The following is a 54946-nucleotide window of genomic DNA, read 5'->3' as shown; positions in this document are numbered from 1 at the left end:
GAAATAACATGACCGATTGGTCATGTTATTTCCTTATTGCATAAGCAATTAGAATAAAATGCATGGCATTTTATTCTCGCGCGGGTCCTAATGGTTAACCAATTCCTCAATCCGGGCAATAAGGGCTTCGGTATAGGCGGCAAGGTCCGGTACCGCTGCCTTTTTCACCCTAAACCCTACGGCCCCGGGGTGCCCGCCGCCGTTACGGATGTCCAGGACCGATAGGACCCCCCGGAGATCGATCGTTGGAAATTGCGCGCTCCTCCTCAGCCGGAACTGGATAAAATCCGAAAGGGCTTCGTCATCGTAATACACCACCATCCCCAGTTTACCGCTTTCTTCCGCCATGGTGTCCGCCGCGGCTTTGGATATATTCACCATAAGTTCCGCCCCGTATAAACCGAACATTTCCTCGGATAGCCCTTTATCAAGGCAAACATAATAAACCAGTTTGGATTTGCGTTTCAAAGCCATAATGCCGTCATAACACTTTTTTTCCTGGACGGAAAAGCGTTGGATCACGTCGAAGATCGCTTCCATGGATGAAATATTGCCCCTGCCCTTGATGGTTTTTTCAAACAGGAGCCGGTCAAAGATTCCGGTAAAGATCTGATAATACCGGCGTTCCCTGGATGTTTTCAGGTATTTTCCCATCTGGGAATCCCCCACCACCCCGGTCAAAATCGCCAGGGCGATATTCCGGGTAAAAAAATCATCCGCCTTAATCTCCATTTTTTTCGCCAACTTCAGGGCCAGGTACCCCAAAAGTTCACAGGTACTGGAAGCCTCCGATACGAGGCAATAACCGGGATCTCCCGCATATTGGGTATCTAATTGAAGATGATGATCTATCTCGATTTTTCGTATGGAGGGATCTTCCATAAGCCGGACCATGGATTCATTCATGGCGATCATATCCGGTTTTGGCGTATCCAGAATCACCATGGTTGAAATATTCTGAAGATTCACCTCTTTGCCGTAACTCACGGCGATGTTGTTGTATTTACAAATAGCCAGGAGGTAGTTAAATTGCTCCTGCACCGGGCCGGACACGTAAATGGTTGCTTCCTTTTGTAATTTGCTTAATAACAGGGCAAAGGCAACCAGGGCCGCCACACAATCCGTATCCGGGTCTTTATGGCCAAGTAAAAGAAAAAAGTCATTTTTTTGAATCACATCGATAATATTACCCACCAGCCGCTTTTTTTCGGCAATGGTTTTTAGTTCCGTCTTCATTTCCCTTTTCTCCTTCTAGTATTATTTTACTACCTTTTACCTAAATTAACACCGGCGGCAGCCCCGAATTTTCAAATTTTGAAAGCCCCAAGTATTACTTGTTTATAACCATAAACCCGGCGGCCCCCACATGCAAGTCCTCCCGCTCTTCCCAAAGGGCGATGAGGGCGGAACCGGCAAGACCGATGCCGGTATAGCTGAATTTTTCAGGCAGGGAAGGCAGGATCAAGGCTTCGGTTTCTATGGCCCCCTCCCGGAGCGTTCCGTATACCCCTTTTCCACCGGGGGATAAAACCAGCCCGTAGGAATAGGCCGGAGAGCCCTCCCCAGTATCGCCGGTCCCGTAATACCCCGAAAGTTCGACCAATTCCCCGGTTTCCCCCGCCCCGGGAGGGGTTTGCGAAAAATAGCGGATCCCCCCGGATTCGGCAAAGGTGATCGCGGCCACCGGAATTGTCCCCGGCCCGCTTACGCTAAAGGCCTCTTCCAGGATCCGCCCCAGTAGGGCCGGAGCTTCCCCCAGGGGAGAGGGTTCGTAAGCGCTTCTAAAGGATGCGGCGGAAACGGGCTCCCCCGGACCGGCAAGGTCCGGGCTCCGGAAGTATACCGGTTTATCCCTTCCCCGGTTACCCCCCCGGTAGTACCAATAACCGTCCTTACCCAGGCGGATGGCATCCGCCTCCCAGCCTTCCCCGGAGGGAAGGCTCCCCAGGGCTGGAAGGTCAAGCCCCACGGGCTTGGAACTGCCCATTACCAATCCCCGGACCGGGGGATCCGGGGGGGGCGCCTGGGGCTCTTCAAAAAAATCATTCCGGTATAAAAGGACCGCCGGGATTTTTTGGTATAAAAAAAGGGAAGCCGCCGTATAGTTTTCCCAATCCGGGAGATCCGTTACCGAATAAAGGGCCAATGCTCCCCCCTCCCCGGGGATAAAGACCAAAAAACCGCTCCGGTTTACCGCCCCAACCAAACGGTCTTCCTGGGTTAAAAAACCCGTAATCCACCGGGCCAGGGGCCAGGGTTCAAAGGGTTTGAGGGAAGCGTCATCGGGGGAATCCACCAACTCCGGCTCTTCCCTGCCCAGCTCGAACCATAGGGGTTTTTCTCCGGGCTTAAGTATGACCAGAGGGGCCATCCACCGGGTGGAGGCGCTTATCCCGTCGGGAGGAACCCCGGCTTCGGCCGGTAAGGGCGGTGGTTTGGAACAGGAATAATATAACTGCCCCGCCATTACGGCCAATAGCGCCCACCCAAACTTCCCCAAAAATCCCATACCTTAATCTATCATATTACTCATGTTACGCAAGGGCCCCAAGGAGAGATTTTAACTACGAACCACACGAACAGAAACAAAGACAAATCGGCGTTTTCACCGATAGTTCTTTCCTGCTTTCCCGCGAACAAAGAAGAGAATTCAGGTATAAATTCCGGAATATCGAAACAAAAGTTCGTGTTTTTCGTGTCGTTCGTGGTTAATCCTATTCTTCATTCTTCCCGAGCCATAAGATTTTGCCGCCGGCTGCCCGGCTAAGGGACGGCTATTTCCAGGGAATCCAAAGCCACGCCCCCTGGGTACAGCGGAGCAGCCCTTGGGCGGTAACATAGGTATCCACCCTCCCGGTAACCGGGAACAGGACGGTTTCATCCTTTTCCAAAAAACGCGGTTCCTGAAAGGGGGACATCCCCAGGTATAAGCCGCTTTGGGGTATGCTGACCGGAAGGTCCTCCCGGGGGGCGGGTTTAATACGCCGCCGGTCAAACCCCGATTGTACGGTTCGGGCCGCCACATCCTGCCAATCCGCCAGCCAGGGATCAAGCCGTACCTCCTCGTCTATGTCGGAACTTTCCATCAGGAGGCGGAACCGGGGCCAGTCAAAATAATGGGGCTGCCGGTTCTCCGGGGCATCGGCGCCCCCCGCGTCCCGCAGGCAGAGATAAACCCAGGCGTCCACCCCCCCTTTCCAGGAGAGCTTGATTCGGCTCTCTTCGGCATCAAAGGGGAACAGGGCCCCTGCCGGATGGAGTATCCCCGGACTTATACCTCGGTCCGGCCAGAAGGGATAGGCGATAACCGGGGTAGTCCATTCCATCATAATGTCCAGCTCCGGAATAGAGGATCCATCCGCCTCCAGGGTTTTGATCCTGCCATCGGGATTTATCCATTCCACCTGCCACCGCGGAGACCCCAGGATGTTCTCCCACTCAGGGGGCAGGGGGGGGAGCTCGACCCGGTATTCGGAAGGAATGATCCGGTTTTCACAGGTGCCCAGGGCGAGCCCCATAAGAAAGACGAAAAAAAACAGATGAATCTTCCCGCGGCTGCGGGAAAGGAACTTAAAAAAATTTGATTTCATACTACTATATAGGCAATAAGATGGGGTTTGCTTTAATAACCGGTTCGAAAACCGCAAGTTTGGACAAATTTCGCCCAAAAACCGTAATTTTCCGGTTCTAATTTGCTATTTTGAAAAAGCCTCAATTGCTTATTTTATTCGTTTATGCCATACTTCAAGTATTGGGAACCTCGGGAAAGCCCGGTTGGATTTCCAACGGTTCTTTATAGATAATTATAATGGATAATCGTAATGGATAATCACGGTGAATACCCAAAAGCCCTTGCCGATACACTGGAAGCTCGACGGACCTGGCTTGAAAATACGGAATTAGTAAAGTTAAAAGAAGAATTTCGTAGTTTCCATACGGCTTATTTGGGGCTTTATAATCTTTTTCTCAAAAAGGGTCTTATCCATGAGGATCCCTATAAGCATGAAGCCAAGATGGGGGAGATCCAGATCCCCGAAACCGGAGCTTTTGTCGAGGCGAAACGGACGGAACAGTTGAGTATCCGGCTTTCCAATTTCGATAATCAACTTGATTTTTTGGTTAATTTTTATCAATTCAGCGTTGATTTTCTTACGCTGGACCGGATAAAAAAGATCCTCGGTCTCGTGAAATATATCGATTGGGTTCACCTGAACACCGATAGTTCCTCGGCGAATACCCGGGCCGTAACGGAGTTCATCAGTCAGCTCAAGCCCGGCAGCGATCCCCTGTCCATAACGCTGATCAACGAGTGCCTGGGGGATCTCAAGAAGGCCACCGCGAATATTCTTGCTATTTTAAAAGAAATAACCGAATTCCAACGGGAAGATTATAAACTCGCCATACGGCAGAATATAACCGCGGAAATGTCCCTGGATCAGACCACGGCGGTGCCGCAAATACGGAAAAAATTCGCCGCCGCTATGCCCGGTAAACCCTTCTATCCGGATCTGATAGAAGAACTGGTTAAAGAAGATTATTCCACGGAGGGCCCTGCTCTCCAGGAGAAGGTGCTCAACGCGCTGCAGTTACCCGACAGTAAACCCAAGGCGGCTAAAGCGCCGGTATCCTTTAAACATATCATTGTTGAAGGGCTCATGGTTATTGGTTCCGTGGCTGCTACCCTTTCAGAGATAACCCTTAAATTTGAGGAAAACGGAAACCTTTTGCAGAATCGCCGGAAGAGTTTATGGGAAAAGATACGGCAGATTCTAAAAGAGATGCTGCATAAGGAGCCGGATCCGATTATCTATGAAGTGGAGTACCTTGACAGCGTCAAGGGAGTGAATGTCAAAGAAAAGATAAATTATAATAGTTTCCGCGACAACATGGAGCGGAGAGCCCGGAGTCTTACCGGTATAACCCGCAGCGGCTGGACCAAACTTGAGGCCCTGCAGGACGAGCAGCTGATAACCCTCCTGGAAAAAAACATCCGGGAGGTCCAATCGCTGCATAAGACCCTTTCGGCCCTGGATGATTATTTCAAACTGGTGATCGACCAGGAGGATCGGGAAAAAGTCAGGGGAATAAAACCGGAATTAGCCACCATGAAAAACGCCATAATCAAAGCCAATCAGAAACGCCACGAATATAGCGCGCAAAAAGAAGAAGAGGAACAGCTTAAACGCTTAGGGGTCAGCTCCGATAGTTGATCCGCCGGTGGAATCCCGGAATGGCCGGGAATTACCGGGCCGGTAAGTATTATTGGAGGCGCTTATGGCTAAAGAGGAAAAATCGATGAAAAAAAATAAAATTATGCGGGTGGATCAATTCCCCAATTTGGTATGGGCGTTTGTCGTAAGTTTTTTGATTATGACGCTCCTGGCCTGCGCCACCCCCCCGGCGGTGGACGACGCCCCGGCGGAGGGGGCGGTACCGGCCCCGGTGGAGGAAGCCCCCGTCCCTCCCCCGGAGACCGGATCCCCGGAAGGACCGGAATACGCCGAATCCCGGCCCCGGGTCCGGGTCCGGGATGAGCTTACGGTGGTCCTCTCCAAAGGGGATGGGGTGGAATTGGATTTCCGCAAATCCTATCTTGCCAGCGAGGCCCAGATTTTCACCGGCCTCTACGAAGGGCTGTTTTCCTATCACCCCTTTACCATGGAGCCGGTTCCGGCCGTGGCGGCACGGTGGGTTCTTTCGGAGGATAAAAAGCAGTGGACCTTTACCATCCGGGAAGACGCCCGGTATTGGAACGGGGATCCCGTCCAGGCGGAAGATTTCCGTCGGGCCTGGATTTCCCTGCTGGATCCGCGGAAGGAATCTCCCTATTCTTCCCTTTTTGATATTATCGAAGGGGCCCGGGATTTCAGGACCGGTAGACTGCAGGATCCCGCCCAGGTGGGGATCCGGGCGGAAACCCCCAAGACCCTGGTGATACGCTTGAATTCTCCGGCCTCTTTTTTCCCCAGCATGCTCTGTCATCATTCCTTTAGCCCCATCCATCCCTCAATGACCGAGGTGGAGGATTGGACCGGTATAAGTCCCATTTCCAACGGCCCCTTTTACCTTCTGGAGCATCAGGAAGAAGCCATGGTTTTAACCAAAAACACCCACTATTGGGATGCGGACCGGGTTTCCCTGAACCGGATCATCCTCCGGTATACCGAAGACGGGGATAAAGCCGCCTCCCTCTGGAATTCCGGCGAGGCCCGGTGGATCTCCGGGGAAGTGAACCTGGAAAACCTCACCGACCGCAGCGGTATTGTGGTAAACCCCCTTTTTGCCACCCATTATTATTTTATCCGGTCTGCCCGGGCCCCCTGGGACGATTACCGGATCCGGCAGGCCCTTTCCCTGGTCCTTCCCTGGGATCAGATTCGGGAGGGATATTTTCTTCCGGCGAAAACCCTGATCTACCCCATTCCCGGTTATCCGCAAATTGCAGGCCTGGATACCACCGATGTGGAAAAAGCCCGGGGGCTCCTGGCCGAGGCGGGCTTCGCCGAAGGGAAGGGGCTACCGGAGCTGGTAATCCGCCTCAACCCCTCCAACGATGCCGCCCGGGTGGGAGGGCTCATGGCCGCCGCATGGATGGAGGAATTGGGCCTGCGGGTTAAAATTGAGGTGGTTCCCTATGGACAATACTTTCAGGCCCTTAAACAAAACGATTACGAAGTGGGGTTTTCCACCTGGATTGGGGATTTTGCGGATCCCTATACCTTTTTGCAGATGTGGCGCCGGGATTCCAACCTGAATGACGCCCGGCATAACGATCTCGACTATGAAAATCTGATGGAAGAATCCATGGCCGAAGAAGGGGAAAAGCGGTGGCAAACCCTGTCTAAGGCGGAAGAACTACTCCTGGAACGGGGAACGGTCCTTCCCATTTTTTACAGTCCCGCCTTAAACGTGGTGGATGTGGACGAACTGGACGGTTGGTTTCCCAATGCCTTGGATATTCACCCCTTTAAATACCTGTCTTTTAAAACCTTCCGGCCCCTGCCGGGGGTGGCAAAAAACCATGAAGAATTCCAGGGGCCTATTAACACATCCGGCTTTTTGTGTTATAGTTTACTATAAATGAGCAATGCGGCTTTGTGTTTTCAAGTTGATCAAAAAGTAGTTTATCCAAGTCAAGGCGTAGGAATTATCCTTTCGATAGAAGAAAAGGAATTCAGAAACGAAAAGATTCTCTATTACGTTATTTATCTTGAAGTGTCGGATATGACCATCATGGTTCCGGTGGATAAGGCGGAAGGGTTGGGGATTAGGGCCATTGTTACCGAGGAAGAGGCCCTTCAAGCCTTGACGCTTATCGGTGAGGATTATGACCCCATTCCTTCGGACTGGAAACTCCGATACCAGATGAATTTGGACCTGCTCAAAAAGGGCAGTGTCATGGATATAGCGGCCATAGTCCGTTCCCTGTATCACCGGAGTAAAGTTAAGGAATTACCTATTCTGGAACGAAAACTCTACGATTCCGCCCTCAAGCTCCTGGAGGACGAGGTTTCTTTTTCTCTCAAAAAAAACAAAGATGAGGTGGAAACCATGATTTTTAACCGGCTGGAGTCAAAATAAGCGATTATGGATGCCCCTATCGCGGCGGTAATTGCCGCCGCCGGTTCGTCAAGCCGTATGGGAGGGGATAAGAAGGAGTACCTGCCCTTGGGTATGACCGACGGAGGGGGAGAGCCCCTTTCGGTACTGGGGGGATCGGTTTTGGCCTTTACGTCCTCGCCCCGGATAGATCCGGTGGTAATCGTTGTTCCCGCCGACGGGGAGTATGCCGCCCGGCTCAGCCTGCCCGCCCGGTGGTTATACCCCGCCGCCAAGCCCCGGATTTTTTTTGTCCCCGGAGGAGCCACCCGGCGCGCTTCGGTTCACCACGGACTTTCCCTGCTGGCCGCCTACGGCCCCCGGTTGGTACTGATCCACGACGGGGCCCGGCCCTGGGTTGACGGGGACTTGATCGACCGGATCATCGCCGCGGCCCGTACCTATGGGGCGGTAATTCCCGTAATGCCCCTCACCGAAACCCCCAAGGAGTTAGGCCCCGAGGGTTTTGTCATCCGTCATCTCCGGCGTTCCCTGGTGGGAACCGCCCAGACCCCCCAGGGTTTTGCCTTTCCGGAAATTCTCCGGGCCCATGAACAAGCCGCGGAACGGGAACTTGCGGAGGGCGTTGAATATACCGATGACGCCGAAATTTGGGGGGAATTCTGCGGGCCCGTGGCAAGTATCCCCGGGTCCGCCGGGAACCGGAAGATCACCTTCCCCGGGGATCTGAGGTAGCCATGATACGGATAGGGCTGGGCCGGGACTTCCACCGGCTGGTATCGGGCCGGCCTTTTTTATTGGCGGGAGTGGAACTTCTGTCGGACCGGGGCGAACTGGGGCATTCCGACGGGGATGTATTGGCCCACGCGGTGACGGATGCCCTCTTGGGTGCGGCAGGGTTCGGCGATATCGGGGAATTTTTCCCCCCAGGGGATCCGGCTTGGAAAAACGCGGATTCCATGGAGCTCTTACGGATCAGCTATAAAAAAGTCACGGCCCAGGGATGGCATCCGGTAAACCTGGACTGTGTGGTGATCTGCCAGACCCCCCGGGTTCTTCCCTACCGGGAGCCTATCCGTGCGGCCCTGGCGGCGGTTCTGGAACTGCCCCTGGAAGCGGTTTTTGTTAAGGGTAAAACCAATGAAGGCTTGGGACCGGTGGGAGAAGGCCTGGCGGCGGAAGCCCTGGCGGTTTGCCTTTTGGAACGGGAGTAATGGAAACACAACCTGATTGGAAGGGGATCATCGGATCCCTGCAAAAATGGCGGGATACGACCCTGCAGGAAGGCAGCCGGGATAACCGGGACCCTTCGGTAACCACGGTGGCGGAAAAATACAAGCAGGACCCCTGGGCGGTATTGGCCTCCACCATCCTGAGCCTCCGTACCAAGGACGAGGTAACCCTGGTATGCTCCCGGGCCCTCCTGGAAAAGGCCCCCACCCCCCAGGCCATCCTCTCCATCCCGGAGGAAGAACTGCTCAAGCTGGTGTACCCCGCGGGGTTTTACCGGACCAAGGCGGAAAACCTGCGGAAAATAGCCCGGATCCTGGGGGAACAATACGGCGGCAAGGTGCCGGCGGACATGGAAGCCCTCCTGGCCCTGCCCGGGGTGGGCCGGAAAACGGCCAACCTGGTCCTCATCGAGGCTTTTGATATGGACGGGATCTGTGTGGATACCCATGTCCATAGGATATGCAACCGCTCGGGCTGGCTCAGCTCCCGGAGCCCCGACGAAACCGAAGGGATCCTCCGGAAAATTCTGCCCCGAAAATACTGGAAGGGGATCAACGCCCTCCTGGTCCTCTACGGACAAAACCTCTGCCGGCCGATCAGCCCCTTTTGCTCCCGGTGTGTAATCCGGACCCACTGCCGGAGGATTGGGGTGGAAAAGTCCCGGTAGGCTTAATCCATGGCACCCAATTCCAGGATAAGCTCCACCTCGCCTTTGGCCAGCTTGAGGGACCGGGCTATCTCATCCACCGACCAGCCCTGACGGTGCAATTTTATCACGTTCTCCCGAACCGCCCGGGGGGGAGCGCCCTTTTCCTTGGGGGCCCCTTTACCCCGTTCTTCCTTGAGGAGGGAACCCATAAGTTTAAGCTGATCCTGCACCTGCCGGTTCAGCTCGTCCAGCCGGGTTTCGGTCCGGGCAAGCCATTCCCGGGCAACCTGCATGGCTTCGATCCGCCGTTCAATATCCGTAATGGTCAGGTCCAGGGTGGACAGTTTTTCCGACGCTTCCCTGGCGCTTTCGTTATCCTGATTGAGTTTTTCTATGGAGATCCGTACCGATTCCAGCTCTTCGGAGAAACCGCCCAGATCTTCGTTAAGACGCCGTACGGTAACTTCCGTTTCCTGCAGGATTTTAAAGTTACGGTCTATGCCGGTATTGGTCGCTTCCAGGGTTTGGTTTTTCTTTTCTATCCGTTGATATTTCTCCTCCGCGTCCGCCATGGCGTCGCTTAACTGCCGAATCCGGATCTGGATGGCCTGGAGGGTATCATCGGAGGTGGAAATCTGGGCGAGTTTTTCCTCCACCGCTTGGGATGTTTGAAGGATCCTGCCGAAATCGGCTTCCATAAGCTCGATCCGGCGTTTTTCCGAAAGAAAACGGGTCATCCGGGAACTGATGTCATCTTCCAGGCGTTTTATCTTGATGAACTGGGCTTCCAGTTCGGCGGCCTCGGACCGGCGCTGATCCAGGCTGGCCATATCGGCCTCCAGATCCTCAATATGGTGTTCCAAGTCGGTTTTTAATTCTTCGGCCTTATCAAAAAGTTTGGTCTGATTGATAAAATCTTTAAGACGCCGTTCCGCTTCCCTAATGGTCCCCTCCAGATTACGGGCCTGTTCATCGGAATGGGCAAAAAGCTCCGTGCGGTGGATCGCCGCCTCCTCGTGGATCTCCTCAATGGAGGAGCGGATTGCCGCGAGGCGTTCATCACTTTCCGCGGCAAGCTCCCGGGCCCGGCGGCGGGCTTCATCAATGGTGTTATCCGCGTCCCGGAGTTGGGCGGAAAATTTGTATTGCCATTCCTCGGTCTCCCGGCGGGAGGTTTCCAGGAGCTCGGTAATTTCACTGTTCCGTTCGTTCACCCAGTCGGAAAGCCCCTTGAAGGACCCCTCCAGTTCCCGCTGGTGCTGCTTCAGGACTTCCGCCATGGATAAGCTGTAACGGCCGATCTCGGCCTTGGCGCTTACCTCGGCGACGTTCCGGGCTTCTTTTAGATCCCGGTCAAGCTGTTCCTTTAGGGCGGTCAGGGACAGATCCGCCTGGCTCATCTGCTCCCGGATTCCGTCTTCAAAGGCTCCGGTTTCAGCCTTGAGGTGTTCCAACTCCGCGATAAACCTATCATGCTGTTCCTGCAGGCGGTGTTTGAGTTGTTCCGCGAAGGCCAGCTCCACATTCCGGCGCTCCGTCGCGGTTTCATCCGCTAGGCTCTCCAATTTCGCGTCCATGGCGGCATGCCATTCATCCAGGTGGCGGTCAATATCCCCGCTCCGCCGGGAAAGGTCCTGGAAAAATTCATCCTCAAAGACCTGGAGTTTCTCCGAAACATTGTCGTAGGCCTGGGCTTTCAGCGCGGACAATCCCTTTTCCACCTCGTCTAGCTCGTTTTTCAGGCCCTGGGCGGCGGCGGTAAATTCGGCGCTTATCCCGGAACGGTATTGGGCCGCTTCCCGTTCATAAAGCGCAAAATCCTGGCGTACCCGGTCTTCGGTTTCCCGCATATAACTGCGCAGTTCCGTGTCCAGCCGGGCGGTGTCGTCCGCCAGGGCCTCAAGCTGCCGGTATTGGAGTAATTGGGCGGCCCGGTATTCTTCCAGTTTCTGATCCGCCGTTTCCAGGGCCTGTTCCTGGGCTTTTTCCGCGGCCTGTTCCACCTGGGATTCCAACCGAAAAATGGAATCGTCCATATGGGCCCGCAGTTCCGCCAGCGCCTTTTCCACCGCTTCGGTTTCGGCGGCGATATTTTTCTTTTGTTCGGCGGAAGCGGCTTCTAAAGCCGCCAGGGTATCCCGGACTTTGGCGTCGGCGGCTTCCGCCATGCGCCGCCACTTCTCCAGGTTTTCCCCGGCCATGGCGGCGGCCTTTTGTTCGGTTTCTTCCATAATGTGGAGGATATCATTTTTGATCCCGTCGGCGCCGTCGTCGGCATACTTCCGCAGTTCCCCTAAACGACCATCCACCACCGCTTCTTCGGCGGAGATCCGCTCTTCCCCTTGGGCTATGACCTCGTCAAACTGCTGCCGCAGTTCCCCCAACCGGTTTTCCAGACCCTGGGTTTCGGCGGAGATCCGCTGTTCCCCCCGGGTAATAAGCTCATCGAATCGGTTTTGTAGGTTTTCCAAATTCGTGATCTCGGCGACGTTTTTTTCCGCCTGCTTGGCGGAAGCGGCTTCCAGGAAAGCCAGGGTGTCCCGCACTTTTGTATCGGCGGTTTCCGTGGTTTGCCGCCACTTTTCCAGGCTTTCCTCCGCCAGGGCACGGGACTGCTTTTCGGCATCCTCCCGGATCCGGCGCATCTCCCCTTCGATCTGAAGGGAGGTCTCGGCGGCTTGACGGCGAAACTCCTCCATCCGTTTTTCCAGGGCCCCGGTATCGCCGGACAGGGTCGTTTCTATCCGGGAGATTTCCCCGCCGACATGGTTTCCAAGCTCCGTCAGAAGATCTTCCAGGGCGGCGGTTTTGGCGGTAAGGGTTGCTTTTGTTTCCGCGGCGGCCGCTTCCAGGGAAACCAGGATCCCCCGGGCCGCGGCCTCCTCTTGGGCGATCTCCTGTTTCCATGTTTCCTGGTGGGTCCTGGCAAACTCCTTTACTTCCAAAAAATCATTTTTCCAGGTTTCTTTTTGTTCCCGGGCAAGTTCATTGAGTTCCAGCACATCCTTTTTCCATTCATCCCGGTAGGCCTTCTGTTTCGCCTCAATTTCGGCGCTGTCGTTTTTCCATTCATCCTTGTAGGTTTTGATCAGGCCCTGGGTTTCGGCAGCCTTGATTTTTGTGTTTTCCTGATAGGCTTTTAATTTTTCTTCTACCGCCGTCTGATACCGCTGCACCCGCTCCAGGGCTTGTTCCCGGAGTTTTACCAAGGCGGCGTCTTCCACCTTATCCGCCCGGGAAGCGGCCCGTTCCAGGGCTTCGTTAAAGGTCTGATGGATAAGTTCCAGATCCCGGCTAAGATTTTCCTCCCGGGCCTGTTCCACCTTATCCACCGCTTCCCGGTGATCCTCGACCTTCCGCTCAATGGTTTCCGCTTGAGCCGTTAAATCCGATATCGAGGAACGGACCGAAGCCATCAGGGAATCCGCGGCCTGTTCCAGGGAAGCGGCGTTTTCCCGCTCAAACCGGTGTTCCACCTCCGAGAGGTCCCTTTCCAGGGTATCCAGCTTATCCTTGGCCCGGGATACCTGCTTGTAGACCTTTTCCACAAAGGCCGATTCTTCCCCAATCCGTTTGAGATTTTCATCCACCATGCCGGTCATACGGATCAGTTCTTCCAGCGAAGTATCGTAGGCGGCTATCTGTTCATCGATTTTGGCTATGGCCGCCGCCTTACCGGCGAATTCCTCATCCGTAACCTGCAGGCGTTTTAGCAGTTCCCTGGCCGCCTTTTGCTGAACATCCAATTCCAGGGCATAGTCCTTAACGGCCGTTTCCCGTTCCGCCACATACCGGGCCAGTTCTTCCTTCAGCCGTTTGCCGAATTCCCGGGCCAGGTCTACCGAACGGTTATGCCGGTCCAGATACCGGAAGAGAATCAAAACCGCCGTGAGGATACCGATGGTTAATAGATTGCCGACCGTAAAAAAGCTCATTATTAAAAACTTATCACATAATGGTACAATTGGCGATAGTCGGAAAAGATAAAGTCTGCTTTTATTCGGGGGGAGAAGTATTTTTTCCACCGGGAACGGATCAGGGCGGTCCCCATCCCCGCTTTTTGCGCCCCGGCTATATCATACTTCAGGCTGTTTCCCACATAGAGGATCCGGTCCGGGGGCAATCCCAGGGATGCGGCTAAGGTGGAGAAGGGGAGGGGATCCGGTTTAAGCCGGCCTGAGTCTTCGGAACAAAGGACGGTATCCCAGCCGCCCCCCAAACCCAGATGTTCCAGCTTTTTTGTGGGGGGAAAATCCGATAGGATCCCCAGCTTAAATCCCCGCTGCCGGAGGGCTTCCAGGATTTCCCGGACATGGGCATAGGGTTTGATCCTCCTAAAAAGGGACTCCCACCCCCGATAGACAAGCCGTTCCAGCTTTTCCCTGACCACTCCCGGATCTTCCCTGAGGAGTTCCCCCATGATCCGGGCCTGCAGATCGTAGAAGGGGCCGTCGTGATTTTGGGCCCGGAGTATGGTCCTGGCCTTGCCCATGGCCCAGAGGAACTTTCCGTATTTCAGGACAAACGGTGCCAGACGGATAAACAAACGGTGATTCGGATAGAGGGTTCCGTCAAGATCAAAGGCTATCCCGGCCAATTCATGTTTCATGATTGATTTACTATAAGGAAAACCAATTTCCTGTCCTAGGGGTCAAAGGTCCCTTCCACGGGGATACGGACCAAATTGATGTGGTGTCCGGGATAACGGGTTTTAAAGTTGGTAAAAGAAGTTTCCGCGGCGCTTTCAAAAAGCGCAATCCGGAAATTACCGGCTTCGGTAAAATAGGGGACCAGTACCGCCACATGAAAGTGCTGGCGCATCCGGGGGGCGGGGCCTCTTTCCTGGTTTACCGACGCCAGATAGATAAACCCCGGCTCGTCAACGGCCAGGGTATACAACAGGGGGTGGATCCCTTCGCTGTCGAACCCCGCGTTCTGCAGAAACCCCGGATAGGCCCTAATGGAACTTTTCCCCTCCTTTCTGCGGATCACCGAAGCGAAACTTCCCTTTTGAACTTCGATTTCCTCCAGGGTGCCAAAATTACCCGCCGCCGCGGCCAGATTACGGGTCCAGTCCAGCCCGAAAAAGGGATCCCGCAGCCGCTCATAGGCTTCGGAGAAGGAAGAAGTTCGATCCCCAAAGGGTTCCTTTAGGGGGGGGATGGTCAGGCGTTCCCCCGTGCGGGGGCGTAAAATTCCATCCACTATCCATTTGGCAAACCCCGAACAGTTAAGCCCCCCGGGCCCGTCCTGAAGTGCCAGGTTTTCGATAAACACGTAACGGCCCTGCTCATCGATGGCGCCGTCATCCCGAAAACGCAGTTCCGGGAGCCGCTGCCTGACCAGGGCGATAAATTCCCGCAGTTCCCGGTACATGCCGGGATCCGGGTCAAAATACCGCCGGGGAAAAGAGGCCCCCGCAGTCCTCAGGGCATCCTCCACGGGGATCACCAAAAGCCGTTCAAAGGGTATGGCCAGGGGCTGGGAGTGAACCACATAGGCATCGTAAACTACCACGTCCATCAGGCTTTTGTCCCCGGTAAAGGGCCGGAACTGGACATAGACATAGGGGTCGCTCCGGAGAAATATCCGTATCCGTTCGGGAAGCCCCGTATCCCTCCGGCGGGTTAGGACCCAGGACCCTTGAGCCCATCCGGGAAAGGTTCCCCCCAGTTCTCTTGCGAGGATGATAAGACATTCCCCCCGCTCCCCCTCGGCCCGCACCTGGATCCGGTCCCCGCCGGGCAGGGTATGTACCCAGGGGCTTTTTTCCAAAACCTTTCCGGGGGCCTCGGTCAGCCAGGTGTCCTTAATGGAAATTCTCAAAGAGGAATCGTCCTGAATAGAACGGGTGGATACATCCAGGGTATAGGCGGAAGTTAAAAGACCTAAAAATAAGATACTAAAAAATACCAATCGCCGGTTCATGCCGGATCGTCCTCCCGGGCAGCGGGGACCATCGGATCCGGGTATTCATCGTACCCGCTCCGCCCGGTTTATGCCGGAATCAAAAACAATTTGTTCCAATTCCTGTTCCAAACTGTTTAGATTATCATCTAATTCCCGAAGCCGTCGCAGGGTGTACTGCTTTTTTTTATCCCAAAGACGTTCACAGGTTTTATCCAGCAGATCGTCAAAAGAGGAGGGATCGGAAAGGACGGCTTTTTCAGAATCTTTCACGACCGCTGACACCATTTTGTAAATGCTCCGAAATCGAATTATGTTCCGGATTATCATAAGCCCGTATAAAAACCGCTACCGCAATAAAGGCGATCAGGATCAATACCAACTTTCGCATACAACCTCCGTTAGGAGCATATGAAAACTTATACCCAGTATACACTTATGGATTAAGAAATTCAAGGGGATTCACGGCTTTTCCGTTTTTAAATACCCCAAAATGCAGATGGGGGCCGGTACTGTAGCCGGTGCTGCCCACTTCTCCTATTTTAGTTCCCTGCTGCACATAGGCGCCCTGTCCTACCGACGTAGCGTTCATGTGGGCATACAAGGTTTGAAATCCGTTGCTGTGACTCATAATAATATACTTGCCGTATACCGAATTAAACCCCAGGGTAACCACCCTGCCGTCCATGGCGGCTTTTATGGGGGTCCCCTTCGGCGCCGCCAGATCCAGGGCCGCGTGGAAGCGCCTGACCCCGCTGATGGGATCGTTCCGCCAGCCGTAGGGAGAGGTCTGCCTTCCCCGGATGGGATAGATAAAAAGTTCCCCCAGGGCAAGTTTGAGTTCTTCGGTCTTCATTTTAGCGCCGGGAATAAAAATCACCGTACCGGGACTGATAAAGTCATCTTTGATGTCATTGGCATCCAAAATGGCCTCCAGGGGTACTCCGTGGGCGCCGGAAATTTTTGACAGGGAATCCCCTTTCTTAACCGTATAGGGTATCCCGTCCATATTGGGGATACGGATAAGTTCCCCGGCCCGCAGTCGCCGGGCATTGGTAATACCGTTGGAAGCGATGATAGCGTCCAGGGAAATAGAACGGGCGGCGGCTATCTTTGATATGGAGTCTCCCGGCCTAATTTTATAGGATTCCCAGGCAAAGGATTCCAGAAGATCCAGGGGAATTTTATCTTCCGAATCCGGGACCCCGGGGGGAATAAGTCCGGCATAGGAACTTAAATGCCGCCGGACCCCTTCTACCTCAAGCGGCCGTAGAGCGAATAAATCAAAATTTAATTTCCGGAAAAAAAGGAAAGTGGAAAGGACCAGTCCGGTAATCAGGAGTCCCCATAGGAGGTGTTTTTTCTCTCCCCAGGGATAAGCAGCCGGGATGGATGGGGATATAAAAAGACGATGGTCCTGGGTTTTATTTTTTTTACGCAGCCGTCGAATACGGACAGGATGTTGATCCACCGGCTTATAGGTGGAATGCCAGGGGAGAAAAGATTCCCTGCTTCGCCGATATACCTGTTGTCTTTGAATTATATCGATCATCATACTGATTTATCGACATAAATCAGAAGAACCATTATACTAAGGCCATGGACCTACGGGCAAATTCAAAAAAGGCGATATTGGGGGCCTTTTTTGTGGCGATTATGATGAAGCTTTTTTGCTTCGATTTTGTGATCGCCGAAGGCCAATCCATGGCGCCGGTAATTACCAGCGGTTCCGTGCTTTTGGTCAGCCGTTTGTCCTACGGTTTACGCCTTCCCTTAACCAACCGGTACCTCTTCCGGTGGGGCCGGCCCCGGGTGGGGGATGTGGTTATTTTTTTTACTCCCCAGGGAGAAATCGCGGTGAAACGTTGTGCCCGGATTACCGAAAAAAATGAATTTGTTGCCCTTGGGGATAACAGCGTTGATTCCTACGATTCCCGGGCCTATGGCCCGGTCCCCTTGTATCATATTATAGGAAAAGTTTTGGGAAAATAAGGCGGTAAAACCGGTTTTGCCCAGGCCGGCTTTACCGGAAACAAAGTCCGTAGCAACCTGGGTTTTGAAACGGACGCAAATGACCGAAAAATAAAGGGTAGAGCAGGTGTTTTTGTATACCCATTGAGCCGTTTTCAAAATCCAGGCAGGTTTTGAAACAGCCTTCAATTTTTTAAACACCCCGGATAGCACATGGATAGAGCCGAAAGAAGAGTACCCCAAAAACCTCAAAACCGAAAGCGTTTTTTTATTTTTGCCGGTCTGTTTGCCCTGGCGGTAATGACGGTTTTTATCCGGTATGCCATGCTGATGATTGGCCGGCCGGAAGCGGATACCCTGCAGTCCCGGCAGTCCCCGGTGGAACGGGGGCCCATTTTGGACCGGAATGGCCGTATCCTTGCCATGGAAACCAAACTGGGAAATATCAGCATCTGGCGGCCCGGGATCGACGATGTGGATTTGCTCAGCGAGGAACTTGCCCCTATTTTACAGATATCCGCCGGGGAAATACGGGAGCGGATCTATGATTCCTCCAGTGATTTTATCTATCTGAAAAAACAGGTGGGACCCGCTACGATTACGGCAATTGAAACGGCCAAGGCCGGCGGAAATCTGCGGGGGGTAAACATCGAAAACATCGCGGGACGGATCTATCCGGAACAGGAACTGGCCGGCCAGCTTATCGGTTTTGTCGGGGATGATAATCAGGGACTGGCGGGGGTTGAATATGCCTTTGAGACGGAACTTACCGGGATCGACTTGGCCCAAACCGGGGAAAGCGTGGATGGAAGTAAGCGGACCGGCAATCAGGTGGTCCTCACCATCGATGTTACGGTTCAGCATATCCTTGAAGAAATCGCTTCCCGGATCCTGGAGGAAAACCAGGCCGAAGCGGTGATGTTCCTGGCCATGGATCCCCGTTCCGGGGATATCCTGGGTTCCGCCTCCCTCCCCGGTTTTAATCCCAACCACATCCAGGATTCCGATGAAAACGCCCGGATGGACCGGCCCGCTATTTGGGCCTATGAACCGGGATCGGTATTCAAGATTTTTTCCCTTTCCGCCCTGTTGGATTCCGGGGCTATTGATGAGGAAACGGTTTTTGTCTGCAACGGACATTATGAACGGACCACCACTTTGGGGGAACGGATCACCATTAATTGTCTGGCCGCCCACGGACCGGTAACGGCCAGAGAAATCATCACCTATTCCTGTAACGCCGGAGCGGCTTATGCTTCGGACCGGCTGGGGGTGGGAAGTTTTAATAGTTTAATCCGGAACCTGGGCTTTGTTTCCCGGACCGGGGCGGGAAATCCCGGAGAAACCGTGGGATTCCTCCGGGCTCCGGACCGGTGGTCGGAACGTTCCAAGCCCACCATCGCCATGGGGCAGGAGATCGCTGTTTCCGCCCTGCAGATGCTCCAGGCTGCCACGGCGGTGGCCAACGACGGCATTCTGGTCCCCCCCCGGATCATCTCCCGGATAGTATCCGGGGACGGCAAAAAATCCGAGTCCTATGCCGCCGGTTCTCCCCGGCGGGTCCTCCAGGCAGAGACCGCCCGGAATATGCGGCAGTATATGGTGGATGTTACCTCCAATATCGGGACCGGCTGGCGGGCCAATATGGAGGACCTCTCTCTGGCGGTTAAAACCGGTACCGCCCAGATTATCGATCCCCTGACCGGGGGCTATTCGGATAAAGATTTTATCGCCAGTTGTTTGGCGATGGTTCCGGCGGAATCCCCCTCCCTGATCCTCTATCTGGTCATTATAAAGCCCCAGGGAATTTCCTATCTGGGGGGACGGATCGCGGCGGCCCCTATCCGGGAAGCCGCCGAAGCCCTGGTGGATTACCTGGGGATACCCCGGGGTAAAAACCCCCAGGTTGTCCACTCCGGATCGGTGAGTATCCCCCCGGATGAGGGCCCCATCCTCTCGGATACGGTCCCGGACTTTTCCGGTTATTCAAAACGCAGCCTGCTTCCCCTGCTCCTTCAGGATGAGGTTCATATTGAAATTACCGGTGAAGGCTGGGTACGCCGCCAGTATCCCCCACCGGGAACACCCCTTTCTCCGGGGGATACCATCACCCTGGAACTGGAATAGGGGACCCTCCCATGGAACCCTGGGATACTAATATAAAGATCCTCCGGGAACGATATCCGGGACTGGAGGAGGAACTTCACCGGAATCAGGGGCCGCCCCGGAAAATACTTGTGGAAAAAAGCGCCGCCGGGGATCCTACCTTGATCATTGAAGGCATCCACATCCACTCTCCCCGGGACCCGGTTCGGGAAGGGCGGCGCCTTGCCCAGGGCTTAACCGGGGATGGCCCCTTGGTGGTTTTGGGCTTTGGCCTGGGATATGCCGCGGAAGCCCTTGCCGCTGCCCAGCCGGAACGGCCCCTGATCATCCTGGAACGTCACGGGGCGGTCCTGAAAAAGGCCCTGGAAACCAGGGATCTGGGGGAATTCCTCCATGAGCGCCGGCTCATTTTTGTGGTCGGCGGAACCGGGGAGGGGATTACCGGGGCCCTTGCTCTTTTTGGGGGTGCTGCCCCGGGGGAGGGGAGTTCCCCGGAATTCCTTAAAAACCGGGCCCTGATGCAGCTGGACGAGGCCTGGTATACCGGGGTGGAACACCGGATCCGGACCTGGACCTCCCGGGAGGATGTGAACATGGCAACCCTCCGGCGCTTCGGCCGGCGCTGGGTACGGAACCTGGCCCGGAACATGGAGGCCGCCCGGGATCTGCCGGGAATTTCCCGCCTGGCCGGTTGTCTCTCCTTGCCGGCCTGGAAAAAGGACGGAACCAAGGGCTCCTCCGGGCCGCCGGTACTCCTCGTGGCGGCGGGTCCTTCCCTGGACCGGGTCAGGACGCTGCTCCCCGCCTTTGCGGAACGTTGTGTCCTGGTGGCGGTGGATACCTCCCTGGGGCTGGTCCTGAGAACAGGGGTTAGCCCCGATTTCACCCTGGTGGTGGACCCCCAATACTGGAACGCCCGGCACCTGGACCGGACCGCGGCGATCACGGGCTGCCTGGTTACCGAATCGGCGGTCTACCCCCCGGTACTGCGGCAGCCCTTTGGACGGACCTTTCTCTGCGGTTCCCTCTTCCCCCTGGGGCGGTTTATCGAAGATATGGTGGATCCCAAGGGACCCCTTGGCGCCGGGGGCTCGGTGGCCGCCGGCGCCTGGGATTTTGCCCGGGTCTTGGGGGCATCTTCGGTCTGGTGGGCAGGACTTGATCTGGCCTTTCCGGAATTAAAGACCCATTTTAAGGGGGCCCTTTTTGAAGAGCGGGCCCTGGCGGTGGGCAACCGTTTTATCCCCCCGGAAACCTGGTCGGTACGGGCCCTTCGGGACGGGCAGCCCTTTTGGGCCGCTGCCGCCGGGGGGGGAACGGTCCTTACGGACCGGCGGCTTTCCCTCTATTCCGCCTGGTTTGAAAACCGTTTCCGGCTTTATCCCGAAGTACACACCCGGAGCTTTTCCCCCGGGGGACTGGCCATTCCCGGCATGGATCTGGCGGATCCCGAGGAACTCCTCGCCCTGCCCCCCCGGCGGGACGAGATAAACCGGATCCTGGGGGAGGTTTTTGCCCAAATTACCGGGGATTTTTATTCCCCACAGCGGATCGAAGAGCGGGCCCGGGCCTTCCGGAAGGCCCGGGATACTCTGTTGGAGGGTCTTGAGGGGATAAAAAGCCTGGCCGAAGAAGCGGAGCGCCGGGCCGCGGCGGCTTATGGGGATCTGGGAAGGAAAAAAAACGTGGAGGAAAGGATCCTGGCAAAACTGGACGAGACCAATCGGCGGATAAGCTCCAGTGCGGTAAAGGACGTCGCGGGGTTTCTCTTTCCCCCCGCCGAGGAATTGGAAGCCCGGTTGGAAAGCCCCCCCGGGAAGCCCTTGGAACGATATTTGGAATTATCAACAAAATTATACCGGGCGCTGGCTCTGGCGGCGGAGTATAATTTGTCCGTACTTCGCGCTTTTCCCCCTAAAGGTTCAAAAGGATAGCGCCGATATAAAATACAACGGGAGGATAATACCTCAAGTTAGTAGACGGTGCGCATTCCGACGTCCAGGCGCATCGTCTTTTTTTTAGGGGAACCCTGAAAAAAGGGCTTTTCCACAACCGAAGCTTGGGAAAGCCCCGTTCAATTTCCAAATAACCATACCGTGGTTTCGTTGATATATTTTGAGAGGACCACGGTATACACCTCATTGAGGATCTTTTTTACCTCCCGGTTCCAGGCGTTTACGGAGGGAAAGCTTTTTTTAAGGCGGTTCCTTCCCTCCATGGCGGCGGCGGTAAATTCCAGGCTCCGCTGGGGGACGGCCTTGCCGAGGTTTTCCGCCAGGAAAAAAGAAGAAAGACCGGTAATTATCCCGTCTTTGGACTCCGCCGCCAAGACTTTGAACTGATCCCCGGCAGCGGAAAATTGCCGGTCCAGGAGCAGGGAAAACCCGTAATACCAGCGTACCCACGGGGCGGATTCGGTTTTTACCGAGTTAAGGCGGGTAGAAAAGAAGGTAAGCGCCCCGCCGACATCCTTGTTCAGGATCCGGGCGGTACCAAAAATCAGGGCATTGGCGTCCACCAGGGCGGGCTTTGCGATAGCTACTTTGTTTTCCATACTTACCACCGAAGACGAATCGGAAAGAATCAGATAGGCATTCGCCAAAAGCCGTACCAGCCGGGGCGTATAATGGCCGTCCTTGAATATCCGCTGTTCCAGGTACCGGACCAAGGCGGGCCAATCTTCCTTTTCCAATAATTGAAGAAAGCGCCGGTTAATAAGATAGAAACTATCCAGGGTAATAAGAATAATAAGGAGGAATAAGATCACCGGCCAGATAATGCTCCAATAATCCCCCAAAAACCAGGATTTTAAGATGACCATGGGCATACCACATGCCAGAATTAAGAAAAACAACAGTAAAAAATTAAACAGTATAAAAATGGAGGTGAATTTCAAACGCCCCGTCCTTTACCAATCAACCCTGCGGTTTTTTAAATCCCGGCCCTGGGCCGCCGGATTTTGAAACAGCCTCAATAAGGCATGTATTATTACCGACATTTATGATAGATTAAAGAAATAGACAAGTCAACGGAATGACAGATGTGGAATCGGAAATGAACAAATATATGGTTAAAGATATTCCCCGGAACAGTTTCTTCTCCAAATCGGTATATATCGGGGATCGGTTTATTGTGGCCGCTCCGGAAACGCCCTTTACCCAGGACATCGCCCAGATCCTTTTAAAGTGGGGCTTTAACGCGGTAGAAAGCGACGGGGAATGCCGGGAGACCTACCAACCGGAAGAATTTACCCGCAGTCCGGAAGAAGAAATCATCCCCACCGAGGTATTACCCGACCGGGAAAAATTAAGGCGGGCCGAAATTTTCTATGACTCCTTTACCGAATATGTGGAAACCCTTTTTTCCGACATGGTAATTAAGAACAAACTTGATTTTAAGGAGGTGGCGGAGAAGATCAAAACGGTCTGTATTTTTATAAAGGAAGACCGCCGTTTTCTGCTCCGGGTACAACGGATGGCCGAACCCAAACCGGGACAGAACTACCTCGCCACCCACGCGATAAAGTCAACGATTATTGCCATTGTTATCGGTTATTTCATTAAATTACCCTATCACCGGCTTATTGAACTGGGGGTTGCCGCCCTGCTTCATGAAATAGGGATGACCAAGCTTCCCCCCCAAATTTATAGTAATAAGCGGGCCCTTTCGATCAAGGAACGGCAGGCGATTCTTACCCATCCTATCCTGAGCTACAATATGCTCAAGTCCTTTGATTTTCCCCTGATCATAAGTATCGCCGCCCTGGAACACCATGAGCGGGAAAATGGCGACGGGTATCCGCAAAAATTAACCGGGGATAAGATAAGCCTTTACGCGAAGATCATCGCCGTGGCCTGTTCCTACGAGGCCCTTACCAACCACCGGCCCTATAAGGCGGCTAAAGACGGTTATGAGGGGATGTTGGATCTCCTTAAAAATCCCGGCAAACAGTATGATGAAACCATCATCCGGGCGCTGATATTTTCCCTGTCCATTTATCCCATCGGTTTGTATGTGCTGCTCTCCAACGGTAAAAAAGGGCAGGTAATTGATGTGAATCCGGAAAATCCCCGGTTTCCTGTGGTCCAGCTACTGGAGGAGTTGACCCCGGATGGCAGAAATAAAACCTTGGAAACCTCCCAGACCGGGGTGCATATCCTTCGGCCGCTGCTCCGGGAAGAAATCAATGATCCGCAGAAGGGGTAGGTATGGAGGATCCTCTGGGAACCATCCTGATTATCTTGGGATTGTTACTATTAAATGGGTTTATTGTTCTGGCGGAAACCGCCCTGATCTCTTCCCGAAAGTCCCGGCTCCGGGCAAAAGCGGAGGAGGGCAATAAAAAGTACCGCAGGGTCCTGCGGATAGCGGAAAACTCAAGCCCCTATCTTCTTTCTCTCAAAATTTGGATCTGTTTTCTGGGGATCCTTACCGGCGTTTTGGGGGGCAGGTCGATGGTTCGGCCCCTGGAAACAATTTTTGCCGCCCAAGGCTTCTCGTATCCGCTGGGGAATTTTTTTGCCGTTATTCTGGTGGTAGGGGCCGTCACCCTGGGGGCCGTAACCCTGGGCATAGGGATTCCCAAAAAGCTTGCCCTGCTGGCCCCGGAAAAAATAAGCGCCGCCGTCCTCCCCGTCATCATTTTTTTAACCGGTCTTTTAAACCCCCTGATCTTCCTCTTTTACCAAGGCTCAAAATTGCTCCGGGCCGTCTTTCGTCTTGAAAAACCCCTGGATCCGGGGATTACCGAAGATGAATTGCGGATAGCCTTGCGGGAAGGGGAAAAATCCGGCATCGTGGAACGTCAAGAGCGGACCATGGTGGAAGGGGTTTTTTACCTGGGGGACCGGCCCGTGGGAACCTTTATGACCCATAGATCGGAAATAACCTGGCTGGATATCCGTGCGGGCCCGGAAGAAGCCCGAAAGACCGCCCTGGAATTCCGGGATCAGCGTTATTTCCCCGTGGCCAAGGGAACCCTGGATGATGTGGTGGGATTGGTCTATGTCCAGGACATCTTTCTGGCCCTTCTGGAAGAACCCTGGAGGGGGCTCAAAGCCATCCTAAAGTCCCCCCGTTTTGTACCGGAAACTATGACCGCCCTCAAGGCCTTTGAGGTCTTTAAACAGGGGGATTCGGATCTTGTGTTTGTCATGGATGAATACGGCGGTTTCTCCGGGGTTCTGTCCGTCCGGGATTTAGTTGAAGAAATAGTCGGGGAACTTTCCGATTCCACCCGGGGGGGAGAGGAGATCCTCCGGCAGGATGACGGTACCTATCTGGCCGAGGGGAGTGTTAACATCGACGATATCGCCAAAGCCCTCTCCTTAAGCAGCCTCTCCGGGGATCATCAGAATTACCATACCCTGGCGGGTTTTATTTTAAGCCTCGCCGGGGAAATTCCCAAAATCGGCGCGCACTTTGACTGGAACGGCTTCCGCTTTAAAATCATCGCCATGGAAGGCAACCGCATTGATAAGGTCCTGATCCTCCCCCCAAAGGAAGATAGCCCTTAGGTCCCGGCGCCGTCCATAGGCGGACTTTATCAAGGGAATACATTTTCGCCGTTTTTAGGGCAAAGAATTGTAGAAGTTACGGATGAATCAGCCGGATGCTGACGAGTTATTAAACAGGTCTACTATCTTCATTCTTGATTCGTTGCGAAGGGTCCATACCCAAGAACCCGCTCACGCGGGGGAGCCTTGGGGCGGAACCAAGGGTATGGACCCTGAGTCAAATACCTTACGAGAACAACATACCCCGTCCGCTTGCGCGGGGTTGTTGATTTAAATTTTTTACGATGGTTTTGTACTATCGGAAAGGCTTTGAAAAAGCTGGCTCTATCAGACAGGAGCGTCTTGCCTTTTTGTAGTGGACAGATTCTGTCTGCGCATCTCACGGGGAGTAATGGCGTAACGCTGTTTGAAAACCGTATTAAAATAGTTGACGTTTTTAAAACCGCACTCAGAAGCGATTTGCTTAAGCGGCATATCGGTATTGACCAGCATGGTTATGCTGGAATTAATCCGCAGGTTGTTTATATACGAGGCGAGGGTCTGGCCCGAAAGTTTTTTAAACTGACGGCTTAGGTGTTCGGGAGTCAAATGGAGCTGCAGCGCGATGTCGGCGATTTTAAGGGGAAACGAATAGCCGGTATCCACCGCTTGTTTAACCTGGGTGAGAAGATTGGCATCTTCAAGGTATTCCAGGCTGTTTTTTAGATCGTGCAGCAAGGCGATAAGATTATTCAGCATAAGCGATGAAATCGGCAAGTCCTGTACAGACTGTCCGGTTATTTTTTTAAGAATCGAAAGGATTTTGCTCCGTCTTTCGGGTGGAACCTTTACCACAAAAGGCTCCCGGGGCGGGAGTAAAATATGGCGATCATTGGCAACAAGAAATTTGATACCATAAATATCAGCTTTATCCGTCTGGGACAAAATACTCTCGTGGACTAAGGGGGGTGGAACAAAACAGAAGGTCCCGGGGGAATATTTTACCCAGTGATCCACCATAAAATAATAGCCGGTTCCTGACGCGCAGTAATCAATCTGATATTCTTGAGCATGAAAATGCCGGGGGAACCCTTTAAAGCTCGTATCAAAATGGCGGGTGGCAAATACAATGCTGCTTTTGGTAATTATTTCGTCAAGGCGCTGTAAAAAATGCCCCAGGATATCGGCGCTTTTATCCCGTTCTTTAAGAAGACAAGCTGACGCGAGACTAATGCTGAGATCTAAAAATTCTCTTTTGAATTCGTTGAGTACGATCACATTGTCAAAATTATTCCAGGGGATTTTACCGGGGAGCCGGAAGGAAATATAAAAACAGTCAGTAGCTTCTTTCTCGCATTTCATGGTGAAATCTTCGCCGGGGAAAATAAAAAACATCTGATAATCGTGTATATCTTTCCAGTTACCGTTGTACATAACTGTTCCGGAATTTTCCTTAATAAAGAAAAAAATCCGACAGCTTTCTTCACCTGAATTACGGGTATGGGTTTCGGAGAATTTGGGTTTGAGAAGACCGCCGGAGGCGATATTGTTGACATGGGCGGCATCAAAAAGCCGGTAACAAGTCACATCTGTCAAGTTTTCAAACATCCACGCCTCATAAATATTATTTTGATAAATAACTATAAAACCACCATAGGGAATTTGCAATATATACCTCCCGAGGAATATCAATTTTTCTATACTTTTTAATATTTTTACTCTATTTTTTTGATATTTTTCGCTTTATAAAAAAAATGAGTATATCATTTCGGAAGAAGCGGCAAATAATGAAAGAACAGGAATATTTTAATCCGGTTTTACGCGGCGACAGCGGTACCCTGAAAAGGGCCTTGTATAAATCCATGGGGTTTACCGATAGGGATCTGATGCGGCCCATTATTGCCGTGGCGAATTCCTATACCAACGCCAATCCGGGACACTTTAATCTGAACCAGCTATACGAGCAGGTCAAACGGGGCATCGAAGCCGCCGGAGGAACGGCCATGGTTTTCGGCTGTACCGCCCCCTGCGACGGCATTGCCGAAGGCCACGAAGGCATGCGCTATATACTGCCCTCCCGGGACCTTATCGCGTCATCCATCGAATGTATGGTCAGGGCGCACTGTTTTGACGGCCTGGTGCTACTGGGGTCCTGCGACAAGATTGAGCCGGGTATGCTGATGGCCGCCGCCCGTCTTGATATTCCCGCGGTCTTTGTCAATGGCGGGCCCATGTACCCCGCCGAATACAAGGGTAAACATTACGACGGTAACATCATTACCGAGGCCGAGGGCTGGAAACAGCGGGGTCTCATCGATGAGGCGGAATTTACCCGAATAGAAAACATCGCCGAACCGTGCTGCGGTTCCTGCGCCATGCTCGGTACCGCCAATACCATGGCATGTCTCGCCGAAGCGATGGGCATGGCTTTGCCCGGTACGGCAATGATTCCGGCGGTGCGCGCCGCCCGGTTTCAGGCCGCGTACCATACGGGTGAAGCGGTCATGGCGCTGGTGCGCGGGGGTATCGGCGCACGGAAAATTATGACCAAAGAAGCAATAGAAAATGCTATCCGCGTTTTGCTGGGTATTGGCGGTTCAACTAACGGAATATTACACCTCCAGGCAATCTGGCATGACGCGGGATTGGGCGAGCTGCCGCTGAAAATCTTTGACGATCTGAGCAGAGAAACACCCCAGGTCGCTTCAATATATCCCGCTTCCCCCTTTGATGTGGTCGATTTTTATGAAGCCGGCGGCGTTCCCGCGGTAATGAAAGAACTGGAACCGCTCCTTCATACCGGCGCCCTGACGGTTACCGGAAAAACCGTCGCGGATAACATCAGCGCCTTCGCGTATTCGTCCCGCCGGGAACTTATCAAAACCATGGAAGCCCCCTTCTCTCAAGAAGGAGGCGTAGCGGTTCTCAGTGGAAACCTTGCTCCGGCAGGCGCTGTGGTCAAACCCGCCGCCGTTCCGTCCCATATGATGCGCTTTTCGGGCAAGGCGCAGATCTTCCACGGCGAAAACGAAGCGGTAGACGCCATTATGGCCGGAAAGGTGCGGGAGGGAACCGCCGTCGTTCTCCGTTACGAAGGCCCCAAAGGTGGACCGGGCATGCCTGAAATGTACCGGCCCATGAAGTGTCTGGAAGGAATGAATCTTTCGGAAACCTGCGCCTTGATTACCGACGGACGCTTTTCCGGTTCAAACAGGGGCTGTTTTGTAGGGCACCTTTCACCCGAAGCCTGCGAAGGCGGACCTCTGGCTCTGGTGGAAGACGGTGACATCATCACTATTGATATTCCGGAACGGATTCTTGAGATTAAGGTTGGCGAAGGGGAACTGGCAAAACGGAAAGAACGCTGGAGATGCCCTGAAAAAAATATTCCCGAAGGATATCTAAGAACCTATCAAAGAATAAGCAAATCCGCCGCTTCAGGTGCAGCGATCGAATAACAAGGAGAAAGATATGCCGGCATTCAAAGATGATGATGAGCTTTTTGCGATGATGAAAAAAAGCCTCTATTCAGCGGTGATTGGCGACATACTGGATAAAATGCACCTTTATCATCAGTTTCTGCCGCAGCGGATACAGCCCCTGCGGGATGATATGGTTATCGCAGGACGGGCCATGCCGGTTCTTGCGGCGGATTTATACGGGGAGCATGTTTCCAATAAGAATGAATTATTAAAAAAATCATTCGGCCTTATGCTTGAGGCTCTGGACGATTTGCAAAAAAACGAGGTTTATATTTGTTCGGGGTCTTCGCCGGCATACGCCCTGGTGGGAGAACTTATGTGTACCCGCATGCAGGTTCTTGGCGCCGCAGGAGCTGTGGCAAACGGTTTACACCGGGACACCAAGGGAATACTGGCCCTTGGGTTTCCGTGTTTTTCCTACGGCCGTTACGCACAGGACCAGGCGCCCCGGGGCAAGGTTCTCGATTACCGGCTTCCCATCGAAATTGAAGGGGTGGTGGTAAGGCCGGGGGATCTCGTGTTCGGCGATCTTGACGGCGTACTGGTTATACCAAAGGAAATAGAAGAAGAAGTGATCCTGCAGGCTTACGAAAAGGCAACCGGAGAGAAGACAGTGGGCAGCGCCATTAAGGCCGGCATGGGAGCGAAAGAATCTTTCGGAAAATATGGGATCCTGTAGGGGGTAAACGGGAATATCAGGCGTTAACGCATGAGGAATCCATTAAAATATTTTAAGAAGGAAGGTTTTAGTGAATATTCAATCAAAATACCGAGTAACCGGAGCACTTTTTCTGCTGCCTTCTCTTATTATCTATATCTGTGTGTTTTTGTATCCCCTGCTTCTTTGTTTTGTAAATTCCTTCGCGAAGGTAAGTATTATCCTGGGGTCCAGAACTTTTATTGGACTAAGAAATTACAGCAACCTTATTAAACGCGCCGATTTTATTCTGGCGGTCAAAGTCACGATAAAATATGTGGTTATGCTGGTACCGGCGCTAATGGTGATCGCCCTCTGGGTGGCAAATACGGTTTCCCGGATGAAGTCAAAAGCTGCGGGAATTTCCACCACCGTCATCTTCCTACCCTTCATGGTGGCCATGATCAGCGCCGGGATCATCTGGGACTGGGTTCTCGATCCAAACTTCGGCATCGTAAATACGCTTCTCCGCACCCTGGGCCTTACCCAGCCGCCGGGATGGCTGCGGGTTTCCGAAACGGCTCTCATCTCGGCTGTCATCATCTCCATCTGGATCCGCTGTCCCTTCAGCATCATGATACTTTACGGCGGCATGAAAAACGTTTCCGAGGAACTGTATGAAGCCGCCGAACTCGATGGTATCAATTCGTTCCAGCGGTTTTTCAAACTAACCCTGCCGCTCATCAACCCTCAGGTCGTGTTGGCCCTCACCCTGGACATGATTTTCGCATTCAGGGCCTTTGATCAGATTTACGCAGTGATAAACGGAGGCGCCCCGGCGCCTGCGGTAAGGACGGTAATGGTCTACCTCATCTCCAATGTGTTCACCGAAAACTATGGGATGGCTTCCGCCATAACCGTTCTGATGCTCCTCTCCTTATTTGTGATCAGTTTGTTGCAGCAGACCCTGCTCAAGCGGGTCGTGGAGTATTAATGTCATGAAAATAAACAAATATATTTGCGGTAAACTCGTCACCGGTATCCTGATGGCGTTTTTCTTTGTTTTTATCATCATTCCGTTCGCCATGATTCTCCTCACGGCTTTGAAGATGAATCCTGAAATCATTGATATGCCGAACAGGACTATTTTTCACCGTATCGTTCCGGATTCTTTTACCAATTTTAACAATATTAAAAATGTTTTTACCGGACATACGGTGGCACAGAACGGATTCCCGTTTTACCGGGCCATCTATAATTCTCTTATCGTCGTACTCATTACCCTGCTGCCAAGTCTTATCCTGGCTCTCACAGCGGCCTACAGTTTCGCGAAATTCAAATTCCCCGGAAAGGAAATCGTATACTACCTGTTCCTAGGAATGCTCATGATCCCCACTGAAATGACTTCAATTCCGCTCTTTCTCATGGTGTCAAGACTCCGTCTCATAAACACCTATCCGGGCCTCATGATACCATCCTTTATGTCCGCTTTCGGTACTTTTCTTTTACGGGCGGCCATGGAACCGATTCCCAAATTCTACATCGAAGCGGGCCGCATGGACGGCGTCGGGGAATTCTGGATATTCGGCAAGATAATCGTTCCCATGGTGAATATCCATATTGTTACCTTCATAGTCATCAAAAGCGTGTGGACCTGGAATGACTTTTTCTGGCCCCTCCTGGTGGTCACCGAAGAACGGATGCGTACCGTCACCTTGATGCTGAACCGTTTTGTTACGGACCTTATCAAATATTGGGGCGAGGTCTGCGCCGCAGTGGCGATCAGCATTGTGCCGCTTTTAATCATCTTTATCATATTTAACTCGAACATAAAAACCGGCCTAATGAATACCGGTATAAAAGGATAGAAAGGGCATAAGTATGAACTCCCAAAAATCGCAGTCAAAAGGAGAATATATGCTGCAGGAGACGGTACACAAGGGGTTATTTTTAAGCAGGATCGGTGTTGGCTGCTGGCCCTTTGGCGGCGGCGCCTACTGGGGCGCTCAGGATCAGGAAGACGTTAACGCCGTGGTACACGCCGCGATTGAGCGGGGACTCAATGTATTTGATACCGCCCGAATGTATAACGATGGCGCGAGCGAAACATCTCTCGGCAAGGCCTTGAAAGGTTACCGCGACAAAGCTTTTGTGATCAGCAAGGTGAACCCGGCCAAGGCGTACCGGGAAACCCTGCGCGAAGAGCTGGAAGCTTCCCTTAGATGCCTGGGCATGGATTATATCGATATGTATATGCTTCACTGGCCCATCAATCCCAAGGGCCTGCAGCATTTTACCAATGATCCGGCGGTCCTTGCCAATCCGCCTTCTTCGGCCGAGGCATTTGAAACCCTTTCGACATTCAAGAAAGAAGGCAAGATCCGGTACATCGGCATTAGCAATTTTGGTATTAAACAGACAACCGAAGCCGCCGCTCTTTGTCCCTGCATAGCGGCTAACGAAATGCCCTATAACATCATCTCCCGGGCCATTGAGGCGGAGCTAATCCCGTTTTGTACCAAACAAAATATCGCCATTATTACTTCCATGACGCTGCAGCAGGGCATTCTCACGGGAATATATAAAAACGCATCCGAAGTTCCGGCCCATCAGGCCCACTCCCGGCATTTTTCCATGGAAACGGGCAAGGGGAGTTCCCGGCACAATGAGGCCGGCGCCGAGGCCGAGGTCTTTGAAACGGTAGCGTTTTTAAAGGAACTGGCCCCTGACCTTGGACTTTCGGCGGCCCAGCTTTCAGTGGCCTGGGTACTTGCCAATCCGCTTGTCGCCTGCGCCCTGGTCGGTTCCAGAAACATCAAAGAACTTGATGAAAACGTAAAGGCCCTTTCGGTGAAGCTGCCCGCCGATGTGAAGGAAAAGATCGATAAGGTAAGCCGCAAGGTCCTCAATAAATTGGGAAATAACCCGGATTATTATGAAAACTCGAAGGAGAGTCGGATTTTTTAATGAAACTGTGTAACTTTGCTATTATGGGTCCCGGACGCATTGCCGAAAAATTCGCCGGCGTTTTTACCCTGGGGCTTGTCCCCGGCGCAAGACTGCTCGGCGCCGCATCAAACTCCGATCCGGAGAAAGCCCGTGTTTTTGCCGCGGCCCACCATCTTGAGCGGGTCTATAAAAATTACCCCGAACTCCTGGCCGATCCTGAAGTGGACATCGTATATATTTCAACCACCAACGAAAAACACTACGAGTGCTGTAGGCAGTGTATCGCCGCGGGGAAGCATATGCTCTGCGAAAAACCCCTGACCCCTACCGCGGCGGAAGCCCGGGATCTGGAAGCCAGGGCGAAAGCCGCCGGGGTTTTTCTTATGGAAGGACTGTGGACGCGGTTTCTGCCGGGAATACAGAAAGCCTCCGAATGGATCGAAAAAGGCCGCATCGGAGAAGTATGCGCCATGAGCCTCAGTATCTGTTCAAATCGGGACCCGAAAGAATTTGTCCGTCTCTACGATAAAGCCATGTATGGTGGAGCGCTGCGGGATTTCGGCGTGTACGGCCTCCATATGATTCGCCATTTTTTAAAGGGGAAGAGCTTGGTAAAAAACGCCGTCAGCGTGGTCCCTTCAGAAACCGGCGTTGACCTCTCGACATTTATCAGTCTCGAATATGAAGGCGGTTCTCACGCCTCGCTGCAGTGCAGCATCGGGTTCGAGGCGCAGAACAATGCGTTCATATACGGTTCAAAGGGTTACATCCGTATCGGGCCCTGGTTCATCGCGGCGATGAAAGCTGAACTTTTCACCGAGCCGTTTATCAAATCAAACGCCCCGGAAGATCAGAAGCCCTCGGAGATTTTTATCGCGCCCCTATCACCTGGTTTTGAACACGAGATCCTCCACGCCGCTCTATGCGTTGGATCGGGCTGGACCGGCAGTCCTGTTGTAACCATGGAAGATACTATCGCTGTCATTGAGTTTACCGAAAAGGTTTTGCGGGAATAATATCAGAAAATGAAAGAGAGGTTTATATGCGGGAAAAAACAATAGAACGGATCAAAGAAAGTAAAATTATCGCCATTATGCGGGGTATGGAGGAAGATCTCATCCTGCCGCTGGCGGAAGCTCTTCTTAAGGGCGGGATATCCATGATGGAGATAAACTTTAATCAGGCTAAGCCGGAAAGTTTTCAGAGTACCCGGCGGAGTATTGAGGCGGTGAATAAAAAATTCTCCTGCGGAGTGGTAAATTATTAGGGATCTATGGGGATGTATTCCCCCCTGCTGAAAATATACATGATCGATGAACATGTTATTGTTTCAGCTAATATTTTTGGAGAAGGAGCAATATATGAAAAAGGTGATTGCGATTCTATTGGTTTTGGCAGGACTAATGCCGGTCTTCGCCGGAGGGGGAGCACAGCAGGGCGCTGGGGCTGCTACCAGCACTACCGAGCCGGTTAAATTGGTTTTTTGGCACCACCAGCTTCAGGCGGTAAACAATTTTAAGGCCTTTGCCGAAATCGCCAATGAGATTTTCGTGAAGCTGGGATACCCCAATGTTACCATGACATCCGAGCAGGTTGAGTATCAGGGGTACCTGGCCAAGTATGTGTCCGCGTTTTCAAGCGGTACCGGACCGGATATGTTCATGGCCATGTCCCAGGACTTTGCCCTTGAGGGCGGCGCCAATCCGGTGGCCCTCCCCCTCCCGGTCGATGTCGCTAAAGTCTGGCAGGACGCCCTGGGCGGTATCTACAAGAATGACGGGGTGTTCAATGGCAAATACTACGGTTTTGTCGTGGCGGGCGACACCTCGATGTTCCTCTACATCAATGACGATCATTTCAGGGAAGCCGGCCTTGACCCCGTAAAGGATTTCCCGAAAACCCTGGATCAGTTCCTTGCGGTAGCCAAGAAGCTGACCAAGTACGATGCCAGCGGCAAGGTTATCCGCGCGGGCTGGCAGCCCCGGTTCGGCGGCGGTTCCTTCAACGTTGCGGCAAAGTACATGCCCATTATCCACAACTTCGGCGGCCGGGTTCTTTCCGAGGATTTAACGAAGGCCCAGGGGTATATGAACGGTCCCGACACCGTTAAAGCCTTCCAGTTCCTCCGCGATATGGTGTTTGTTGACAAGATCTGTAATGTCGAACTGGGACTGCCGGATGTGGCCTTCCAGCAGGGCCTTGCCTCCATGACCTTCCGGGAACCCTTCTATGCGGCCCAGGTCGCCACCAACAATCCCGGTCTAAAGTTCAGCGTTCATCCCTATCCCGGGGGCGTAAAAGATGTCGTTACCCTGGGCGGCGGTTCCTGGCACATGATGATCAACTCAAAATCAAAGCATGTGGATCTTCTCCTCAAACTGTACAAAGAGCTGGTCAACCCCGAATACGACGTAAGGATGCACGAACCCGATAAAACCCCGCCGGTGCTGACCCAGACCATCAGGATGGATAATCCCTACTTCGGAAAACTCCCCTACGCCAGGGCCTTGATGGATTCCCTGAACAAACCCGTAGGCCCGATCTATTACATCATTCCTGAATGGAACACCCTTGCCGAAATAATCGGTGACGCGGTGGCGGCGGTCATTGAAGGCGCGGATGTAAAGAAAACCCTGGACGACGCCGCGACCAAGATGCAGGTAATTCTGGACGAAGGCTGAGATCTTTGCTATTAATTCCGGCGGATAAATCCGCCGGAAAATACTGGTATTAACCGGAGAGTCCTATGACAACGAGTGAATCTATGAAAGATCCGAATTGCCGTTACTGTACCTGCGCCGATGATATTTCCGTCAAGGTCGCCGATCTGGAAACTTCCGTACTTCTTCTGGTCCGGGATCAGAAGTACAAGGGCCGCTGTATCCTTGCCTTGAAGGATCATAAAACCGAAGTGTTCAGGATGGGTCCCGATGAACTGGCCGCCTGGGCACGGGATCTGTCCAGGGCATCCAAGGCGCTCTGGGAAACTTTTTCGCCGGACAAGATCAACTACGCCGCCTTCGGCGATCTCTATCCCCATCTGCACATACACCTGGTACCAAAATACCGGGACGGTCCCGAATGGGGCGGGCCGTTTTTACTGGATCTTTCCAAAGACAATCTTATGTCTCCGGAGGAACTTGAAAAACGGGCGGAGCAGATCAGAAAAAACATTTGAAGGAAGACAAATTATGAACGGCAGAGAGCATTTCAGGGAAATAGTCGAAAGGCGTAGCAGCCGCTGCGGTTTTTGGCATGGGGCGCCCCACGACGACAGCAAACCAATATTGCATTCATATTTCGGCGTTAAGGATGATTTTGAGCTGGGCCTTAAACTGGGAAGCCTCTGCCGCTATGTACGGCCCGAAGAAGACTGCCACATATGGCAGCGGACGGATTACCCCATGTTTGATCCCATGAACCTGGCGGCAAACAAAGACGCCGCCCTGCAAAGTTCCGGAACGGGATACACGACCATCATACACGGAAAGGCGGTCTTTGCGGACTGCGAAGACGTGGAGGAAATCCACCAATACCACTGGCCCACCGTTGACGACTGCGACTTTACCGAGACCATCAGGGAAATAGACCGTACCGTGGAAGGGGGTCAGGCCGTATTGTGCAGTACCTGGGGCAGTATTTTCAGCAACACCTGGAATTTCTTTGGCATGGAAAACTGCCTAGTCAAAATGACGACCGACCCCGACGTGGTCAAGGCGGTGACCGGCCACCTTACGGATTTTTATCTTGCGGCTAACGAAGCGCTTTTTTCGCAGGCGGGAAAGAAGATCGATTCCATATTTATCGGGATCGACCTGGGTTCGCAGTTGGATCTTCTTATTTCCCCCCAAACCTTCGAGGAATTCCTGCTGCCCTTTATAAAAAAACTGATCGATCAGGCCAGGCGCTGGGGGCTGTACGTCACCCTGCACTCCTGCGGTTCCATTTACCGGGTTATTCCCCAGCTTATCGAAGCGGGCGTTGAGGTACTGCACCCCATACAGCCCCTGGCAAGAAACATGGACGCCGCGGGGCTGGCGGAAAAATACTACGGCAAGGTCGTTTTTATGGGCGGCATCGACACCCAGCAGATTTTGCCCTTTGCGACGCCCGACGAGGTGAAGGCCGAAATCCGGCGGGTAAAAAAACTGCTGGGTCCCAACTACATCGTCTGCGCCGGCCACGAAACTCTGCTTCCCAATGTTCCGCCGGAAAATGTGGCCGCCATGATGGAAGCCGCGCTGGAAGTATAGATAGACAAAAAGGAAAAACAACAATGAACAGTCTTGAACGTTTCTACGCAACCATTGAACGGCGGCCGGTAGACCGTCCCGCGGCCTGGCTGGGGATTCCCAGCCCCCAAGCGCAGCTGGGCCTCTTTGCCGAATACGGGGTTGACAATCTTCATGATCTCAAACTGGCGGTGGGGGACGATATTTATTCCGTGGCCATTCCCTACCGTTCCGAATATTCAGCTTCCATCAGCTCCGCCTTTGACTGGTATCTGGACGGCAAGGCGCGTATTGCCAACCGAACCCTCACCGCCGACGGCTGTTTCAAGGACTGCGAAACAGCGGAGGATCTGGCCTTCTTCACGTGGCCCGAGCCGGAAAAATACATCGACCCGGAGGAATGCCGCCGCCTTGTGGAGCAGGTTCCGGAGGACAAAGCGGTTCTTGGCGTTTTCTGGTCAACCCATTTTCAGAATACCTGCGCTTCCTTCGGCATGGAAACCGCCCTGATGAATATGATTTCCAACCCGGAACTTGTGGAGGCGGTGGACAGGAAAATTGTGGATTTTTTTCTCAGGGCTAACGAGGTTTTCTATAAGGCGGTCTGCGGCGCAGCAGTCAAGGGCAAGCGCCTCCACGCCGTCCTCATAGGCGACGACGTGGGAACCCAACGCGGGCTTTTGGTCTCCCCCGACCTGATACGCCGCTTTGTCATTCCCGGCTGCCGCGTCCTGGTGGAACAGGCCCATAGTTACGGCGTCAAGGTTATCTACCATTCCTGCGGTTCCGTGGCGGACGTCATTCCCGACATGATCGAAGCCGGGGTGGATGCGATTCATCCGATTCAGGCGCTGGCGGCCAATATGGAACCGGAGCGTTTACGTTCCCGGTTCGGGGACAGGGTTTCCTTCTGCGGCGGGGTTGATACCCAGAAGCTCCTGGTTCAGGGTACGTCGGAGGATGTGAAGAACAGGGTACGGGAACTGCGAAAAATGTTTCCCACGGGTCTTATCTTCTCCCCCAGCCATGAAGCTATTCAGGATGATGTACCGGCCAAAAACATCCGCGCCCTCTTTGAGGAGGCGGGGAGGATTTACTAAGTTTCTGTTATGCCTCTACCGTAAGACCCTCCCGGGCTGAACGGTGCGCAAAGGCCATTTTCAGGGCGGGGATGGATTTTCCCCTCCGGCGGGCGTTTAAGCCGTTTTCTTGTATCAACTCGTCCATCAGACCATGAAGGGAAACAATAACGTTCGGTAATACCGGGACGAAAGAATCGGAAGGAAGCGATAGCGTATGACAAAGAGAAGTCCCCGAAACACTCCTCTATTGAACGGACATTCGGAAAGATAAAAGAGAACCGGCGGCTTACGGGACGCTCCCCCCGGGGCAGTCCAGCACGATCTTCACCAGTTCCGGCGGGTTTTGGAGCATGAGCCTGAAGGCGTCCTTATACTTTTCCAGGGGGAAACGGTGGGTGATAAAACCGTCGATCTTATACCGGCCTTCCCGGATAAGTTCCTGGACCACATCGAAGGTGTACATTTTTGCCCCCTTCCAGTCCTCCATACCGTGGGCGTCGATGCCGATGAGCCGTATTTCCTGCCACCAGATCGGGGTTTCGTCAAAGGAAACCCCCCGCATATGGTGGCCTATTTTGACCAGGGTTCCCCGGGCGCGGAGGAACCGGAGGCAGGCCGTATTGGACCAGTCCCCCCCGACGCAGTCATAGGCCAGGTCGAAGCCCCCCAAAAGCATGGTATTACCCCCGAAACCCCGGTATAGCTTGGCCCCGGTGGCCTTGGCCACCGCCTCGTAGGGCGGCCCCGAAAGGATATGATCCGCCCCCAAGCGCAGGGCAAATTCCTGTTTCTCCTTGATCCGCTCCATCACCCAGATCTCACATTGGGGCTGGATGATCTTGAGGCACTGTACCACCCCAAGCCCTATGGTACCGCAGCCCAAAACCAGGACCTTGTCCCCCGCCGCCGGGGGCGCCATAAGCACCGAATGGAGGGAAACCGCTGTGGGTTCCACCATCACCGCCTGGTCGTCGCTCAGATCGTCGTGAATTTTACTAAGCTGCTGCTCCGGGGCAAGGTAGTAGTCCCCGAACCCCGCCCCGGTATCGGGGAGCTTGAGGGGGGAGGGTTCCCCGTAGTTTTCACAGAGACAGTAATTCCCCTCCGCGCAGAACCGGCAGGGTTCCGGAATGCCCTTGTTGCCGCAGCAGGACATATACTCCCGCAGGGTCACCCGGTCGCCTTTTTGGTATTTGGTAACGCCGGAGCCGATTTCCTCCACAATACCCACGGTTTCGTGGCCCAGGTAGGTCCGCACCGAACCGGGCAGGGGTTCCAGGGCGCAGTCAATACCGGTGGTGGCCTTAAAAAAACTCAGGTCCGTCCCGCAGACCCCGGTGGCGATATTGCGGATCCGCAGCCACTGAGGCCCCGGCAGGGGCGGGTCCGGCAGGGTCCGGTCGTATTTGACGGGGTTAAGGCCGGTAAAAAGCAGGGCGGGCATATATTTTGCCGCGAACTTGGTGAAAAGCACCTTGGGAATGTTTTTTTCAAAATAAATGGTCTTCATAATCCGTCCCTTAGCCGGCCGGCATGAATGGTTAACCTGCCGGCTCCTTAGGTTAACATGCCCTGGAGGATCGCCATAAAGTCGTTAAGGTACATGGCGTATTCCGGGGAACCCACAATTTCCACATACCCCTGTTCCACCCCGGGAACAAAACCCACATCCTTGAGCAGGACCTTCATGGCCCCGTCGATGCTGAAAAAGTGGAACAGCACAAAGGGGGTGCGCCGGGTGTAGATCCCATGGCCGGACTTCGATTTTCCCGCCTTAACCCGGAGGTAACAGGCAACGGCGGGTTCCCCTTTTTCCGAGTCCACGATGAACTGGTAGATCCGGTCGGGCTGACGGCGGCACCATTCGGCCATGTCGGGATCCCCCAGCTTGTTGTAGGTCGACAGGGCCCGGGTTATCATGTAGAGGCTCATCTTGACCTTAAGGGCCTTTTTTTCCGGGTCCTTGGGGCGCTGGGAGGGCATCATGAGCATCAGGGACATGAGAAGGGAGAAGACCTTGAGGAGCAGGCCGAGTTTGGTGAACCCCTTGATAGCCGGCAGGGCGGCGCCCCCCCGGAACATGGTGTTCATCTTCGCCACCGTGGGAAAACTCAAGGTGATGTCCGGCGAAGGGGCCGGCCCCTGGGTAATCGTCAGTTTACCCCGATCAAAGGTCAGGGTACAGGCGAGTAAATCCCCGTCGTTTTTCGCGCAGATCTGGACGGTTCCTTGTACCTCGCGGAAACGGGCCTTCATTTTAGGGTCGTCGTCAAGGACAACCTGCATAACCGGAAAAGCGGCGTTAAAAAACAACTGCGCCGTCATTAGTTCCTGGGGTGTAGCAGACAAAATATTCCTCCCCTTGTTCTTTACGGACTACTCGTCGTTCCAGTCCTCGTCGGCTTCAAATTCCATACCCAGCATTTCCCGTACCTTTTCAACGATACCGTTACTGTCCAGGCCGTAGTGGGCATACAGATCCTCCGCGTAACCGATGGTGGCAAATTCATCCTGAAGGCCGTGTTTTTTGAATACACAGCCCTTCCCGGATTCGGCGATGACCCCGCCCACGGCATCTCCCAGGCCGCCCATCACATTGTGCTCTTCCACCACCAGGATCCGCCGGGTGTCGGTTACGGCCTTGATAATGGCCTCCCGATCCAGGGGCTTGATGGTGTGCATATTGATTACCCGGACGGAGAGCTTGTCCTGTTCCTGGAGGGTTTTTGCCGCCTGGATCGCCTGGAGTACCGGAACGCCGCAGCAAATTATGGTGAGGTCCGTGCCCTCCCGCATCACCGTCGCCTTGCCTATGGTAAAGGGGTAATCTTCGTTTTCGTAGCAGGGGGGCTCAAAACCCCGGCCGATACGGATATACACCGGCCCGGGTATATCCAGGCACCCCCGGACCGCCCGGCTGGTCTCGATGCCGTCGGCGGGACAGATCACGGTCATGTTGGCGATGGATCGCATCACCGCAAAATCCTCGGTACAATGGTGGGTGGTTCCGGCATGGCCGAAGGAAATACCCCCGTGGGTGGCGATGATCTTTACCGGAAGGTTCTGGTAGGCGATATCGGTACGGACCTGTTCCCCTGCCCGGAGACAGGCAAAAATCGCCATGGTTGAGGCAAAGGGGATAAGTCCCGCTTTGGCCAAGCCCGCGGCGATGCCGAACATATTCTGCTCGGCGATACCCACGTTAAAGAACCGGTCCGGAAAGGCCTTGGCAAAATGTACGATGGCGGTGGTTTGGGTCAGATCCGCACTCAGTCCCACGATACGATCGTTATATTTACCCATCTCCGCAAGGGTCCGGCCGTAAATTTCCCGGGCCGTCATGGTCGCCGAATCATAACAGTTCCAGGTGGTTCCGGTAACTACCGCCATGTTATATCCCCCCTTTCATAATAGAAACCTTTGCCTTTTCGCAAAGTTCCGAATCCCCAGAGGCGTAATGCCATACCACGTTGTTTTCCATAAAGTCCACCCCTTTGCCCTTGACCGTATTGGCCAGGATGAGGACCGGCTTATCCGTGGCAGCCCAACCCCGGTCCAGGGCGGCGGCCAGCTCGTCAAAGTTATGACCGTTCACCTCAATGACCTCAAGGCCGAAGGCCCGCCATTTATCCCCAAAGGGTTCAAGGGCCATGACATCCTCGGTTTTGCCGTCTATCATCAGGCGGTTCCGGTCCACGATGGCGATCACGTTCCCCAGTTTAAAATGGGCCAGGGCCATGGCCGCTTCCCAGACACTTCCCTCGCAACACTCCCCGTCCCCCAGCAGGCAGACGGTCTTAAAGCTTTTTTTGAGGTACCGCGCCCCCAGGCCCAACCCCACCGCCATAGAGAGGCCGTGTCCCAGGGATCCCGCGGAGGCGTCGCAGCCCAGTACCTTGTTGCTGTCCGGGTGCATGGCAAAGGGGGAGCCAAAGTGGTTAAAGGATTTTAACTCCTCCTCGGGGAAAAATCCCTTTTTAGCCAGTACCGGGATAAATCCCGCCGCCGCATGGCCCTTGGAGAGGATGAACCGGTCCCGGTCCGGCCATTGGGGCTCTTCAGCCTTAACCGTAAGATACTTGAAGTAGAGGATCGTGAGAATCTCCACAATAGAGAGGGATCCCCCCACGTGAGCCCCCCCGGACCAGGCCATAACATCCACGATGGTCAGCCGTAAGTCCCGGGCAAGGGTGGTAAGCTCCCGAATTTCCGCATCACTACAGGGCATATACACCTCCCATATTATTTTATGATGATCCTTGATGTAGTGTTTCCAAATAGAGAATAATTAAGTATGTTTCACCTTATGGAGAATGTCAACAAAAATCTTTATTTCTTCTTCCTTATTTTTGCCCTGTCCTCCCTGACCGCGGCAGGGACAGAGCCGGGCGATTCCGGGGCAAAAAATGCCGAAACCGGTTCCCTGGAGTCCTTTGCCGACCCCCGCCGGATCTGGGGAGACGGGCTAGAAGGGCTTATTGAGGAAGCCTACCGACAATGTTTTAAAACCTATATTATCGGCGGCAGGATCATGAACCTCAGGATGCCCTTCGTGGAAAACCATGAACGGGATAAACTTTCCGATCAGGACTGGGAATTCCTTGGGGGAGGCAAGGGGAATCCCGGTTACCTCTGGGAAGCCATTGACCGGGTCCTGGATTCCGAAGATTTTAAACAATACACCCGGGTCTTGGGAGACGGCCGGGAAAAGATCATCATCTTCGATATGTCCCGGCGAACCTGGACCGTTTCTTTGGATCTCTTCGATATAGCCCGGATAAAGACCGGAGCCTACCACGGGCTGCCCCACAAGCCCTACGTGCTGGTCTCGGGCCGGGGGATAACGGCGGTGGAGGTCTACAATTATCTTTACTGTATAGGCTGGACCGGGATGGATTGTTCCGGCTTTGTATGGTATGTGCTTTCTTCTATTGCCCGCCGGCAGGATCTGGATCTGGGCCGTTCCCTCAGCCGGGCCCTGGGGGTCCCCCGGGGAGAAGACCCCTCCTATTATGCGGGAACCTGGTTTTATAATTCCTCCAATTCCCAGATAATCAGCGTACCCGATAAAATCAGCGCCCTGCGCCCCGGGGACATCCTCCTTTTCCGGGGTGTCGACGGAGACATGGTCCATTCGGCGATCATCCAGTCCGTTGATTTTTCCCGGGGGGTAATCCGGTACCTCCAGAGTACCGATGAGGCCCCTTTGGAGGATCGGGGGGTCCACGAGTCCTTTGTTTATTTTGATCCCTCCCGGCCCGGGATCAGTCTTAAAGACCCCGGTCTGCGGTGGACCCAAAGCCGGTACCCCCCCTTCCCCGGGGAAAAGGCCTCCCCCTTCTCCGACGACGGTGAACGTTACCGGGCCTATGAAGAGTTGGGAGGGGGCAGGGTGGTCCGGCTCCGGGTCTTAAACCCTCCCGGCCGGAAGACCCGGTCCTAATGGTTTATTGAAAATGAGGTCTCCCTAAATTCCGCCCCCGGGATCGGGGAAGCGGTGGGGAAAGTGGACCTTGAGGAAGGCGAAGAGCTCTTCCTCGAATTCCTTGGATATCCGGGGCGGCTCCGGCGCCTCATTCCCGGCCGCCGCAAGGCTTTCCAGAATGATGCCGCCCCCGGCGGCGTCGTAGCCGTCAACGATAACGAAGCGGCCCAGGGAGGGGTTGTCGTAGAAGGAGGATACGGCGACGGGCCGGGCCAGGCTCAGGACCACGCTGCCGCAGTCGTGGCGCTGCAGTTCCCGGTACTCCGCCCCGCCGCTTTCGCCCAGGAAGCGCTCGATCTTTACCAGCCGGGCATCAACCTTGTCGCTTCCCAGCTTGAGGAGGCAGGTCCGGTGGAAGCCCAGGGGCCGCGACCCCAGCCATATCACGTTGGCCCGGAGCCGGTCGGCGGCCCGCACCGGGGCGGCCTCGCCGGACTTCACCATCACCTCCCCCCGTTTCACATAGATCTCTTCTTCCAGGGTAAAGCCCGAAGCCTCCCCGGCAACGGCCCGGGTCTTTGCCGGGGCGTTCCAGACTTCGATGTTTTTTATATGGGCCTCTTTGCAAGAGGGCAGAAAGCGCACCGCCTCCCCGATGGAAATTTCGCCGCTCACGATGGTCCCCGCATAGATCCGCCGGTCGTCGTGGTCGTTACTAAAGCGGTAGACATCCTGTACGGGCATGGCGAAGAAGGAGTCTTCATTGGAGGGGAGGTTGTGAAAGCTGTCCAGCACTTCCAGCACCGTCTTTCCCCGGTACCAGGGCATATCCATCGGGGCCCGTTCGGTGATGTTCTTACCCTCCCGGGCGCTGACCGGCACAAAGGCCAGGGGCGTTACCTTGAGGGTTTCCAGGTATGCCCCGTATTCGCTGGTGATCCGGTTGAACACCCCCTCGTCGTAATCCAGGGCGTCCAGTTTGTTCACCGCCACCAGCACCTGGGAGACCCCCAGAAGCGAGAGGATCAAACCGTGGCGCTTGGAATTTTCCGCCACCCCCTCCACGGCGTCGATCACCAGTACCGCGGCCACCGCCCGGGAAGCGCCGCTGAGCATATTCCGCAAAAACTCGATATGCCCCGGCGCGTCGATGATGAGGTATTCCCGGAGGGCGCTCTTGAAAAAGATCCGGGCGCTGTCGATGGTGATCCCCTGCTGCTGCTCATCCTCCAGGGCGTCCAGAAGGAAGGCGTATTCAAAGACCCGGCCGTTCTTTTTGCAGGCGTCCTTTACCGCCTGGAGCTTTCCCTCGGGCAGGGACAAGGTATCCGCCAGGAGACGGCCCACCAGGGTACTCTTGCCGTGATCCACGTGGCCGGTGATCACGATGTTCATCCGTTCCGAACCCGGTCCGTCCGCGGCCATCACATATACCCCTCTTTGCGAAGGGTTTCCAGGGTACCGCCGCCCTCGATGTCCTGGGCCCGGCCTGAACGCTCCGCGATGTTCCTGAATTTCCCGCTGATGAGTTCTTCGATGATCTCCCGGGGATTACGGGCCTCGGAATCCACCGGATTGGTACAGGGATAACAGCCCAGGGAACGGTAGCGTTTACCCGCGCCCTGGTTGTAATAAATGGGAATCGTGGGGATCCCCTCCCGTTCGATATATTCCCAGATGTTGAGTTCCGTCCAGTCCAGCAGGGGATGGACCCGGACGTGGGTCTTGGGGGCAAACTCGGTCTTGTAGAGGTTCCAGAGTTCCGGCGGCTGGGAGCCCGCATCCCAGCCGCTCTTTTCGTCCCGGCTGGAAAAGACCCGCTCCTTGGAACGGCTCCCCTCCTCGTCGCTGCGGACCCCCACGATCACCGCGTGGTAGGGCTCGGCGGATTCCAGCTCCTCCCAGGCGTCCCGGTGGGGATCGTAGACCCGCCGGGGCCCGGTGCCGTCCAGGGTCTGCCGCAGGGGAATGGTCTTGAGTTCCCTGCAGCAGCTTATCCGGTCCAGGCCGTCGGGAAAGGTCCGTTTCTCCGCCAGGGCCTTCCCGTTCTGCCCCACCACGAGGCGCAGCTTCAGCTCCCGGGCCAACCGGTCCCGGTAGGCTATCATTTCGGGGATCTTGTAATTCGTGTCGATGTGGATAAGCTCAAAAGGCACATGCCCGAAAAACGCCTTTTTTGCCAGCCACAACAGAACCGTGCTGTCCTTCCCGATGGACCAGAGCATCCCGATATTCTTGAAAGACCGGTAAGCCTCCCGGATGATAAAAACACTCTGGGACTCCAGTTTGTCCAGCTTACCCAAGCCCTGCCATGCTTCCGTTGTTTCTCCTGCCATTCCTTCTCCTTGTCTTCCCGCAAAGCCCCTGTCAGCCGCCGGCTATCAGCCGCCGGCGGCCCTCCGGGCATGCAGACCGCATTCCTTATGGTCCGGAAGTTCCCACCACCAGCGGCCGGAGCGGATATCCTCCCCTTCCCGTACCGCCCGGGTACAGGGGGCGCAGCCGATACTCTTGAAGCCCTCGGCATAGAGGGGATTGAGGGGGATCCGGTACCTTTCGATATAAGCGGCCAGATCCTCATCGCTCCAGTCCGCCAGGGGATTTATCTTTACGAGGCCGAACTGTTCATCGTATTCCAGTAGCTTCAGATCCGACCGGGTGACTGACTGGGCCGCCCGGAGGCCCGTAACCCAGGCGTTTTTTCCCGCCAGGATCCGCGCCAGGGGCCGCACCTTCCGCACCTCGCAGCAGCGCCGCCGCTTTTCAAGGCTTTCCCGCATCCCCCATTCCCCCAACTCCGCTTCCAGTTTTTCTTCTTCCTCCGCCTCGGGGTAGTATTGGTGGATGGGGATATTAAAAAAAAGTTCCACCTCCCGGTGGTATGCCGCGGTCTCGGGAAAGAGCCGGTTCGTGTTCAGGGTGAAGACCTCAACCCCCGCCCCGCCGCAGCCCAGGAGGAGGTGCAGGGCCGCCGCATCCTCCGCCTGGTAACTAAAGGCCAGGGCCGCCGGGCCCCGGATGGCCCTGAGGATCCGGGACAGGGCCTCCGCTCCCTTATCGTTCCGCCTATCGTCAGATGACATAATCGCTCCAGATTTCATCCTTGGAATAAATTTTCGCGCCGAAGAACAGGATGTATACCCGGTCCCGGTTGGCCTTGGTGATGAGGGTCCATTGCTTTTTGTCAATGTCCGCCTCGATCTCCTTCTCCCCGGAGATGGTTTTCAGGTTCACCCGCACCCGGCTGCCCAGGACGCGGTGGCTGATGATCTCCGCCTCCACCGCCTTGCCCCCCTCGTCGGAGAGGCTTATCACCACGTCCTGGGGCCGCACGAAAAAGGAAATCTCCCCGTCCCCGGAACTTTCCCCCGCTGGGGCAAGGTTCAGTACCCCCTGATCCAGCCGGGCATGAAAGAGATTCACGTTCCCCAGGAAGCTGTACACAAAGGGATTGGCGGGATGATCGTAGACTTCCTCGGGGGCGCCGATCTGTTCGATTTTCCCCTTGTTCAGGATAACGATATTATCGGAGACCTCCAGGGCCTCCTCCTGATCATGGGTAACAAACACGCTGGTGATGTGGATCTCGTCGTGGAGAAAGCGCAGCCAGCGCCGCAGTTCCTGCCGGACCTTGGCGTCCAGGGCGCCGAAGGGCTCATCCAGGAGCAGCACCCGGGGCTCAATGGCCAGGGCCCGGGCCAGGGCCACCCGCTGCTTCTGCCCGCCGCTGAGTTCGGCAGGCAGCCGGTTCGCCATGGACTCAAGCTGTACCAGGCCGAGGAGCTTGAAGACCTTCTCCCGGATCTCCGCCTTGCTGGGCCGCAGGGAACGGGGACGGATCTTGAGGCCGAAGGCCACGTTTTCAAAGACGCTCATGTGCTTGAACAGGGCGTAGTGTTGAAATACGAATCCTACCTTCCGGTCCTTGGTCTGTTTCCAGGTGGCATCTTCGCCAAAGAGGCTGATGGTTCCCGTATCCGGGGTCTCAAGGCCGGCGATGATCCGCAGGAGGGTGGTCTTTCCCGACCCCGAAGGCCCCAGAAGGGCGGTGATCTCCCCGTCGGGGATAGAAAGGTTGATGGTATCCAGGGCGGTAAAATCCCCGAACTTCTTGTTAACCTGGGTAATTTCTATGCTCATTTCCGCTCATATCCTTTCATAGTACACATTCCTTTATATGTTAGTTTCACACATAATAGCCACACCCTTTTTCACGTATTATTTTTACACATACTAATTACACCTCATTTTTACATCTTTTTTTTACACATAATTTATAAACATTGTTACCACACATCCTTTTATACCATTTTTTGCTTCCGCTGTTCCGCGATAAAACGCTCTATCACCGCCTTGACGATCAGGGTTACCAGGGCGAGGAGGGTCAGGAGGGAGGCCACCGCGAAGGCGGCGCCGAACTGGTATTCGTTGTAGAGGATCTCTATGTAGAGGGGCATGGTGGTGGTGATCCCCCGGATGATGCCGGAGACCACCGCTACCGCCCCGAATTCCCCCATGGCCCGGGCATTGGTCAACACCACCCCGTAGAGGACCCCCCACTTGATATTGGGAAGGGTTATTTTGAAGAAGGTCTGGAGGCCGTTTGCCCCCAGGGTCAGGGCGGCCTCCTCGTCATCCTTTCCCAGCTCTTCCATCAGGGGGATGAGTTCCCGGGCCACAAAGGGAAAGGTCACAAAGGCGGTGGCGATGATGATCCCCGGCATGGCGAAGACGATCTTGATATTCCGCGCCATGAGCCATGAGCCGAACCAGCCGAAGGATCCGAAGAGGAAGATGAACAGGAGCCCCGCGATCACCGGAGAAATGGCAAAGGGAACCTCTATCAGGGTAATGAGGATATTCTTTCCCCTAAAATTGAACTTGGTGATGACCCAGGCCAGGATGACGCCGAAAAAGGTGTTTACCGGCACACAGATCAGGGCGGTCAGGAGGGTCAGGCGGATGGAGGCAAAGACATCCGGTTCACTGAAGGCCCTGATATAGCTCTTGAACCCCGACCCCAGGGCCTGGGAAAAGATCGTGAGGAGGGGGATAACGATAAAGACCGCAAAAAAGGCTAGGGCGATACCGATGAAGGTCGGCTTTATCCACCGGGGTTCTTTAACGATTCTGGGGGCGCTCAATTTTTCTTCCTTTTTTTGGCATAGCCCTGCAAAAGGTTGATGAGGAACAGGAGGACAAAGGCACAGATCAGCATGGTAACGCCGATGGCGCTGGCCCCCCGGTAATCAAACTGGAGCAGTTTTTTTACGATCAGGAGGGGCACTATCTCACTTTCGTAGGGCATATTGCTGGAGATAAAGATGATGGAGCCGTATTCCCCCAGGCCCCGGGCAAAGGCCAGGGCAAAGCCCGTGAGGAGGGCCGGCAGGATCGAGGGAAAAATCACCTTGCGAAAGATCTGATAGAAATTGGCCCCCAGGCTGGCGGCGGCTTCCTCCAGTTCCTTATCCAGTTCCGCGATGACCGGCTGGGTGGTCCGCACCACAAAGGGCAGGCCGGTAAAGATAAGGGCAATGATAATACCCCCTTTGGAATAGGCGATGGAGATCCCCGCCTTCTGCAGCAGGGCCCCGAGGACTCCATTGGGGGAAAAAATATAGGACAGGGAAATTCCGGCCACCGCCGTGGGGATCGCAAAGGGAAGGTCAATGAGGGCGTCGATGACCCGTTTGCCGAAGAAGGAATACCGGGCCAGGATCCAGGCGATGATGAGGCCGAACACAAAATTAACGACGGCGGCCCAAAAGGTCGACACAAAGGAGATCTTAAAGGCCGCCAGAACCCGTTCATTGACGATCAGGGCCCAAAACTCCTGGAAGGATAAATGGGCCGCATAGAGGATCAGCGCGGAAAGGGGAATAAAGATCAGCAGGGACATATAGGTTATGGAAAGACCCAGGGTTAATCCGAACCCCGGCAGTTTTGTCCTGCGTTTTCTTACACCCATGATGTTCCCGCTACCGCCGCTTGAGCTCGTCAATGATCTTGTCGAACTCCCCCCCGTCACCGAAGTGAAGGGGCTGGGCCTTGACCCAACCGCCGAAGACCTCGTCAATGGTGATGAGTTTCAGGGCGGGGAATTGGGAGGCGAATTCCCGGGCCACCGCTGGGTCCCGGGGACGGTAGTAATGCTTTCCCGCAAGCCGCTGGCCCTCGGTGGAATAGAGGTAGTTCAGATACTCCCGGGCAACCTGTTCGGTTCCCCTTCTCTTGACCACCGTGTCCACCCAGGCGACGCTGGGTTCCGCCAGGATACTGAGGCTGGGAATGACGATGTCAAATTTCCCCGGACCCAATTCGTTGATGGAGAGGAAGGCTTCGTTTTCCCAGGCCAAAAGCACATCCCCTATCCCCCGCTGGACAAAGGTGTTGGTGGAACCCCGGGCGCCGGAATCCAGTACCGGCACATTACGGTAGACCTGCTTGACAAATTCCCGGGCCTGGGCCTCGCTGCCGTATTTCTCCAGGGCGAAGGCCCAGGCGGCCAGGTAGTTCCACCGGGCGCCCCCGGAGGTTTTGGGGTCCGGGGTGATGATCTGCACCCCCTCGCGGACGAGATCGTCCCAGTCCCTGATGTTTTTGGGGTTCCCCGCCCGCACGAGGAACACGATGGTGGAGGTATAGGGGGCGCTGTTCTGGGGAAGCCTGGACAGCCAGGCGGGGTCAAGGACCGGAGGCTTGGTCTTGGCGGCGATTTCGTCAATGTCGTAGGCCAGGGCCAGGGTTACCACATCCGCCTCCAGCCCCTCGATGACGCTCCGGGCCTGCCCGCCGGAACCGGCGTGGGACTGGCGGATGGTTACCGTATCGCCGGTCTTCTGCTGGTAGTAAGCGGCAAAGACTTCATTGAATTCCCGGTACAGTTCCCGGGTAGGATCGTAGGAAACGTTGAGGATCTCGATGGACGCGCCGCCGCTTTGAGCAGCGCTCCCGGCGGAACCATCCGTATTTCCGGCGGCAAAGAGGCCGGATGCCGCCAGCAAAAAGATCGCCGCTACTCCCAGGCCCTTTCCAAATCCCAATCGGTTTTTATACTGTTTTTGTACCATAATTATACTACTCCTCTGTTTTTTTTGTGAATCCGATGGGAATAGATCTTCCCATCCTCCCTTTATTTTTTTACAAGGGACCTCCCGGTCCTCAGGAATAATCTGTCGGTCATCTGCGCGCTGATAACTTCAAATAATTCCTAGTATTACTAGGTAATTAATATAATTAGAACGAAATTTTATGTCAAGGGGATTTGAAAAAAAAATGAAGATTTTTGCGCAATTATTAAAAAAAAGAGGGAAAAATTAAAATTTTCGCTCGAATCGTCCTGTTTTTCTAACTGCCGCCGAATAGCGGATTATCCCAAAATTTTAAAAAAAAACACTTTTTTTTGTTTTTTAGGTGTATTTCGTCCAAAAGAATAATCATAACATTTGAAGTAACCGAGGGGGCTGTTTCAAGACTAATCTGAGCTTTGAAACCGCTTCGAGGACCGTTAAAATTCCGTTCCCCCGGGGATCGGGTTTTTAGCGGGGTTCCCGTATTTTTAAGGAGGCTGTTATGTCCCTGTCAATTCGTACCAAGGTTATTTTCATTATAGTGGCAATAATTACGGGAATGACCGCGGCCAGCGTACTTGTCGGAATAACCTTAACCCACCGTAATCTTATAAAAACTATGGAAAATGACATGGGAGTATCGGGAGCCATCGCAGAACAGCTTATTACGGAAAAGGTGGGCCGTATACGGGCCGATATGCGGCTTATCGCGGAAAAATGTCGGAATCTGGATGATGAACAGATCGACGAAGTGCTACGGAAAGAGGCCGCCGCTCATGGTTATTTGGACATAGGGCTGATATATCAGGACGGCAGCATACGGTCCTACGGCGAGAAGAAGCCCAATTACCGGCTTTCTGAAAACGAGAATGCCCGCCGGGCCCTGCGGGGTGAGATCGTGATGAGTACCACCCAATATAACGACCATGGGGATTTTATCATGCGTTTCTGGCTGCCCCTGGAGAACAGGATCCTGGTGATCAGCCTGCCGGGAACGGTGATAAGCGACGTACTGACCCAATTCAGTATATGGGAATCGGGAAGTATTTTTGCCCTTGACCATGAGGGGGTGATGATAGCCCACATGCGGCCGCAGCTGATTTTGGGCCGCCCCAATTGTATCAAAATGGCGGAAGCCGAACGGGAATACCGCCCCATGGCCGCGCTATTTTCCCGTATGATTCAGGGTGAGATCGGAACCGGAAAATACCATTACCAGGGCGTCCCCCGGATCTGCGCCTTCAGGCCCATTCAAGGTACCGACGGCTGGTCCCTGGGAATAGCCTGTCCCATCGGCGAAAGCCCGGTTTCCCATGTGGTAGGGCCCTTTTTGATTTCCGGGGCCGTGTTCCTTGGTCTGGGAATTTTAGCCGCGTTTTTAGCGGCGGGTTTTATTTCCCGTCCCTTTGAAAAAACAGAGGAACTCGCCCTGATGGCCAAATCCGCGTCCGAGGCAAAAAGCCATTTCCTGGCCAATATGAGCCATGAGATGCGTACCCCCCTTAACGCCATCATCGGCTTTTCCGAAATGGAACTGGGCAAAGGGCAGGAAAGGGAGACGCAGACCCGCTGTTCCGATGAGACCCGTGAAAGCCTGGAAAAAATTTACAACTCCGGTATAACCCTCCTGGGGCTTATCAATGATATCCTGGATATATCCAAAATTGAATCGGGAAAATTTGAGCTTGTCCCGGTGAATTACGATATGCCCAGTCTGCTGAACGATACGGTGGCCTTCAATATCGTGCGGATCGGCAGCAGACCCATAGTCTTTAAGCTGGATATCGACGAAAACCTGCCCGCCCGGCTTTTCGGCGACGAACTGCGGATAAAACAGATCCTCAACAACCTCCTTTCCAACGCCTTTAAGTACACCAAGGAGGGAACCGTAATGCTGCGGATCCGCTGCGAGCGGGACCGGGCGGGGGTATGGATGACCGCGGCTGTTTCCGATACCGGCATGGGCATCCGGGAGGAAAACCTGGACCAACTCTTCGGCGAATACAACCAGGTAGACACCCAAAGCAACCGGCATATTGAGGGGACCGGCCTGGGGCTTGCCATCACCAAACGGATGGTGGAGATGATGAACGGCTCCATTTCCGTAGAAAGCGAATACGGTAAGGGAAGTACCTTTACGGTCCGCCTGCTCCAGGGTTTTGCCGGCGAAGCGGTCATCGGCAAGGCCATTGCCGAAAACCTTACGCAATTCCGGTATACCATGGTCCGCCGGAACCGGAACCGGCAGTTGGTGCGGAGTTTTATTCCCTATGCCAAGGTACTGGTGGTTGACGATGTGGCCGTCAATCTGGACCTTGCCCGGGGAATCATGAAACCCTACGGTATGACCGTGGACTGTGTTACCGGCGGGCAGGCGGCCGTGGATCTGATACGGAAGGGAGAACCCCGGTATGACGCTGTTTTCATGGACCACATGATGCCCGGCATGGACGGTATCGAAGCGGTAAGGATTATCAGAAACGAAATAGACAGTGATTACGCCCGGACCATACCCATCATCGCCCTCACCGCCAATGCGATTATCGGCAACGATGAGTTGTTTCTCAACAACGGTTTTCAGGACTTTCTTACCAAACCCATTGATATTATGAAAATGGATGAATCCATTAACCGATGGGTACGGGACAAAAAAATGGAGAAGGAATTGGGGCTGGATAAGGAAAGCCGCCATTTAGCGGCCATGATCCGGGCCAATCCGGTAGAGGGTCTTGACGTGGAAAAGGGGCTTGCGCGTTTTGGAGGGGACGGAAAATGCTACCTGGATTGTTTACGTTCCTACGTGACCCATACCCCATCCCTGCTTTCGGCTATAGGGACCGGGGGTTCCCGGGAAGATTACGCCATTACCGTACACGGCATTAAGGGTTCCAGCTACGGTATCGCCGCGGAGATAATCGGGCAGAGGGCGGAAAAATTGGAACATGCCGCCAAGGCCGGAGACATGGCCTTTATTGAAGCCGAAAACGAGGACTTTATAAACAGTACCGGAAAATTCATCACCGGCTTAATGGGGCTCCTGGCTATCCTGGAAGATAAGCGGCAAAAGCCCCGGAAACCTGCCCCGGACCCGGCCTTGCTCGCCAGGATTCGGCATGCCGCGGAAAATTATAATATAGGCGAACTTGACCAGCTTATAGAAGAATTGGAACAGGGGGACTACGAATCGGATCCGGATTTGGTACCCTGGCTGCGGGGACAGATCGACAAGTCCGGATTTAAAGAAATAGCGGAACGGCTTATGCCCCAGGATCGGGAAAGGATCCTATCCCTTGAGGCATAAGGAAACTCATAAAAATAGGAGAAGCGTATGAAAAAGGAACGGCAGATAATTTTTTTGGTTGACGACAACATGGCCAATCTTACCGCCGGTAAGAGCATGTTGAAGGATCGCTACGACATTTTCCCCATACCTTCGGGACATAAGCTTTTCGAAATTCTGGAGAGGGTAAGCCCGGATCTGATCCTTTTGGATATTGAGATGCCCGAAATGAACGGTTATGAGGCGATAAAAAAACTCAAAGAGGAACGGAAAACCCTGGATATTCCGGTTATTTTTCTTACCGCAAGGACCGATCCCGGTAGTGAGCTTGAAGGCTTAAGTCTGGGCGCCATAGATTATATCTACAAACCCTTCTCACCGCCCCTGCTCCTCAAGCGTATAGAAAATCACCTGCTTACCCGGAATCAGCAGCTCGTTTTGCGGGACTACAATGACAATTTGCAGCAGATGGTACAGAAACGAACCCGGCAGGTGACGGAACTGCAGAATTCCATATTAAGCACCGTAACGGAGATGGTTGAATTTCGGGACGAGGTAACCGGCGGGCATATAGAACGCACCCAAAGTTATCTGAAACTGTTGGTGGATAAACTTTTGTATGAAAAAATCTATTGGGAAGAGGTTTCAACCTGGAATCTGGAATTTCTCGTCCCTTCCGCCCAGCTCCACGATGTGGGTAAAATCGCCATCAGCGACGCCATTCTCAATAAGCCGGGAAAACTAAGTGCCGAAGAATTTGAGATTATGAAAAGACATGCCGCCATCGGAGAGGCGGTCATTGAGGGCATCATGAAAACAAGCTCGGAAAATGATTTTCTCCACCACGCAAAAATTTTTGCCGGAACCCACCATGAAAAATGGGATGGTTCAGGATATCCCCGGGGGTTAAAAAACACCGCCATCCCCCTCCAGGGCAGGCTGATGGCGGTCGCCGATGTCTACGACGCCCTTATTGCCGCCAGGCCCTACAAAAAGCCCCTCAGTACCGAAGAGGCGGAACGGATAATCCTTGAGAGCCGGGAAAAACATTTTGATCCGGTCCTGGTAGACCTCTTCCAGGATCTGGCTCCTCAGTTTGCCCTGATTGCCAAACACAGTAACGCGGTTTTGCAAAGCAGGCCGGAATTTGCCGGCTTAAAGGAAACGGCTTAAAAGTCCCCCTGTTTCTCTTATCCGGCTCCGAAACGGTAATTTCGGAGCCGGTTCCCTTCATAATAGTTTTTTCCCATAATGATCTAACCAGTCAATTACCGCACGAAATGCCTCATTTCAAAAAGTAACCGAAGGGCTGGATGCCTCATTTAGAAAAAAGTAACTTTAGGCCGCGGGTTCCCTTCCGGAGGAAGGGGACTGAGCGGCGACGGCCTCCCGCAACGCGAGGACGGCCTTGTTGACAGTATGTTGTAACTGAACCGGATTGTAAAGCCCACAGAGCCGGGTCAGTTCTGCTTTTACCTCCGGTGGCAGCGCCTCCGACTCCAGGAGACGCTGGCAGGGGCTGCGGGGTTCGTCATATTTTTTTAACTCTTTGGAACCAACCTTTACTTTGCTTTCAAGCTTCATAGTGGGCATGAAGAAATTGAGGAGAGGGACCAGGGAGCGGTAGACGGCGGTAAGGCGGGCCTGGAGGGCATCCCCCTCCAGGCGGTCATAGCCGACATACTCGCGGACGACGGCGCCGTTTTTTTGTTCGACGAAGCAGTTGTCATTTTTCTTGTGGTCTCTTGAACGGGTAAAGGGGATGGGGCAGGCGGGGTTGCGGAGCCAGTCGGAGATGACCTGGTTGATAAATTCGCTGCCGTTATCGCTGTGGAACTCCCTGAGCGGGAAGGGAAGGGTTGCGT

Annotated in this window: 47 protein-coding genes and 1 pseudogene; 25 read left to right on the top strand and 23 right to left on the bottom strand. The window is 54.1% G+C overall.

Going from position 1 to position 54946, the window contains the following annotated elements; translation table 11 throughout:
* Positions 1-87: 87 nt before the first annotated feature.
* The 3 genes from LQZ21_RS08770 to LQZ21_RS08760 form a co-directional block, all read right to left on the bottom strand.
* Positions 88-1236, bottom strand: coding sequence for a DHH family phosphoesterase (locus tag LQZ21_RS08770; RefSeq protein ID WP_411043915.1), 1149 nt, complete (start codon positions 1234-1236; stop codon positions 88-90).
* 94 nt (positions 1237-1330) lie between these two features.
* Positions 1331-2509 carry a DUF8086 family protein gene (locus LQZ21_RS08765; RefSeq protein ID WP_411043913.1) on the bottom strand — a complete coding sequence of 393 codons (1179 nt, stop codon included), beginning with the start codon at positions 2507-2509 and terminating at the stop codon, positions 1331-1333.
* Between the two features lie 265 nt (positions 2510-2774).
* Entirely contained in the window at positions 2775-3590 is an 816-nt protein-coding gene (locus LQZ21_RS08760) for a hypothetical protein (RefSeq protein WP_411043912.1), read from the bottom strand.
* Positions 3591-3821: 231 nt separating this feature from the next.
* Here LQZ21_RS08760 and LQZ21_RS08755 point away from each other — a divergent pair, with 231 nt between their 5' ends.
* From LQZ21_RS08755 to LQZ21_RS08730, 6 genes are all read left to right on the top strand, one after another.
* On the top strand, positions 3822-5210 hold the full coding sequence (locus tag LQZ21_RS08755) for a TP0584 family protein (protein ID WP_411043911.1): 1389 nt from the start codon (positions 3822-3824) through the stop codon (positions 5208-5210).
* A gap of 85 nt (positions 5211-5295) precedes the next feature.
* The gene (locus LQZ21_RS08750; RefSeq protein WP_411043909.1) at positions 5296-7080 is read left to right on the top strand and encodes a peptide ABC transporter substrate-binding protein; all 1785 of its coding nucleotides are present in this window, start codon (positions 5296-5298) and stop codon (positions 7078-7080) included.
* Positions 7081-7581 (top strand): CarD family transcriptional regulator, encoded by a 501-nt coding sequence (locus LQZ21_RS08745; protein ID WP_411043908.1) that lies wholly within the window; start codon positions 7081-7083, stop codon positions 7579-7581.
* Positions 7582-7587: 6 nt separating this feature from the next.
* Complete coding sequence (locus LQZ21_RS08740; RefSeq protein ID WP_411043906.1) at positions 7588-8295, top strand: IspD/TarI family cytidylyltransferase; 708 nt, start codon at positions 7588-7590, stop codon at positions 8293-8295.
* A gap of 2 nt (positions 8296-8297) precedes the next feature.
* Positions 8298-8774, top strand: coding sequence for a 2-C-methyl-D-erythritol 2,4-cyclodiphosphate synthase (ispF, locus tag LQZ21_RS08735; RefSeq protein WP_411043904.1), 477 nt, complete (start codon positions 8298-8300; stop codon positions 8772-8774).
* A complete protein-coding gene (locus LQZ21_RS08730; RefSeq protein ID WP_411043902.1) occupies positions 8774-9460 on the top strand; it encodes an endonuclease III domain-containing protein in 687 nt (228 codons plus the stop codon). Before ispF ends, LQZ21_RS08730 begins: the two co-directional genes overlap by 1 nt.
* A gap of 2 nt (positions 9461-9462) precedes the next feature.
* Here the strand turns inward: LQZ21_RS08730 and LQZ21_RS08725 are convergent, their stop codons facing one another.
* The 6 genes from LQZ21_RS08725 to LQZ21_RS08700 are packed head-to-tail and all read right to left on the bottom strand — an operon-like array spanning position 9463 to position 16904.
* Entirely contained in the window at positions 9463-13377 is a 3915-nt protein-coding gene (locus LQZ21_RS08725; protein ID WP_411043901.1) for a SpiroCoCo family coiled-coil protein, read from the bottom strand.
* Between the two features lie 2 nt (positions 13378-13379).
* On the bottom strand, positions 13380-14051 hold the full coding sequence (locus tag LQZ21_RS08720) for an HAD family hydrolase (RefSeq protein ID WP_411043899.1): 672 nt from the start codon (positions 14049-14051) through the stop codon (positions 13380-13382).
* A 35-nt stretch (positions 14052-14086) separates the two neighbouring features.
* Positions 14087-15370, bottom strand: a complete 1284-nt coding sequence (locus tag LQZ21_RS08715) for a hypothetical protein (RefSeq protein ID WP_411043897.1) — start codon at positions 15368-15370, stop codon at positions 14087-14089.
* 45 nt (positions 15371-15415) lie between these two features.
* Positions 15416-15622, bottom strand: coding sequence for a hypothetical protein (locus LQZ21_RS08710; protein WP_411043896.1), 207 nt, complete (start codon positions 15620-15622; stop codon positions 15416-15418).
* A complete protein-coding gene (locus tag LQZ21_RS08705) occupies positions 15609-15740 on the bottom strand; it encodes a hypothetical protein (protein ID WP_411043895.1) in 132 nt (43 codons plus the stop codon). Before LQZ21_RS08705 ends, LQZ21_RS08710 begins: the two co-directional genes overlap by 14 nt.
* 45 nt (positions 15741-15785) lie before the next feature.
* Positions 15786-16904 carry a peptidoglycan DD-metalloendopeptidase family protein gene (locus LQZ21_RS08700; protein WP_411043894.1) on the bottom strand — a complete coding sequence of 373 codons (1119 nt, stop codon included), beginning with the start codon at positions 16902-16904 and terminating at the stop codon, positions 15786-15788.
* 44 nt (positions 16905-16948) lie between these two features.
* Between LQZ21_RS08700 and LQZ21_RS08695 the strand changes: the two genes are divergently transcribed.
* From LQZ21_RS08695 to LQZ21_RS08685, 3 genes are all read left to right on the top strand, one after another.
* Entirely contained in the window at positions 16949-17341 is a 393-nt protein-coding gene (locus tag LQZ21_RS08695; protein WP_411043893.1) for a S26 family signal peptidase, read from the top strand.
* A gap of 192 nt (positions 17342-17533) precedes the next feature.
* The gene (locus tag LQZ21_RS08690; RefSeq protein ID WP_411043892.1) at positions 17534-19447 is read left to right on the top strand and encodes a penicillin-binding protein; all 1914 of its coding nucleotides are present in this window, start codon (positions 17534-17536) and stop codon (positions 19445-19447) included.
* A gap of 11 nt (positions 19448-19458) precedes the next feature.
* Complete coding sequence (locus tag LQZ21_RS08685; protein WP_411043891.1) at positions 19459-21360, top strand: motility associated factor glycosyltransferase family protein; 1902 nt, start codon at positions 19459-19461, stop codon at positions 21358-21360.
* Between the two features lie 140 nt (positions 21361-21500).
* Here LQZ21_RS08685 and LQZ21_RS08680 read toward each other — a convergent pair whose 3' ends face one another.
* Positions 21501-22247 (bottom strand): hypothetical protein, encoded by a 747-nt coding sequence (locus LQZ21_RS08680; RefSeq protein WP_411043890.1) that lies wholly within the window; start codon positions 22245-22247, stop codon positions 21501-21503.
* A gap of 233 nt (positions 22248-22480) precedes the next feature.
* Between LQZ21_RS08680 and LQZ21_RS08675 the strand changes: the two genes are divergently transcribed.
* Positions 22481-23632: an HD-GYP domain-containing protein gene (locus LQZ21_RS08675; protein ID WP_411043889.1), complete on the top strand. Its 1152-nt coding sequence runs from the start codon at positions 22481-22483 to the stop codon at positions 23630-23632.
* Positions 23633-23634: 2 nt separating this feature from the next.
* Complete coding sequence (locus LQZ21_RS08670; RefSeq protein ID WP_411043888.1) at positions 23635-24942, top strand: hemolysin family protein; 1308 nt, start codon at positions 23635-23637, stop codon at positions 24940-24942.
* A gap of 327 nt (positions 24943-25269) precedes the next feature.
* Here the strand turns inward: LQZ21_RS08670 and LQZ21_RS08665 are convergent, their stop codons facing one another.
* Positions 25270-26529 carry a helix-turn-helix transcriptional regulator gene (locus LQZ21_RS08665; RefSeq protein ID WP_411043887.1) on the bottom strand — a complete coding sequence of 420 codons (1260 nt, stop codon included), beginning with the start codon at positions 26527-26529 and terminating at the stop codon, positions 25270-25272.
* A gap of 146 nt (positions 26530-26675) precedes the next feature.
* On the opposite strand from LQZ21_RS08665, the gene ilvD reads away from it, so the two are divergent.
* The 11 genes from ilvD to LQZ21_RS08610 all read left to right on the top strand — a co-directional run bounded on the left by ilvD (position 26676) and on the right by LQZ21_RS08610 (position 37321).
* Positions 26676-28379 carry a dihydroxy-acid dehydratase gene (ilvD, locus tag LQZ21_RS08660; RefSeq protein ID WP_411043886.1) on the top strand — a complete coding sequence of 568 codons (1704 nt, stop codon included), beginning with the start codon at positions 26676-26678 and terminating at the stop codon, positions 28377-28379.
* A 13-nt stretch (positions 28380-28392) separates the two neighbouring features.
* The gene (locus tag LQZ21_RS08655) at positions 28393-29082 is read left to right on the top strand and encodes an RraA family protein (RefSeq protein WP_411043885.1); all 690 of its coding nucleotides are present in this window, start codon (positions 28393-28395) and stop codon (positions 29080-29082) included.
* 142 nt (positions 29083-29224) lie between these two features.
* The gene (locus LQZ21_RS08650; RefSeq protein WP_411043884.1) at positions 29225-30034 is read left to right on the top strand and encodes a carbohydrate ABC transporter permease; all 810 of its coding nucleotides are present in this window, start codon (positions 29225-29227) and stop codon (positions 30032-30034) included.
* A 4-nt stretch (positions 30035-30038) separates the two neighbouring features.
* Positions 30039-30908, top strand: a complete 870-nt coding sequence (locus LQZ21_RS08645; protein WP_411043883.1) for a carbohydrate ABC transporter permease — start codon at positions 30039-30041, stop codon at positions 30906-30908.
* A 49-nt stretch (positions 30909-30957) separates the two neighbouring features.
* Positions 30958-32007 carry an aldo/keto reductase gene (locus tag LQZ21_RS08640; protein ID WP_411043882.1) on the top strand — a complete coding sequence of 350 codons (1050 nt, stop codon included), beginning with the start codon at positions 30958-30960 and terminating at the stop codon, positions 32005-32007.
* Complete coding sequence (locus tag LQZ21_RS08635) at positions 32007-33005, top strand: Gfo/Idh/MocA family protein (RefSeq protein WP_411043881.1); 999 nt, start codon at positions 32007-32009, stop codon at positions 33003-33005. Before LQZ21_RS08640 ends, LQZ21_RS08635 begins: the two co-directional genes overlap by 1 nt.
* A gap of 26 nt (positions 33006-33031) precedes the next feature.
* Positions 33032-33256, top strand: coding sequence for a beta/alpha barrel domain-containing protein (locus LQZ21_RS08630; protein ID WP_411043880.1), 225 nt, complete (start codon positions 33032-33034; stop codon positions 33254-33256).
* Positions 33257-33350: 94 nt separating this feature from the next.
* Complete coding sequence (locus LQZ21_RS08625; protein ID WP_411043879.1) at positions 33351-34670, top strand: extracellular solute-binding protein; 1320 nt, start codon at positions 33351-33353, stop codon at positions 34668-34670.
* Between the two features lie 65 nt (positions 34671-34735).
* On the top strand, positions 34736-35167 hold the full coding sequence (locus LQZ21_RS08620) for an HIT family protein (protein ID WP_411043878.1): 432 nt from the start codon (positions 34736-34738) through the stop codon (positions 35165-35167).
* A 13-nt stretch (positions 35168-35180) separates the two neighbouring features.
* A complete protein-coding gene (locus tag LQZ21_RS08615; protein WP_411043877.1) occupies positions 35181-36242 on the top strand; it encodes a uroporphyrinogen decarboxylase family protein in 1062 nt (353 codons plus the stop codon).
* A 23-nt stretch (positions 36243-36265) separates the two neighbouring features.
* The gene (locus LQZ21_RS08610) at positions 36266-37321 is read left to right on the top strand and encodes a uroporphyrinogen decarboxylase family protein (RefSeq protein ID WP_411043876.1); all 1056 of its coding nucleotides are present in this window, start codon (positions 36266-36268) and stop codon (positions 37319-37321) included.
* A 268-nt stretch (positions 37322-37589) separates the two neighbouring features.
* Here LQZ21_RS08610 and LQZ21_RS08605 read toward each other — a convergent pair whose 3' ends face one another.
* Genes LQZ21_RS08605 through LQZ21_RS08590 form a run of 4 tightly spaced genes read right to left on the bottom strand, consistent with a single transcriptional unit; the run spans position 37590 to position 41531 of the window.
* Complete coding sequence (locus LQZ21_RS08605) at positions 37590-38813, bottom strand: zinc-dependent alcohol dehydrogenase (RefSeq protein ID WP_411043875.1); 1224 nt, start codon at positions 38811-38813, stop codon at positions 37590-37592.
* Positions 38814-38860: 47 nt separating this feature from the next.
* Positions 38861-39652: a hypothetical protein gene (locus tag LQZ21_RS08600; protein ID WP_411043874.1), complete on the bottom strand. Its 792-nt coding sequence runs from the start codon at positions 39650-39652 to the stop codon at positions 38861-38863.
* A 27-nt stretch (positions 39653-39679) separates the two neighbouring features.
* The gene (locus LQZ21_RS08595; protein WP_411043873.1) at positions 39680-40693 is read right to left on the bottom strand and encodes a transketolase family protein; all 1014 of its coding nucleotides are present in this window, start codon (positions 40691-40693) and stop codon (positions 39680-39682) included.
* 1 nt (position 40694) lies between these two features.
* Positions 40695-41531: a transketolase gene (locus tag LQZ21_RS08590; RefSeq protein ID WP_411043872.1), complete on the bottom strand. Its 837-nt coding sequence runs from the start codon at positions 41529-41531 to the stop codon at positions 40695-40697.
* Between the two features lie 66 nt (positions 41532-41597).
* Here LQZ21_RS08590 and LQZ21_RS08585 point away from each other — a divergent pair, with 66 nt between their 5' ends.
* Entirely contained in the window at positions 41598-42746 is a 1149-nt protein-coding gene (locus LQZ21_RS08585; RefSeq protein ID WP_411043871.1) for an NlpC/P60 family protein, read from the top strand.
* 24 nt (positions 42747-42770) lie between these two features.
* Here LQZ21_RS08585 and LQZ21_RS08580 read toward each other — a convergent pair whose 3' ends face one another.
* The 7 genes from LQZ21_RS08580 to LQZ21_RS08550 all read right to left on the bottom strand — a co-directional run bounded on the left by LQZ21_RS08580 (position 42771) and on the right by LQZ21_RS08550 (position 49801).
* Entirely contained in the window at positions 42771-44153 is a 1383-nt protein-coding gene (locus LQZ21_RS08580) for a sulfate adenylyltransferase subunit 1 (RefSeq protein WP_411043870.1), read from the bottom strand.
* A complete protein-coding gene (gene cysD / locus LQZ21_RS08575; protein WP_411043869.1) occupies positions 44153-45064 on the bottom strand; it encodes a sulfate adenylyltransferase subunit CysD in 912 nt (303 codons plus the stop codon). Before cysD ends, LQZ21_RS08580 begins: the two co-directional genes overlap by 1 nt.
* Before the next feature lie 45 nt (positions 45065-45109).
* On the bottom strand, positions 45110-45811 hold the full coding sequence (locus LQZ21_RS08570; RefSeq protein WP_411043868.1) for a phosphoadenylyl-sulfate reductase: 702 nt from the start codon (positions 45809-45811) through the stop codon (positions 45110-45112).
* On the bottom strand, positions 45801-46868 hold the full coding sequence (locus LQZ21_RS08565) for a sulfate/molybdate ABC transporter ATP-binding protein (protein WP_411043867.1): 1068 nt from the start codon (positions 46866-46868) through the stop codon (positions 45801-45803). Before LQZ21_RS08565 ends, LQZ21_RS08570 begins: the two co-directional genes overlap by 11 nt.
* A 161-nt stretch (positions 46869-47029) precedes the next feature.
* Entirely contained in the window at positions 47030-47872 is an 843-nt protein-coding gene (gene cysW, locus LQZ21_RS08560) for a sulfate ABC transporter permease subunit CysW (RefSeq protein WP_411043866.1), read from the bottom strand.
* On the bottom strand, positions 47869-48699 hold the full coding sequence (gene cysT / locus LQZ21_RS08555; RefSeq protein ID WP_411043865.1) for a sulfate ABC transporter permease subunit CysT: 831 nt from the start codon (positions 48697-48699) through the stop codon (positions 47869-47871). Before cysT ends, cysW begins: the two co-directional genes overlap by 4 nt.
* Before the next feature lie 10 nt (positions 48700-48709).
* Positions 48710-49801: a sulfate ABC transporter substrate-binding protein gene (locus LQZ21_RS08550; protein WP_411043864.1), complete on the bottom strand. Its 1092-nt coding sequence runs from the start codon at positions 49799-49801 to the stop codon at positions 48710-48712.
* Positions 49802-50303: 502 nt separating this feature from the next.
* Here LQZ21_RS08550 and LQZ21_RS08545 point away from each other — a divergent pair.
* Together LQZ21_RS08545 and LQZ21_RS08540 are read left to right on the top strand one after the other, a co-directional pair.
* Positions 50304-53102, top strand: coding sequence for a hybrid sensor histidine kinase/response regulator (locus LQZ21_RS08545; RefSeq protein WP_411043863.1), 2799 nt, complete (start codon positions 50304-50306; stop codon positions 53100-53102).
* 27 nt (positions 53103-53129) lie between these two features.
* On the top strand, positions 53130-54254 hold the full coding sequence (locus LQZ21_RS08540; protein ID WP_411043862.1) for an HD-GYP domain-containing protein: 1125 nt from the start codon (positions 53130-53132) through the stop codon (positions 54252-54254).
* 165 nt (positions 54255-54419) lie between these two features.
* Here LQZ21_RS08540 and LQZ21_RS08535 read toward each other — a convergent pair.
* Positions 54420-54946 (bottom strand): annotated as a pseudogene (locus tag LQZ21_RS08535) (integrase catalytic domain-containing protein); the annotation flags it as partial.

It is taken from the genome of Treponema sp. TIM-1 (assembly GCF_046533115.1).
Taxonomy (GTDB): Bacteria; Spirochaetota; Spirochaetia; order Treponematales; family Breznakiellaceae; genus JAIRMO01.
The sequence above is the reverse complement of the archived record's forward strand: the minus strand, read 5'-3'. Positions and strand labels throughout refer to the sequence as shown.

Excerpts from the sequence above, each read along its gene's own strand:
- LQZ21_RS08725 (WP_411043901.1), bottom strand. The coding sequence starts at position 13,377 with ATGAGCTTTTTTACGGTCGGCAATCTATTAACCATCGGTATCCTCACG.
- LQZ21_RS08675 (WP_411043889.1), top strand. The coding sequence starts at position 22,481 with ATGAACAAATATATGGTTAAAGATATTCCCCGGAACAGTTTCTTCTCC.
- LQZ21_RS08605 (WP_411043875.1), bottom strand. The coding sequence starts at position 38,813 with ATGAAGACCATTTATTTTGAAAAAAACATTCCCAAGGTGCTTTTCACC.
- LQZ21_RS08715 (WP_411043897.1), bottom strand. The coding sequence starts at position 15,370 with ATGAACCGGCGATTGGTATTTTTTAGTATCTTATTTTTAGGTCTTTTA.
- LQZ21_RS08765 (WP_411043913.1), bottom strand. The coding sequence starts at position 2,509 with ATGGGATTTTTGGGGAAGTTTGGGTGGGCGCTATTGGCCGTAATGGCG.
- LQZ21_RS08685 (WP_411043891.1), top strand. The coding sequence starts at position 19,459 with ATGGAACCCTGGGATACTAATATAAAGATCCTCCGGGAACGATATCCG.
- LQZ21_RS08655 (WP_411043885.1), top strand. The coding sequence starts at position 28,393 with ATGCCGGCATTCAAAGATGATGATGAGCTTTTTGCGATGATGAAAAAA.
- LQZ21_RS08610 (WP_411043876.1), top strand. The coding sequence starts at position 36,266 with ATGAACAGTCTTGAACGTTTCTACGCAACCATTGAACGGCGGCCGGTA.
- cysT (WP_411043865.1), bottom strand. The coding sequence starts at position 48,699 with ATGGGTGTAAGAAAACGCAGGACAAAACTGCCGGGGTTCGGATTAACC.
- LQZ21_RS08770 (WP_411043915.1), bottom strand. The coding sequence starts at position 1,236 with ATGAAGACGGAACTAAAAACCATTGCCGAAAAAAAGCGGCTGGTGGGT.
- cysD (WP_411043869.1), bottom strand. The coding sequence starts at position 45,064 with ATGGCAGGAGAAACAACGGAAGCATGGCAGGGCTTGGGTAAGCTGGAC.
- LQZ21_RS08760 (WP_411043912.1), bottom strand. The coding sequence starts at position 3,590 with ATGAAATCAAATTTTTTTAAGTTCCTTTCCCGCAGCCGCGGGAAGATT.
- LQZ21_RS08540 (WP_411043862.1), top strand. The coding sequence starts at position 53,130 with ATGAAAAAGGAACGGCAGATAATTTTTTTGGTTGACGACAACATGGCC.
- LQZ21_RS08615 (WP_411043877.1), top strand. The coding sequence starts at position 35,181 with ATGAACGGCAGAGAGCATTTCAGGGAAATAGTCGAAAGGCGTAGCAGC.
- LQZ21_RS08595 (WP_411043873.1), bottom strand. The coding sequence starts at position 40,693 with ATGGCGGTAGTTACCGGAACCACCTGGAACTGTTATGATTCGGCGACC.
- LQZ21_RS08635 (WP_411043881.1), top strand. The coding sequence starts at position 32,007 with ATGAAACTGTGTAACTTTGCTATTATGGGTCCCGGACGCATTGCCGAA.
- LQZ21_RS08625 (WP_411043879.1), top strand. The coding sequence starts at position 33,351 with ATGAAAAAGGTGATTGCGATTCTATTGGTTTTGGCAGGACTAATGCCG.
- LQZ21_RS08620 (WP_411043878.1), top strand. The coding sequence starts at position 34,736 with ATGACAACGAGTGAATCTATGAAAGATCCGAATTGCCGTTACTGTACC.
- LQZ21_RS08730 (WP_411043902.1), top strand. The coding sequence starts at position 8,774 with ATGGAAACACAACCTGATTGGAAGGGGATCATCGGATCCCTGCAAAAA.
- ilvD (WP_411043886.1), top strand. The coding sequence starts at position 26,676 with ATGAGTATATCATTTCGGAAGAAGCGGCAAATAATGAAAGAACAGGAA.
- LQZ21_RS08740 (WP_411043906.1), top strand. The coding sequence starts at position 7,588 with ATGGATGCCCCTATCGCGGCGGTAATTGCCGCCGCCGGTTCGTCAAGC.
- LQZ21_RS08700 (WP_411043894.1), bottom strand. The coding sequence starts at position 16,904 with ATGATGATCGATATAATTCAAAGACAACAGGTATATCGGCGAAGCAGG.
- LQZ21_RS08695 (WP_411043893.1), top strand. The coding sequence starts at position 16,949 with ATGGACCTACGGGCAAATTCAAAAAAGGCGATATTGGGGGCCTTTTTT.
- LQZ21_RS08545 (WP_411043863.1), top strand. The coding sequence starts at position 50,304 with ATGTCCCTGTCAATTCGTACCAAGGTTATTTTCATTATAGTGGCAATA.
- LQZ21_RS08755 (WP_411043911.1), top strand. The coding sequence starts at position 3,822 with ATGGATAATCACGGTGAATACCCAAAAGCCCTTGCCGATACACTGGAA.
- LQZ21_RS08570 (WP_411043868.1), bottom strand. The coding sequence starts at position 45,811 with ATGTCATCTGACGATAGGCGGAACGATAAGGGAGCGGAGGCCCTGTCC.
- LQZ21_RS08630 (WP_411043880.1), top strand. The coding sequence starts at position 33,032 with ATGCGGGAAAAAACAATAGAACGGATCAAAGAAAGTAAAATTATCGCC.
- LQZ21_RS08580 (WP_411043870.1), bottom strand. The coding sequence starts at position 44,153 with ATGGCCGCGGACGGACCGGGTTCGGAACGGATGAACATCGTGATCACC.
- LQZ21_RS08640 (WP_411043882.1), top strand. The coding sequence starts at position 30,958 with ATGCTGCAGGAGACGGTACACAAGGGGTTATTTTTAAGCAGGATCGGT.
- LQZ21_RS08705 (WP_411043895.1), bottom strand. The coding sequence starts at position 15,740 with ATGCGAAAGTTGGTATTGATCCTGATCGCCTTTATTGCGGTAGCGGTT.
- LQZ21_RS08645 (WP_411043883.1), top strand. The coding sequence starts at position 30,039 with ATGAAAATAAACAAATATATTTGCGGTAAACTCGTCACCGGTATCCTG.
- LQZ21_RS08690 (WP_411043892.1), top strand. The coding sequence starts at position 17,534 with ATGGATAGAGCCGAAAGAAGAGTACCCCAAAAACCTCAAAACCGAAAG.
- LQZ21_RS08750 (WP_411043909.1), top strand. The coding sequence starts at position 5,296 with ATGAAAAAAAATAAAATTATGCGGGTGGATCAATTCCCCAATTTGGTA.
- LQZ21_RS08745 (WP_411043908.1), top strand. The coding sequence starts at position 7,081 with ATGAGCAATGCGGCTTTGTGTTTTCAAGTTGATCAAAAAGTAGTTTAT.
- LQZ21_RS08585 (WP_411043871.1), top strand. The coding sequence starts at position 41,598 with ATGTTTCACCTTATGGAGAATGTCAACAAAAATCTTTATTTCTTCTTC.
- LQZ21_RS08550 (WP_411043864.1), bottom strand. The coding sequence starts at position 49,801 with ATGGTACAAAAACAGTATAAAAACCGATTGGGATTTGGAAAGGGCCTG.
- LQZ21_RS08665 (WP_411043887.1), bottom strand. The coding sequence starts at position 26,529 with ATGTTTGAAAACTTGACAGATGTGACTTGTTACCGGCTTTTTGATGCC.
- LQZ21_RS08565 (WP_411043867.1), bottom strand. The coding sequence starts at position 46,868 with ATGAGCATAGAAATTACCCAGGTTAACAAGAAGTTCGGGGATTTTACC.
- LQZ21_RS08670 (WP_411043888.1), top strand. The coding sequence starts at position 23,635 with ATGGAGGATCCTCTGGGAACCATCCTGATTATCTTGGGATTGTTACTA.
- LQZ21_RS08680 (WP_411043890.1), bottom strand. The coding sequence starts at position 22,247 with ATGGTCATCTTAAAATCCTGGTTTTTGGGGGATTATTGGAGCATTATC.
- ispF (WP_411043904.1), top strand. The coding sequence starts at position 8,298 with ATGATACGGATAGGGCTGGGCCGGGACTTCCACCGGCTGGTATCGGGC.
- LQZ21_RS08720 (WP_411043899.1), bottom strand. The coding sequence starts at position 14,051 with ATGAAACATGAATTGGCCGGGATAGCCTTTGATCTTGACGGAACCCTC.
- LQZ21_RS08590 (WP_411043872.1), bottom strand. The coding sequence starts at position 41,531 with ATGCCCTGTAGTGATGCGGAAATTCGGGAGCTTACCACCCTTGCCCGG.